This is a genomic window from bacterium, assembly GCA_022616075.1.
Lineage (GTDB): Bacteria > Acidobacteriota > HRBIN11 > JAKEFK01 > JAKEFK01 > JAKEFK01.
The window spans coordinates 1-57671 of the sequence record JAKEFK010000226.1 but is presented as its reverse complement, the minus strand read 5'-3'; the positions used below and the strand labels follow the sequence as shown (position 1 = coordinate 57671).

Sequence of the window (57671 nt, the reverse complement as noted above, 5' to 3'; positions counted from 1 at the left end):
TCATGCAAAGTTCGCGCTACTTCATTGACGTTTTTGTAAAGGGAATCGTCGCGCATTAACTTCCCGACTGTGCCTTCTCCTTCCAGGATTCCCTGAGTCAGCGCTTTGATGTTATCCACCGTGCTGCTCAAGTTATCGAATGTATGAGTTCCTCTTGCGATCATTTCATCCAGATCCAGAGGCGGCGCACCTGTGATGACTTCCCCCTCTTCCAGAACGCGGCCGTTCGGTGTCCCTTGTGAGATTTCTATGTATTTATCACCGAGCAATCCAAGGCTTCTCAATTTAGCGATCGAATCCGTTCGAATTCGATTCTGGTATTTTTTCAATACGCGCATCTTGATACGGACACCTTTTTCAAGATCGGAGGATTCAAATTCGTATTCTTCTACGCTACCTGCCGCCACACCTTCGAGCATGACTTGTGAATCCGGACGCAGACCGCCTATGTTGGGCAAGTAAGTGTACAGCGTATACCGCTTTGCAAAGGGAGATTCGACACCAAGAACAAGAATTACAAGCGCGGAGAGAATTGCCAACGCTATGATGATGAGAACGCCCACCTTCAGCTCAGCCCATGCGATTTCTTTTTTGGATGCCATCCGCAGCCTCCCTTTCTATGCCGCCGAAAAATTCTTCAAACCAAAAATTCCTGGATATATGGGTCGGAGGAGTTTCGAAACTCTTCCGCGTTTCCTTCAAAAATAACCTCGCCTTCCTGAAGCATATAAAAACGCGTTTCCAATAGTCTTTGGCGACTCTGGTCTTTTACCATTTGAGTCTCAGAACCATGTTGTTCTATTACATTATAGGCAAGCCGGAAGCCGTCTTCTAATTTATGAGAAACAAGAACTGAAGTCACATTCCGGAAATCGCGCAGTTTCATCATTTGTTTGATGATTGTTTTTGATGTAACCGGATCCAGACCAGCTGTGGGCTCATCGTATAAGATGATCGGAGGATTGGAAGCCATTGCGCGGGCAATGGCTACTCTGCGTTTTTGACCGCCGCTCAGCTGAGCCGGCATTTTATCGATCATTTCTTCCAACTCAACGAGAGTCAACAATTCCACAACGCGTTGCTCGATCTCATCATCCGACATTTGAGACCGCTCATACAAAACGTAACCCACATTCTCCCGAACCGTGAGTGAATCAAACAGCGCGCTTTCCTGAAAAACCATTCCCAGTTTCTGACGCACGGGCATCAGTTCATCTTCGTTATAGTGGCTGATCTCTTCACCATCCACGAAAATTTCACCGCTATCCGGCTTGATCAGACCCAGAACAAGTTTCAAGACCGTGCTTTTACCCGCGCCGCTTGTTCCGCAAATCATGATTGCGGAGCCGGCCTTTACCTTCAAACTCACGTTTTTCAAAATCCTGAAATGACCCGCAGAATAGTCGACGTTTCGTAATTCAATAATGTTTTGATCGTTGCCGGAAGCCATCATTAAAAGATTGCGAAGAAGATTCGCGTTAGCAAGAAATTCGCCGCCAGTATCATGACGGAACAGACTACAACAGACTGGGTCGTGGCGCGTCCCACTCCCTGCGTGCCTCCGCTGGTACTGAGTCCCATATAGCAGCCGACCATGGAGATGATGAACCCAAAGACGAGCGGTTTAATCAATCCACCCAGAATATCTTCAATAATGAGCGCATCGGTAGCAGAAGAAAAATAAAGTCCTCCGGGAATTTTTAATAAAAGAAGAGAGATCAGCCAGCCTCCCATGAGGCCTACTGTATCCGAGATTACAGTCAACATTGGAACCATGACGACTCCGGCAAGAAGACGAGGAACAACGAGCCTTCTGAGAGGATCGGAGCCCATAGCACGCATTGCGTTAATTTGATCCGTTACCATCATCGATCCGAGCTCTGCAGCAATTCCGGACCCCACCCGTCCCGCAACCATCAAAGCCGTGAGAACCGGTCCAAGTTCGCGCACCATGGAGAGACTCACAACCCGGCCAACGTAGTTTTTTGCTCCGAAAGTTTCCAGACTCAACGCGGTTTGCAACGCTAGAACCATGCCGGTAAATAAGCCGGTCAGCAAAACAATATTCAGCGATCCGACTCCAATAACATCCATCTGCAAAAACATTTCGTTTGGAAAACGAGGACGGGTAAACAACGCTCCAATGGCCCGCGCCGATAGACTTGTAAACTGCTGGACCTCAAGAACCCAATTTTTTAGCGTTTCGTTAACCGCACCCATGGCAAGAACAAAAGTATAGCTGAATAGGGACTTATCACAAGTAAGAAAGGACACTATGTGGCGTTTCCTCCCCTTATGAAGGGGGATCGTTGTCTTGATTTTTCATAGATTCGCCATATTGATTAAAGGGGCGAGCACTCATTGCTCATCACTCATTACTTAGAACTAAAAAAGATGCGTCTACTTCTGGTGTGCAACAGGTTACCGGTCACCGTAGTACCGTCGGAGGACGGCTACGTATTTCAGCCAAGCACGGGCGGAGTCGCGACAGGATTGCGTTCCTATCTGGAGAACATCTCAAACTCAATCGTTGCCTCGCAATATGTTTGGATAGGCTGGCCGGGAGCGACAATTCCGGAGCAGGACCAGGACTCCCTTCGGGAAAAATTCTCTGCAAATTTCAATGCCTACCCAGTTTATCTCTCGGAAATGGAAATGGAGAATTTCTATCACGGTTTCTGCAATAAGACCATCTGGGCGCTCTTTCATTATTTTCCAGCGTACACAATTTATGAGGAACATTACTGGCAACAGTACAAAGAAATGAACGAAAGGTATTGTCAGGCGGTCCTGGAAATAGCCCGTCCGGATGACTTGATCTGGGTTCACGATTATCACCTGATGCTTGTGCCTAACATGATCCGTCGAAAATTGCCCGAAAGCCGGATCGGTTTTTTCCTTCATATTCCCTTTCCGTCCTTTGAGGTCTTTCGTCTTCTTCCGAGCCGCTGGCGAAATCAGATTCTCAAAGGATTGCTGGGCGCAGATCTTGTCGGATTCCATACTCATGACTACGTTCAATATTTCTTTCGTTGCGTGCTTCGGCTTCTGGGACGGGAACATTGCATGGGGCAAATTTTTGATGAGGATCACATTGTGAAAGCAGAAACCTTTCCCATGGGCATTGATTTTCAAAAATTTTTTCAGACCGCAGGCGAAGCCTCTGTGCTCCGCGAATCAGAGGAGATAAGGAAGAGTTTGCAAGAATCGCGGGTGATTCTATCTATCGATCGTTTGGACTATTCAAAGGGGATCACCCACCGGCTGGCCGGTTATGAATTGTTTCTGGAAAGGAATCCGGAATGGCGCGGAAAGGTTGTGCTGCTGCTGATCGTCGTTCCTTCACGCGTGGCGCTTCAGCATTACCAGATGATGAAAAAAGAGATCGATGAACAAGTAGGCCGAATCAATGGAAGGTTCGCAGACATCTCCTGGACGCCCATTCTCTACCAGTACAGATCGCTGCCTTTCGAGGAGATGATTGCTCTCTATGGATTAAGCGACGTCATGCTTGTGACGCCGCTTAGAGATGGAATGAACCTGATTGCCAAAGAGTACATTTCTTCGCGAATCGATCAAACGGGGGTTTTGATTTTGAGTGAGATGGCCGGCGCCGCAAGAGAAATGGGAGAAGCGATTCTAATCAATCCAAACACGCCACAGGAGATTTCTGACGCGCTGGAGACGGCGCTGATGATGCCGGCGGAGGAACAGAAAATCAGAAACACGTTGATGCAAAAAAGGCTGAAGCGTTATGATGTGAATCACTGGGCGAACGACTTTCTGCAAACGGTTGTTCAGGTCAAAGAGTACCAGCGAAAATTCAACGCGAAGCTGTTGCCGGCTCAGGCCAGGAAAGATCTGATTGACAGGTTCGCGCAATCCAAACGAAGAATCGTTTTACTCGACTACGATGGAACGATCGTTCCATTCGCCCGCGAACCCAGACTCGCGCAGCCGGATGCTGCATTGCAACACCTGATCAAGGATCTTTCGGAGCTTGCGGATGTCGTTCTGATCACAGGGCGTGATAAGAAAACAATCGACCGTTGGTTCCCTTTTCGAGATGCAAATCTGGTAGCCGAACACGGCGTGTGGTTGCGTATTCGCAATGAAGATTGGAAAATGCTCAAGCCGTTGAACGTTATGTGGAAAGAGAATCTTCTTCCCATTATGGAGTTGTTCGCCGACCGCTTGCCTGGATCCTTTGTGGAACAAAAGGAGTACTCACTCGCTTTCCATTACCGCCAGACCGATCCTGATCTTGCCTCCATTCGGGTGAAAGAGCTCACGGACACTCTCGTTCACCTTACGGCAAACATGGATGTGGTTGTGCTCCATGGAAGTAAAGTTCTGGAACTCCGAAATGGAGGAGTCGATAAAGGGGCAGCCGGCCTGCATTTTATCTCGAACACACCCTACGATTTCATACTTGCGGTGGGAGACGACTGGACTGATGAGGATCTGTTTCGAGTTTTGCCGGAAGGCGCGTACTCATTGAAAGTCGGCACCACCGCCTCTCATGCAACCTACAATGTCAGAGATTACCAGGACGTCCGCAGGCTGCTGAAAGAATTGATGAGTAGTTTTGCGACTCATACGCAAAGTTAGTCATTCGCACCTCTGGAAAAAACCTTCCTTGAAATGGGAAAGGGTCTATGTTATTAGTCAACTTGAGCTTATGCGATTGGGACAAACCTTGTTCTTTTCCTTGTCTTTTTCCTGATCCTTACCGTGCTTAATGCCGGGGAGTATGTAGTCATTCGAAAGAAGGACGGCAAACTGTTTAGAGGCAGGCTAGTCCGTGAAGACAACGAAAGCATAAACCATTTTATCCGATGGCCTGCCAGTACGCTTCAGAAAAGTCGAACTGGATCATCAGAAAATGCAAGAGCGCAATGCAAAAAGTAAGGATTCTACAAAACAGTTTACCTCTAAGAAAAGCGGGAAAGCGGACGGTAGCGTTTCACTTGCCGACCTCGCCAAGCAAAACAAAGAATCGCATACGGGAGATGCAAAGTCCTACTCGGAGGAGAATCTGCATCAAGCCGATTTGCCCGTTTCGGGAGATCCCCGGGAACAATCCTACATGGTCCAGATTTGGGAATTAGAAGCCAAAGTGGCCGAACTTGAAGAAAAAAAACGAAAAGAATCTGATCGATTTTATGAACAGTTCCGGCTGGACAAATACAAGGAAGAACTAGATGAACTAAAAAGGGATCTTGCAATCTATCGAGCACACCTCACGAAAGGGCCTGCAACCCAAAAGGACATAGAATCCACAAAGAAAATGATTCAAGCGCTGAAATATGATCTCGAGACTCTTCGGAAAACAGGAGGGTCTCAAGAGCAAATTCGGGCTTTAGAAAAGAAGATTGAGGAGTATGAGTCAAAACTAAAGGAGTTTCAATAGCCGGATCGATTCCTGTTTATGTTCTTAGCGCAATTCTAGTTTGACATCCCCAGGTTGTACACTCGCCATTTTCTTTCCAGCAACTTTGATGAAGCCGGGCGCCACATTGCCCGCAATGAACGATTTGCTCCTGCCCGCTGCGAAATTCGTCGCGGCAATAGGGACATTTATTCAAAATCCCGTGAACAAAGACAGCAAGAACGAGTTTACTCATTCCTTCGTAGGCTGACAGAAGAGCGAAGAGTGAGGTGATTGCCGCGGTAAAATCATTCTCACTAAATCGGCGCCTTGCTGGAAAAAGAATTTCTATTTCACCAGCTCCCTGATAAATTTCCAGGCGATCAAAAATAACTGGAAATTGATTTTGTGCATTTTCCATTTTAAGAAATTCGCTGGCAGCTTCCATCTGATTGCTGTGAATCAAGTAAATTGAGCCTGCTGGAGTCTTAAACAATACATCCTCGCCAGAATGCTTTTCGGGACCAGATCGGATCATTCGAAGCCAGAATTTTTGAATAACCGGAAACCGGATTCGCAAGCTTTCTTTCGGAGTGTCTCGTATCTGCTCATCAAGGAACGCACCCCATCTATAGGAGTACTCAATCTCAAATGCTCTTTCCCGGTAGAGTCCCTGAAACTGATAGGCTCCTTTTCCTTTCAAAATCTGCTCTAGATGATCGTATTTCTGTTTGTATGTTCCCTTCCATTGTGCACACAAACGTTCCAGGTAGGCTTCATACCTTCGAAGCAACCTTGAAAGTAACAGCGTTAAAAGGAAGGTAAGTAGAACAACAGCAGCGATCCAGATCATAGAACCGGGGGTTTCGCCGCCAACTGCAAAAGCAGAGCAACTATCTTGATCGCGGTAAAGAGAATTCCCAGCGTTAAAAGCAATCCGATCACGAGTTTTGTCCTGAGATCGATTCTCTTCTTCCTATCCCTGAACCGCAAGAAAAGCCAGACTGCAACCAAACTTGTCATCCACGCGACATGTTGTTTGAAGGCCAGCCACTGTAGAAACGGTGTCCAGTCGATTTCAAATGGGTAAACGTTCAGGAAAAAAAGACGAGCAGCAGTGCTCATCAAAAGGAGATCAACAAATCCAAAAAACATAGCTAACAGCGCAGGGATCAGACTATTCCGGTATCCACAGGACACCGCGAAAGCCACAATATGCAAGTTCAATAGGGCCAGGAAAGCGGATTGATCCCCGCTGGTTGTGAACAGGAAAAAGAATCTTTTTGCATCCGCCCCGGCCTCAGCAAGCAATTTGACATCCACAAACAACAAAGCGAGAAAGATAAATGGCAACGACAACAAGAAACTAAGGAATAGACTCAGCAATCCGTGAAGCGTTTGCGTTTTAGCCGGCGAGCTTTTTTTCCCTTCAATTGGACCGGTCAGCCTGCCGGCAGCGGTGCTAGCAAACAAAATTGTGATTCCAGGGACAGCCAGAAGTAAAAATGTAAACGCGCCCGTAAAGGCATCCGGTAAACTCAACAGCAACAAGCATACGAAACCGGTGATACCGCACATAGCAAGAGTGATTTTGGCGATTGCATAGAACAGATTTCTTTGTAATCTGAGCTCCGCCTCTATGATCTCTCCAGCAAGTGAATTCTTCCAAGCAGTCTGAAGCGCCGGCAAAAGCGTTTTGTTTAAGGGAAGACCGTGTGCTCGCCGATAATTGCTGGTCTGATGGAGCAATGACGGGAGAAGAAATACGTAATAAAGAATGCCGCCACACTGTGCAACGCTGCAGGATTTTGTTTTCTGCCAGCAGGCAGAATGATATTGCGCGCAGCAGTCCCGGCAATAAAGAGCATTCTTCAAACTAAGAATGTACTGCCTGCAACTGGCGCAACGTCTACGGGATTGCAATTGGAAATTCCAGGTGACATTCATGCGCTCTAACCCGATGATAGCATCACATGAAGATGAAAAGGCGTTCTCCTGATACTATGATTTAAGTGAAATTCCCGAGGTACCTGATAAATGCCTTCTGAAGAAATCAGTTCTCCGGCGCTTAACCACGCTGTGATCGGAAATGGACGGGTCCTTGCCCTCGTCTCACCGAGCAGCGCGATTGAATGGCTCTGTTTGCCGCGCTTTGATTCCCCGTCTGTTTTTGCCCGAATTCTGGATCGCGACAATGGTGGCGTATTTCAAGTTTTGTTTTCAGATTCCGAGATTCAGGGCAACATGAAGTACCTGTCAAACACGAATGTAATTTCAACCATCTTTGAGAAGAGCGATTCTGCATGGGAAATCATTGATTTTGCGCCCCGGATACCGGAAGGCCTGAGTGTGAGTGCGCCCATTCAGCTCATTCGGATCATAAAACCGCTCGCAGGACAACCCCGGTTGCGCATCGATTTTGACCCGCGGCCCGATTATGCCCGGATCAAACCCGATTTGTTGCAATCCAACTCAGGCATAGAAATACGGAGTGATTCCATACCGCTCCATCTTTCGACGAACCTTCCCGCTCCTTACGTGCTTTCAAAAAGGGAGTTTGTCTTAAACCGGCCGATCTATTTTGTGCTTTCGTACGGCAAGTTCCTGGAGTATCCGACACTTGCGGAAATCAATCGCAACCTGGATCTTACGATTGCGGGCTGGCGAGCCTGGGCAAAAACGTGCGCGCTTCCGACTTTTGCTCCGGTTGAAGTGCTCCGCTCTGCGCTCTGTTTGAAACTTCATGTGTATCATGATACAGGCGCAATCATTGCCGCATCCACTACCAGTATTCCTGAAGCTCTCGGGACGCCGCGCACCTGGGATTACAGGTATTGCTGGCTTCGCGATGCTTCCTTCGTGGTCGAAGCACTCCGCCGGTTGAGTCATGTGAACGAGGGGGAAAATTTCATTCTGTACTTGCGGGATGTTGCTGAAGCCGGCCCACTTCAGCCGGTCTATGGCATTGATGGCGAAAGGCATTTGCCCGAAATCGCGCTTCCACATCTGGCAGGTTTTGGAGGAAATGGCCATGTGAGGATTGGAAATGCCGCTTATGAACAAAAGCAAAATGATCTGATGGGCGAAATCATTCTCTGTCTTGAAACGCTGTTGAGCGATCCCCGAATTGTGCATTCGGATCCTGAAGGTTTTTTTCCGCTGATTCATCGCATGGTGGAGGATGCAATTGTCGCCGCGCCCACGCTTGATACAGGGATCTGGGAATTCCGTTCCTTGTTGCGTCCTTATACATTTTCGCGGGCGATGTGCTGGGTTGCGATCAGCCGCGGCGCCAGACTGGCGCGGAGGTTCAAACGGTTCGATTGCGCAGAACGCTGGGAACGAGTGGCGGACAAAGAACTGGAAATCATTCTCAGACACGGCTACAACGAAAGTCTCGGCTACTTCACTCAGGGATTGGATGGGGAGAATGCTGACGCGGCCAATCTTTTGTTGCCCACTCTCGGGTTGTTGGACGCAAGGGATCCGCGATTTGTGTCCACCGTAGATGCGTATCAGGAAATGCTGGTGGAAAATGGTTTGATGCTACGGTACATCAACCCGGATGATTTTGGAGCGACAACAAGCGCGTTTACGATTTGTTCCTTCTGGTGGGCGGAAGCTCTTGCATTAATGGGTCGTCTGGATGAAGCGATCAAATTATTTCACCATCTCAATAGTTTTGCTAACCACGCAGGTCTTTTTTCGGAAGATGTCGATCCAACAACAGGGACTTTGCTGGGGAATTTTCCTCAGGCATATACCCATGTCGGCCTGATTCACGCAGCCATGACGATCAGCGATCTGGTGGAAGCGCGCGACGGTAAAGTTCGCGCATGGTACTCTTCATGAAAAAGCCTTTGATCGGAATAGCTTCGGATGGAATGCGAAGAGTTCCCAAATACCAGCGCTCTGTGGAATTGGCCGGCGCGGATGTGGAAGTTCTGCTACCGCGCGCGGTCACTATGGATGTGATCGATCATCTTAACGGAATGCTGTTGACAGGAGGCGGCGATATTGATGCAAAGGAATTCGATGAAGTAAATCATCCGATGGTGCATCATATCAACAGGGATCGGGATGAAATGGAATTGACTTTAACGCGCGAAGCTTTGCGACGTGGAATTCCGGTGTTTGGAATTTGCCGTGGTGTGCAGCTGATAAATGTCGCGCTGGGTGGAAATCTGATTCAACACATTCCTGATGAAATCAAGACTTTGATTGTTCATGATTCCAAGAAAGCCCCTGGCAATCCGGGTCATGACGTTTCCATTCTTCAAGGCACTCGATTGCACGCGATCATCGGCAAAGATCGCGTGAGCGTCAACAGTTTTCATCATCAATCTGTTAAGGATTTGGGGAAAGGCCTCATCGCAACCGCATGGTCCGATGATGGTGTTGTGGAAGGGCTGGAACTTCCTGATGCGCGCTATTTTCTGGGTGTCCAATGGCACCCGGAAGAATTTGTGGACCATGGCGCCACGTTTCACTCGTTGTTCGAATCTTTCGTCAACGCGTGTAAGTAAAATAGCGCGGGCGTCCCGCCGGCAAAGCTCTTCTCGTTTCTCGCAGGCGGGACGCCCACGCTACTTTGTTACTTACTTCTTCAAAACCACGCGGGCGGGGGCGGCATCCATTCCTTTCAGGCGCAACGGCAGGCAGGAAAGTTCGTATTCCCCTTCCTCCACTTCAGCAAGATTCAAACCTTCGACCAGCGCAATCTGATTTTCCAATAACAACTTGTGAACAGGGTATTCGTCATCTCCGAAACGGTCCACCGAATGATAATCAAAACCGATCAGCTTGATGCCGTTATCGATTAAGTACCGGGCGCCATCAGAGGTCAGATAGACATACTTTTTGCTGAAGTACTTGTGGTTGCTCCAAAGATGAGAGTTGCGCGTCTTAAACAGGATCCGGAAATCATCCATCAAGATAAGTTGTTTAAGCTCCGGCAAATCGATTTTTTCACCATTATGAATTTCCACGACACGCGCTCTTCCATTCATCACTTCCAGGGGTATGTCTGTAATGGTCAGGCCTCCCTCATGCAAATGGGAAGGAGCATCCACATGCGTGCCGACATGATTCGACATCATGATTTTGGATAAACCAAAGGGATCACCTTTCTCAAGCGACTTGATGGATTTCGAGCGAAAACGCGGATCACCCGGGTAAGTCTGCATTCCAGGATGAATGTCAACAGTGATGTCGTAGAATTTCATAAAGGATGATCCCAGCTAAGGTAGAAGCTCAAACTGACTGAAAAAGAACGGTATTTCAGTGGTGGCAGAGTTCTCAGAATCCGAGCCATGAATGATATTTCGTTCCACATTCGCGGCCAGATCTTTCCGGATGGTTCCTTCGGCAGCTTTTGCCGGATCCGTCGCGCCCATCAGAGTCCGCAATCGTTCAATCACATTCTCCCCTTCCAAAACAACCGGCACACACGGTCCGGAGCTCATAAACTTTATGAGGCTTTGATAAAAAGGACGCTCGCGGTGCACAGCATAAAAAGAGCCCGCTTTTTCCGGTGATAGATTCACCATTTTCATTCCAACAATTCGGAAGCCGGCTCCTTCCAATCTTTTTACGACTTCTCCGATTACTCTTTGAGCAACGCCGTCCGGTTTTACAATCGCTAATGTTCTTTGCATATCAACTCCAGTTTATTATTTTCACCGCAGAGCACGCAGAGAACGCAGAGTAAAAAAGAAAAGGCTCATTTTCTACTCAGCGATCTCTGCGTTCTCTGCGGTTAATGAATCAACTCCTTCATAGTGCTACCGATATCAGCGGGGCTCCGGCTCACGCTCACGCCGGCAGCTTCAAGCGCAGCGATCTTCGATGCGGCGGTCCCGCTACCACCGGAGACAATTGCTCCTGCGTGACCCATCCTTTTGTCTGCCGGGGCCGTCATTCCGGCGATAAAGGAAACGACAGGCTTCGAAATATTCTTCCGGATATGTTCTGCAGCATTTTCTTCCGCAGTTCCACCGATTTCACCAATCATCACGATTGCGTGCGTTTCCGGATCCGCTTGAAATAGCTGCAGCGCATCAATGAAGTTTGTGCCATTTACAGGATCACCGCCGATTCCAATGCAGGTCGACTGTCCCATACCAAGGCCGGTGAGCTGCCATACGGCCTCATATGTGAGCGTTCCGCTCCGGCTAACCACACCAATATTTCCTGGCCTGTGAATAAATCCGGGCATGATTCCAATTTTGCACTTGCCGGGTGAAATAATTCCGGGACAATTGGGCCCGATTAAACGGGATTTGCCAGACTCCCGCAAAACCCGTTTGACCTGAACCATGTCATTGACCGGAATCCCTTCCGTGATTGCGATGATCAGCTCGATATCTGCATCGATCGATTCCAGAATCGCATCGGCGGCATAGGGTGGCGGAACAAATATTACCGAAACGTTCGCTCCTTCTTTCTGTACGGCTTCCGCAACAGTATTAAAAACCGGAACCGGCTTCTTTCCCGGTGGCACCTCGCTGAATAGGGTCCCGCCTTTGCCCGGCGTCACGCCTCCTACAATATTAGTAGACGCATAGTCCATGCAGTGATACGCATGAAATTTACCTTCTTTTCCGGTAATTCCCTGTACGATGATTCGTGATTTTTTGTCAACCAGTACGCTCATTCGTTCTTACCTCGCGAGAGCCACAACTTTTTCGGCTGCATCTTTCATGCTGTCGGCAACGGTGAACTTTAAACCGGAATTGAGAAGAATCTCTCTTCCCTTCTCCACGTTGGTGCCTTCCATTCTCACAACAACAGGCAGTTTCAGGTCCAATTCCGAAGCTGCATCCACGACTCCCTGGGCCAGAACATCGCATCTCAAAATTCCGCCGAAAATATTGATCAGCACCGCTTGCACATCCGGATCGGAAGTGAGAATGCGGAATGCATTCACGATCTGATCCTTCTTCGCCCCGCCGCCAACGTCCAGAAAGTTTGCGGGTTGTCCGCCGGCCAGTTTGATGATGTCCATGGTAGCCATTGCCAGACCCGCGCCGTTGACCATGCACCCGACCGTTCCTTCAAGTTTGACGTAGTTCAAACCGTATCTGGAAGCTTTAACTTCAAAAGGATCCTCTTCACCGATGTCTCGCAGAGCAACTATCTCCGGATGCTTGAAAAGCGCATTGTCATCAAAGTTGATTTTTGCATCCAGCGCCAGAACATCCCCTTGTTTGCTCAACAAAAGTGGATTGATTTCGGCAAGGGTTGCATCCTTCTCAACAAAAAGCTTGAATAATTGCGTCAGAAAATGGATCGCTTTCGGAATGCTGTCCGTTGGAATTCCGATTCCATACGCAAAGCGCCGCGCTTGATGCTGACGGATCTCGCGATCCCGTACATGAAATCGAATGAGCGCTTCCGGCCTTTCCTTTGCCAGCGTTTCGATATCCATTCCGCCTTCTGCGCTTGCCATCACAACCGGCAAAGAAGCCTGACGGTCTAAAACGATTCCCAGATAGTATTCCTTTGCAATATCGAGTCCTTGTTCGATCAGTACCTTATTTACGATGCGCCCCTCAGGTCCTGTTTGTGGCGTTACGAGTGGTTTGCCCAATAACTCCGCGGCCTTCTGCGCGGCTTCCTCCGGACTCTTCGCAATCTTGATCCCGCCTCCTTTGCCGCGCCCGCCGGCATGAATCTGAGCCTTCACCACAACCACCGGAGTTCCCAACCGGATAGCAGCTTCTTTCGCTTCTTCCGGAGTTGTCGCAACAATGCCATTCGGAACTGGAATGTTGTAACTGCGAAAAAGTTCCTTGCCCTGGTATTCGTGTATTTTCATAAACAAAGTAGCGCGGGCGTCTCGCCGGCGCAAAATCTCATAAATAATTATTTTTCTTCAGAACATCGATCAGTTCCTGTACAGTCGAAATGGATTTGTTCAGCATCGCTTGTTCTTCCGGCAGCAACTTGATTTCGACAATGTTTTCGATACCGTGCGAGCCGAGTTTCACAGGAACTCCTAGAAATAGGCCCTGCACACCATATTCTCCTTCGAGATAGGCCGCGCAAGGCAAAATCTTCTTTTTGTCTTTCAATATGGCATCAATCATTTCAACTACGGAAGAGCCTGGCGCGTAATAAGCGCTTCCCGTTTTCAGTAACGCAACAATCTCGCCACCACCCTTCCGCGTCCGCTGAATGATGGCTTCGAGTTTCTCCGGCGAAAACAATTCTGTGATCGGGATTCCCGCGACCGTCGAGTAACGCGCAAGCGGAACCATTTCATCCCCATGACCGCCAAGCACAAACGCATGTGTATTATCAATGGAAACTTCCAGTGCTTCAGCGATAAATGTGCGAAATCGCGCGGAATCCAACACGCCTGCCATTCCCATCACGCGATGCTTTGGAAAGCCACTCATCTTCAACGCAAGATGCGCCATCGCATCCAACGGATTCGAAACCACAATAATGATGGCATTCGGCGAGCGCTTCGCAACCTGCTCCACAACTTCTTTTACGATGCCCGCGTTTTTAAGCAGCAAATCATCACGGCTCATCCCGGGTTTACGCGGTAAACCCGCCGTGATGACGATGATGTCAGAATCATCTGTAATGTCGTAGCTGTTCGAACCGGTGAGCTTGGAGTTGTATCTCTCAATCGGACCGGCCTGCATTAGATCCAGAGCCTTGCCCTGCGGCACGCCTTCCACAATATCAACCATCGCTACATCGGCAAGCTCTTTTTCAGCGCACTGTTGCGCAACCGTTGCGCCTACATTTCCAGCACCAACGACAGTAACTTTTTTTCTTCCCATAGCGCTCCCCTGATTAGAAATTCTCAATGATGGCAGTCGCAAACTCGGAAGTTTTCAGCTCAATGGCTCCTTCCGTTTGCCGTGCCAGATCGTACGTGACTTTTTTCTGTTGAATGGTTTTTGTAAATGCGGCTTCGATCGAATCCGCGGCTTCCTGCCACCCCATAAATTCAAGCATCATTACCGCGGACAGTAAAAGAGAACCCGGGTTAACCATATCTTTGTCCGCATATTTTGGCGCTGTTCCATGAGTCGCTTCGAATAAAGCAGCTTCGTCGCCAATGTTTGCGCCGGGGGCAATGCCGAGTCCGCCAACTTGCGCCGCGCAGGCGTCGGAAAGGTAGTCGCCGTTCAAGTTTGTTGTAGCAATAACGTCATACTCCTCGGTCCGTGTCAAAATTTGCTGAAACATCGAATCTGCAATGCGGTCTTTCATCACAACCTTTTCACCCGCTTCGCCGGCCGATTGTTGTCCCAGTTGCTCTTCGGCGATTGTCGTGTCCGCAAATTCTGTGCGCGCAAGCTCGTAACCCCAATCCCGGAATGCGCCTTCCGTGAATTTTTGAATGTTGCCTTTGTGAACCAGCGTCACACTTTTTTTCTTGTGTCTGAGCGCATATTGAATCGCCATCCGAACCAAACGCTGGCTTGCAAATTTTGAGATCGGTTTAATTCCGACACCTGATTCCGGACGAATTTTGGTGCCCATATTTTCATTAATCCAACCAAGCACTTTCCTGGCCTGTTCGGATTCCGCTTTCCATTCCACACCGGCGTAAACATCTTCAGTGTTTTCACGAAAGATCACAACATTCATTTTTTCCGGTTGCCGGACAGGAGAAGGAACGCCGGGATAGTACTTTACAGGACGCACGCATCCATATAAATCCAGGACCTGTCGCAATGTAACATTCAAACTCCGAAAACCGCCACCCACGGGGGTCGTCAATGGACCTTTGATGACTACCTTGTAATCCTCAACGGCCCTCAGTGTATCCTTCGGCAGCATTTCGCTGTATTTTTCCTGGGCTTTGTCCCCTGCATATATTTCCCACCAGTGGATTTTCCTCTTGCCACGGTAGGATTTTTCGATGGCCGCATTCACCACGCGTTGAGTCGCTTTCGTAATGTCTCTTCCAATCCCATCCCCTTCGACAAAGGGAATGATCGGCTCATCAGGGACCTCGACTTTACCTGCATTGACTTTGATTTTGCCGCCCGTGTTCAGTTCTTTTAGTTGATCGTACGACACATTTCACCTCTGTTTTCCTAGCAATGTAGGGCAGGCGTCTCGCCTGCGGACCTGCGCAGACGAGACGTCCGCGCTACTTTGCAGTAAAACTAATTCTTGGATTAAGAGAGTAGTGAATTAAGTGGATTGCCTGCGGAGTTTGCGACGCAATCGCTTCCGGGCAGAAGCCTGTTTGGCTCTCTTTTTCTCGCCGGGCTTCAGATAAAAGGAATGCTTCTTAATTTCTTTGATGATGTCTTCCTGTTGGACTTTGCGCTTGAAACGTTTCAGCGCAGATTCCAACGATTCACCATCTTGAACGATTACTTCAGCCAATGAGAATTCACCTCCTTCTCTTTAAGTGCAAAGTAATGAGTCATGAGTCCTCATTAGCCGGTCTCATTACTCATCGCTTCAGCACTGTATTTTGGACCCGCAGATTCTACCATAATGGGTATTGCCCCGCAAATGCGCAACTCTCCCAACTCTCCCAATTTGTAGCGCGGGCGTCTCGCCTGCGAATCGCCGGCCAGAGGCCCGCGCTACTTGCAACTTTCCATTTAAACAAGAGTCGCGTATCCTCATCTTCGAGGAGGTTGGAACAACTTTGAAAATACAGAAAACGTGGATTTTTATGCTCGTTGTCCTCGGGCTTGCTGCTTTTGCTGCAGAGGAGCCGGAGCGGATTAGCATCACCGGGACAGTCTTTGTTGACGATAATGGAAACGGCAAACGAGACAACGGGGAGCCGCCACTGAAAGCAGTGGTAGTCTCAAATCAGGTGGATGTTTCGATCAGCGATGAAACGGGTTCATACAATCTAAAAACTCCCATAGAACAAAACCTTCTCTTCGTGAGCATTCCGGATTGTTATCAACCGGTTGGATCCTTCTGGAAGCGAGTCGATACGGGGAAGAAGAAACAGCGAATTGATTTTCCACTTCAAAAGACAAATTCAGTCAAAGAATTTCAATTCGTGCATGCGTCCGATACTCACATCAGTCAGGAGAGTTTTGTCCGAACCGAGAAACTTCAGGAACTTATTCGTTCCGTCAAACCTGCTTTCGTTTTAATCACTGGTGATCTGGTCAAGGACGCGCTTAGAGTTTCGGAACAGGAAGCGAGGGGTTATTACGAACTCTTTCTGAAAGGAATTCAGAATGCGCCTGCGCCCATCTTTACCGTTCCGGGAAATCATGAAATTTTCGGAATCGAACGCCATCTGTCGTCGATAAGCCCCGGCCATCCCATGTATGGAAAGAAAATGTATCGCCACTATCTCGGACCGAATTATTATTCGTTTAATTACGGAGGAATTCATTTCATCGGCATGGACTCCGTGGACGTTGATGACCTCTGGTACTACGGACATCTGGATCAAGTTCAGCTGGACTGGTTAAAAAAGGATCTCGAATCCATTCCGGTCAGCCGGCCGGTCGTCACCTTTAATCACATACCGCTGGCGAGCGCAGCGGAAAACCTGTCAGGATACAGAGAGGATCCGCCGGCACCGACTCTCATCAAAGTGAACGGGCAAACCGTTTTTCGTCACGTTGTATCGAACGCCGAAGCGGTTTTAACTGAACTGAGAAAACATCCTTTCCCGCTTGCTCTTGGTGGCCATATGCATATGAGGGAAAGTTTGACTTACGAAACAGAGAAAGGGAAAACACGTTTTCATCAATCGGCAGCAGTTGTAGGCCCGAGTTCCATGGCAGGAATGCAGTTACCATCAGGAATCACAGTTTATCGCGTCCGCGACGGTGTGATTGATGAAGGTACTTTTATCTCAATCGACAGGAACTGAACCTGGTTCCAAACAACAGTGTTTCAATCGGGCAGAAATCTCTTCCTTGGGAATAACGCCAACGATCCGGTCGACCTCTTCTCCATTGTTAAAGAACACTAATGTGGGGATTGCCTGAATCTTATAAAACGATGCGATATCAACCTCTTCATCAATGTTGACTTTGTAAACGACAACTCTATCTTGAAATTCCTTTTCCACCGAATCAACATGCGGAGCGAGTGCTTTACAGGGCCCGCACCACTCCGCCCAAAAATCCACAATCACGGGCAGGCTCGCCTTGAGGACTTTCTGCTCGAAGTCAGGTTCCTCGCGGGGAAAATTCCTGTACTTCGCTACCTCCTTCAGATTGAGTTCGTACGCTTCTCCATAAGAACCCTGACCGAGATCGTATTTCTCGCGAAGCGATTCCAGATATTCCTTGGAGATTTTTTTGGGTGGTCTTCCGGGTTGTGACTGCCTTGTGGAATCTGCTGGTTTTTCCTTCACGCCCGATTTTTTTCTTTCCTCAGTTTTCTCCTGGTCAATCTCTTCTTTTTTGATATTCAAAAGAATACCGTCCTGACCTTTTAAGATGATGGTTTCTCCGATTTCTCTCAATATTGTTCCTTCCACAACTTTCCCGTTTCTCAACACGAATTCATCGGCAGATGCGGCAAGGGTACAACCAACAGTCACAAACGCAAAGATGAGAATTTTCATGGGATGATTATAAACTGCATTGCGCCATTTCTCTGGCAATTTCGGGAGCATGCTCGGTCACCTTTCGTACTGCTTCCACATATTGATGGAGGAGTTCCGGACAAGGCGAGGTAAACACGGGGAAGCGGAGAAGTGTCTCGTTTGCTGCTTCGGTTTGAGGAAGCCGCGCGCCGAAAAATTTCCTGTGCCCTTCCGTAAAGAGCGGTTATTGGTGAAGCAACGGGTAACGGGGCAGAGATACATCACATCCTTCTGCGCGAAGCGCTTCCGCAAATTGCTCGTGTGAAATGCCAAACCGTGTGAATTCGTAACAAACCAGGAATTCGTAATAGACGCGATTGAATGTGCGGAGGCGGCAAAAACGGATGCAATCCAACATCTACAAAGTTAGCTGACAGAAACCGCGCGTTTTGATTTCGAACGGCATTGTGCCGCTCGAGCTTCTGCAGCTGGCATCGCGCCACTGCAGCGGACAAAGGAGACATTCGAGTTTTGATTCCGAAAGTTGTTCCCGCAAAACGTCGAGCGGGTGACTCCAATTCCAGAATCCGCATCATGTCGCCCATGCAGACCGCTTTCTCATACAATCCGCGGTTATCGGTCAAAAAAATTCCTCCTTCGCCGGCAGGAGCCAGTTTGCTGGTCTGCAAACTAAATACAGAAATGTCGCCAAGAGTCCCACATTTGCGTCCTCTCCAGATTGCGCCATGTGCGTGCAAGCATCTTCGATGATTCTTAAGTTGTGCCGCTTCGCGATTTCCAGTAGCTCAGTCATTTTGGATGGTATGCCCCACAGATGAACAACAACGATAGCCCGCGTTCGGGAAGTAATCTTCCGCTCCACATCTTCGGGATCGAGTCCCATTCGTTTCGGTTCGCTTTCACAAAAAACGGGAACCGCGCCTAACCACAACATCGGAACAACGGAAGCCCAGAAAGTTGCCGAAGGCACAATCACCTCGTCGTCCTGTTGCAGATCGAGCGCAAAGAACGCAGCCATCAAAGCAGCTGTCCCATTGCAATGAGCGAACGCATAACGGCGCCCGAGCTCTTCCGTATAGTCCCGTTCGAGCTCGCGAGTCACGGAATGACAGGAAAGATCGCCATGCCGGAGCACCTCCAGTACGGCTTGCTCTTCTTCATGCTCGAGCAGTGGCCATCTCGTTGACTCTTTCGTATCCAATGTTACTGATTTCGAACCCCTAAAATTGCCGGTTTCATAAAACCTCCTGAATCACGTCATCAAATTCCCTTTTGATTCTGTATTCGTATTGACTGATGTCTGCTTCGGCTTTCGTTGCAAGGTCCAAAGTTGCGAGCTAAAGCAGGCCGCCCCACGCCATCATCGCGGATGCCTGACTTGTTCCACTGGAGAAATCGCCTTTATCAACCAGCAAGACTTTATACCCCTTCGAACACAAACTATGGTAAACGGAGGCGCCGTTGATCCCTCCTCCAATGATCGCTACATCAAAAACGTTATTGCGGAGAAGATCCCATTTTTCAGATCGTGTAATCATGAATACACCTCGCGAAGCCCGTGGATTGCTCTCTTCCAATCATCCAAAACTTCGCGACATTCCTTGCCTTGAGGATGCAATGGCTTCCCGATCGTTGCTCGAATGCTGCAAAGACGAAAACCGGGACGCAGACGCGAAAGGAGGTTCTGCGAACCCTCAATCAAAACAGGAATGATAGGAGCATCCGTTTGCGTGGAAAGAATGCCCGCGCCATCGCGTGGCTCCATCAACTTACCCGTAATCGTCCTTCCACCCTCCGGAAATAGGCAAACGTTCATGCCGCGTTGGATTCCGTGAAGTGCGTTCACCAGACAACCGGGAATTTTTCCACCGCGGCTTGTAAGTAGCACTCGCGCATAGCGGATGATCCAGGAAAGAGGAGGCACCCTAAAATTTTTCTCGTACGCAATGTAGAGCGTATTATCGGGAAGGATCGAATAAAGTAGAAGTGGATCGATATCACTCAAATGATTCGGACAAACGAGATAGGACCCCCGTATCGGAATGTTCTCAATGTCTCGCACTTTGAATCCAAAAAAGACTCTTAACAGACCCCGAATCAGCCACTTCAATGCCGAAACCAGAAGTGCTGCCATCATCGAACGTTGATAAAACATTACTTCCCACCCAACATACGGAATGCGGCTTTCGTAACTTCAGGTATATACCGCGAGAGAGGACCCTTTAATTTTTTTTCGGCTACCAGAGTGGCCGGCTCCAGAACCAGTCCATATAACATAGCAGCGCCAAGTCGAGTGTCCTCAATCTTGAACTGTCCTGAGCTCTTTGCTTCTTCAACAAGTTCAAAAACCAGAGTTTCAGGATTCAAATCCTTTCTCAGTTTTTTATGAACTGGAAAATTATGTTGAGAAAGCAAAATAAAAGAAAAAAGATCCGGGTCTTCATCGAAGAAGCGGTAAAACAATTCGATGCCTTCTTCTAACTTTTTTGCGATAGACCTGGATCCTTTCCAGAGAGCTCTCACGCGGGCGCCAAAGGATTCCACTTCACGCTGAAAAAGGCGCCAGGCGAGTTCCTCTTTACCGCTGTAATGACGGTACAACGCACCTTCCGCGCATCCCGCTTCTGCAGCAATATTTTTGATCGTGATCCCTGTGATCCCTCGCGCGGCAAACAGGCGCATCGCCGTCCTTTCAATGTCGTTTAGTTTCGTAACCGGTCTCGCCATAAATCACAAAGGCAGGCGCACTCCGCCATAAACTTTGGGTTGAAGATCAAAAGCGTCCACAGAATCCACACGAGCCATGAAGAAGAGACGAGCACATTCCGACAGCGGAAAATCAGCGCCACCCAGAATCTGCCCGCCAATGTTCGTTTCATTTTCAGAGCTGACTCCAAATAAACCGGTCGTCCCCTTTTGAAAGTGAATCGAGGGACCTGCTCCGGCGGCCGAAAGAATGGTACAATCGTGCGGCTGGATGGATTTGCGCGTTGAACAAGACTTCCACCATACACAGTCTTCGCGCTAAGATTCTTTTGTTTGCCGCATTGCCGGTGGTCCTGATCCTGACGGCGGTGATCGGCCTTCTCGTCACCAGCTCTTACCGGCATCAAATCCAGGAAACCCTCGTAAGGATCAATTTGGAAACCGCGAAGGCGGCTCGTGAAATAGAACGAGGGAGCCTGGAAGCAGTTACCATCGCTCACACCATGGCGCTCGCTCAGGAGAATGGTTTATTCGGCAGCCGGTCCGAATCGATCCTCTATGCCCGCAGGATTCTTGAAAAGCACCCGAACCTTACGGGAGCGTACTTCGGTTACGAACCAAATGCCGATGGCAACGATCAAGTGTTTCTCACAAAAGCGATTGCTCAAGAAAAAAGTGCAACCGACAAAACAGGTCGTTTCCTTCCTTACTGGTTTCGAGACAAGGACGATCCTTCAATCATCCTCATGAATCCTCTGATCGATATGGAGAAAAGCTTCTATTACCAGGGAGTCAAGAACAAGATTAATGAAATTCCCGAGACGCACAATATCGCCCTGGCGACGGAGCTCAGCATTCATTACATCGGACAGAAAAACCAGAATGAAACTTCTGATTCCAACATCATGGTAACCGAACCCTATGATTATGAAGGGAAACTAATCGTTGAACAGACTTATCCCATTGTCCGGAACGGGAAGTTCGTGGGAATAGCAGGAGTTGATCGCTCACTCACGCAGGTGGCCGAGTTTCTTCAACAATTGAAACCTTTTCGAACTTCTGATTTTATCCTGATCAGCCAGAGAGGAAGAATCATTTCGGCCACGATGGATTCTGCGCTGAATACGAAAAGGATTGAGGACACTCCCTACTCAAATGTTTTGCTTGAATTTTACAACGAGAAGTATGATTCCCAGGCGCGATTGATGGTGGATCCCGTTAAATTCGAAGAGTATTACTATGATGCTTCAAAGATCCCTACCGGGAATTGGACTCTAGTTATGCGAGTTTCCCGCGCCGAGATTTTGGTTCCGATAATGACACAATTCCGAAGGTCATCGGGAATCGCGATAGTAGGTCTTGTCTTTATCTTTGTGATACTTGTCTGGTTGGCCAACTCAGTTACCCGCCGGCTTGCAGTTGCCGTTCGACTCGCTGATCAAGTAGCGGCAGGCGACCTGAAAGCCGAAGTGTCTGTCTCGGGAAACGATGAAACTGCGACATTGCTTCGCGCCATCCAAAGCATGATCGAGAATCTGAACGCTTTAATCGGACAGGTAAAGCAATCCTCGGTTGAGCTACTTTCGGCAGCAAGCGATATCACAAATGCGGCAAGAAATCAGCAGGAAGGCGTAAATCACTTCGGCTCTTCAACCAGCCAGATTGCCACTGCGCTCACCGAGATAGCCGCTACTTCACGGGAGCTAACGAGATCGATGGAAAATGTAAATCGTTTAGCAACCGAAACCGGCGCCCAGGCTGTGTCCGGCCGCGGAAGTCTGGATGGAATGGCCTCCACCATGGATGCTCTCCAGGACGCAACTTCTTCCATCTCCTCCCGACTCACAACAATCAGGGAAAAGGCAAACAACATTAATTCCATTATCAAAACCATTACCAAGGTGGCGGATCAAACAAACCTGCTTTCGCTAAATGCGTCGATCGAAGCCCATAAGGCCGGTGATTACGGACTTGGCTTTTCGGTCGTGGCCAATGAAATACAAAGGTTAGCTGATCAGTCAGCCGTCGCAACTCTGGATATTGAAAAAATCGTGAAAGAAATGCACGACGCGGTCTCAGCAGGTGTAACGGAAATGGAACGCTTTATCCGGCAGGTGAGTCAAGGTGTAACCACAATAGCCAAAGTAAATGAGGTTCTGGGCAGTATCATAAAACAGGTAGAGCATATCAGCCCACAATTCGAGGTTATCAACAGGAGTATGCAATCGCAATTGCAAGGGACACAACATATCAAGGATGCAGTACTGCAATTGAACGATGTGGCTCGCGATACCCAAAGATCACTGCAGCAATTCGACAGCGCAACATCAAGACTTCACCACACGGTTGACGGGTTGAGATTGGAAGTTTCACGCTTCAAGGTTGAGTAGATCGCCTCAGACCCTTTTGGCAGGTAGGAAACAATGCTTTTGAACTCGTATTGTATTGCTTCATTGATTCATTGCCGTGTCTGGTCCGGTCAATGCCAGTTTTCCAATCATAGTAATAGCTGTCGACTCGATTCCAAACCGATACAAAGTAGCGTGGACGTCCCGTCCGCATCGCGGGCCAGAGGCCCGCGCTACTTTGCTTAATCGCTGCTATTTCAGCGCAAACACGTAACCGTTTTCGACCGAGATAAGCTCCACCGGCGCATCGATGCGAACATGATCTCCTTCTTGAGTCTGCAGGCGAGCCATCAAACGTGGGCCCTCATCCAGATCGATGATTGCAAGATAGTAGGGAACTATGCTTTTGAATTGTTCCGGCGCAACATGCACTCGCGAAAAGCTGTAGATCTTGCCTGCACCGTTGATCTGCGCGCGTTCAGTGGGAGTCACGTTCAAACAGGAGGGACACAGATCCACATCATCCAGGTATTTGTTCCCGCAAACCGGACAGGTGCGTATGGTTATCTGCATGGTTTAAGCCCTCCTTAGCAAAATGTGCACAACACAGCTGGCGCCGCTACCGCCAAGATTGTGCGCCAGAGCGACTTCGGCATCCTTCACCTGGCGCGGACCAGCTTCCCCGCGCAATTGCAACACGAGCTCTGCTACCTGAGCCACACCGGTTGCTCCTACCGGATGCCCTTTGGATTTGAGGCCCCCGCTGGTATTGACCGGAATTTTTCCACCGATCGCCGTCATACCTTCTATGGTGAAGGGGCCCCCCTGCCCTTTTTTGCAAAAGCCCAGATCTTCGATCGCAATGATCTCCGCAATCGTAAAACAATCATGCACTTCTACAACATCGATGTCGTTCGGAGAAACATTTGCCATTTCAAAAGCTCTGCGGCCCGCTGCAATAGTTGCTTCAAAACGCGTGATGTCTTTCTTCTGGTACATGCAGAAGGAGTCGGAAGCCTGGCCATGCCCGATCACATCCACCGGCGTTTTCGCGTACTGCGCGGCAAGCTCCGAAGCGCAAACAACAAGCGCCGCAGCGCCGTCAGTGATCAACGAACAATCGTACAGATTCAGCGGTTCCGCTACTAATACCGTAGAATTCGCAGCTTTTTCCAACGAAATTTCCTTTTGCATGTGCGCATCCGGATTTTTCGCGCCGTTGGCGTGATTCTTCACGGCCACCTGCGAGATCTGCTGCCGGGTGGTGCCGTATTCGTGCATGTGGCGCGTTGCCATCAGGGCGAACATCGAAGGGAATGTGGCTCCCAGCTTAGCTTCGGTTTCCCAATCCGCCGCCTGCGCCAGATATTCCGTGACTCGCGGTGTGTCCACCGAGTTCATCTTTTCAACGCCACCGACCAGGACAAAATCGTACAACCCTGAACCGACGGCAATCACAGCTTCGCGCAGAGCAGCGCCGCTGGAAGCGCACGCGGCTTCATATCGTGTGCACGGAACATTGGGCAATCCCAATGCCGTGGCTGCATACGCCGCCACATGATTCTGACGATTGAAACCGGTCGCAGCAAAATTGCCAAGGTAAAAAGCCTGAATCATCGATGCATCAATTTTTGCATCCAGCAAAGCCTTCTTACCCGCTTCCGCAATTAAACTCTTTAAAGAACGATCGGGAAAAACTCCAAATCTTGTTTTCCCCATTCCGATGATCGATACGCCTCGCATAAATGAACTCCATGATAAAAATTATAGTATCAAAGTAGCGCGGACGTCTCGTCTGCGGCATCCGCCCGCGCTACTTTGTTTACAGTAAACTAATTTTTGCAGCTTCCACCTGTTGTTTGAACGCCGCAACCTCTTTCTCAAAAATCTTTGTGTATTCTTCTTGAGCTTTCTTGAGAGTATCTTCCGCAACTTTTATATGAGCCTGGTGTGAAGGGGAAGGCGCCCCTGGCGCAGAATCCACGGCTTGTTGTGCATAAGAGATCTTGTTCATTGCGTCAATTTCCGGTGGAATCCCTTTGGTCTTTGGTGGCTGCCAGAATTTCCGTTCCAGATCGTCCAGTTGCTTCTTTAATTTGTTTCCCGACTCACGCAAAGTCTTATAAGGACTTTTTTCAGGATCTTTGAGTGATGCCGCTCGATCCAGCGCATCCACTTTGCGCATGACCACATCGATGTCCGCTTTCACACCCTGAATTTTTTCAATCGCATCGGTTGCCGTTTCCTGCATTTTTCCAAGCCGCGCAAGGGCATCAAAATTTGCTTTGCGATCCGCATCCGAAATAGTGTCACGCGGATCTCCTGTTACACGGACCTGCGAAGAAGCCTGCTGTTCTTTGTACTTTACTGTAACCGTGTAAGTACCCGGCAGTACTTGAGGACCTTCCGGTTCCCTGAATCTTTGCTCCGGAGGCCGGGGTGGTTCGCGAAACGCATCACGACGCAGATCCCAGGTAGCGCGATTTACACCACGCTTTGCCGGCGCTTTGAAGCGTCGAATTACATTTCCCTGCTCATCTGCAACTTCAATGTCCACCTGTGGCCCTTTGTCCTCTTCCTTTCTGGGCGCTATCACGGGAATATCTTCCTTCTCCATTAAAAGCTCTCCGGTTTCTTTCCCTGAATACTTTTTCTGTCTTTCCTGTTCTTTGAGCTCCTTCTCCTTTTTGGGATCCGGATAGGGTAAACCGGCAACGTTTAAGGAATACGTCAACATTGCTCCGTAAGGTTCGCTTTCACCGCGGAATTCGCCGTGACCCGCAAAAGGTGGTCTACCGAAAGGCTGTGACTGATAATGATGCGCATCAGGAACAGCAAAGACATGAACCGGTTTTTTCAAAATGTCTTCACTCAGAGTCCGCAAAGGAGTGATGTCATCGATGATGTACAGCGCGCGACCGTGAGTCGCAATCACGAGGTCCTGTTCTCTTGGATGGATTGTAAGATCCATCGTGGAAACCGTTGGAAGGCCGTGAGTCCACTTCATCCAGTGTTTACCTCCGTTCAGACTCACATACAATCCGAATTCCGTTCCAAGAAAGAGAAGATCTTTCTTCACGGAATCCTGTGTGATTGCGAGAGCGTATCCCCACAGGTCCTTTGTTGCAAGATTCTTCCATGTCTTTCCAAAATCGTTTGTTTCATAAACATAGGGAGTCCAGTTGGAACGGCGATGATCATCAAGGATTACGAACGCAGAGCCTGCCTCATGTTTGGATGGTTCGATGTGAGGGATCCACGTATTTGCGGGAACATCTTTGATATTCTTCTCCACGCTCGACCAGTTTTTCCCGCCATCTCGCGTTACGTGCAACCTGCCATCATCGCTGCCAACCCAGAGCACGTTTCGATCGAGCGGACTGATGGCGATTGCAATGATGGTAGTGAAGTTTTCCGCGCCGGTAACATCCAGTGTGAGACCGCCGCTTTGTTCCTGTTTTTGCCACTCTGGATTATTGGAAGTCAGATCCGGACTGATCTTCGTCCAGGAGTCACCACGATCGGTCGACTTGTGAACATATTGACTGCCGTAGTAAACGGCGCCATCTTCTTGATCCACAGCGAGCCCTGCATTCCAATTGAATCGCAGTTTCTGTCCATCCGGCGCAGGAGGGCGAATATCTTTTCGCTCGCCGGTCTTTATGTTATAACGCATCAAGTAGCCTTCCTGGCTCATCGAATATCCCATGCTGGAATCTTTTGGATCCGGCGCCGTGTCAAAGCCATCTCCAAAACCGACCATCATCCAGTGATGATTTCTGATTCCTCCACTCTCCCAGACCTCATTGGGGCCGCGCCAGGAACCGTTATCCTGCAAGCCACCATACACGTTGTAAGGAGTATCCATGTCCACTCTAATATGGTAGAACTGCGCCAGAGGAATATTCCCAACAAACCGCCAGGTAACGCCACGGTCCTGTGTCACCGCAACTCCACCATCATTCCCTACAATCATGTGTGTTGGATCATTGTTGTTAATCCAGAGTGCGTGATAGTCAGGATGAACGTCCCGGAATGGAACCAGAACTTCCCAGGATTTACCACCATCATTCGATACGCGGACCAGACTTTCCAATCGATACAACCGGTTCGTTAGAACGGGATCGACGCGAATATCGGCGTAATAAAAAGGGCGTCCCGCGACATCCGGCTCTTCATTCATCGTTTTCCATGCTCTGCCGCCATCTTCCGAACGAATGACAGCGCTCTTTTGCGCTTCCACAATTGCATACACGATTTGTGAATTGGCGCGGGAAAAAGCGACACCGATTCTTCCCAGCAATCCTTTCGGCAGACCATCCTCTTCGCTTAATTTGGACCAGGACTGCCCGCCATCCACCGTAACGTGTAAACCGCTGCCCGGACCACCGGAACGGAAAAACCAGGGCCATCGACGGTATTCCCACATTGCAGCAAATAGTTTGTTCGGATTCACTGGATCCATTGCAAGATCCGCGCATCCGGTTTTTTCGTTTACGAATAAAACCTTCGTCCAGGTCTTTCCACCATCCACAGTTTTGAAAACGCCACGGTCTGCGTTCTCACCCCACTCTCTTCCCAGAGCTGCAACGAATGCGACGTTTGGATCATTTGGATGCAATCTGATTCTGCTGATCCTTTCGGTCCCATCCAATCCCAGGTGTTTCCACGTTTTGCCGCCATCCATGGTTTTGTAAACGCCATTTCCAACAGATGCGCTGTTGCGAACGTTTCCTTCACCGGTCCCAACCCAGACGATGTCCGGATTTGCCTGATAAATCGAAACGGCCCCGATCGCGGCTACCTTCTGATCATCGAAAATGGGAGCCCATGTGTTTCCACCATTTTCTGATTTCCAGACTCCTCCCGTGGCAGCGCCTACATACACGATGTCCGGATTAGAATGAACCGCATCAATTGCCGCCACGCGGCCGCTCATCGAAGCGGGACCAATCGAACGGGCCTTCAATCCGGCAAGAAGCCCCGGATCAATTTCACCAAACGCAAATGATGATACAAAGATCGACACAGCAAGAACGCACAGAAGATGCCGCATCCAAACCCCTCCTTATTTGTAACGCCGACTTCCAGCCGGCAAGACTTATTGCTTTAAAATCTGATCCAGTTCTTTTAATAGATCATCCAATCTTTCCGTAGGAATATCCTGATTTGTAGATAGCACCGTCTTTATCACACCATCGAGCGTGCCCGGTCCGATATCTTCATCGCCATACACACCATTCATCCAGCGCTGAAACAGGTCTTCGATAGCTTTGCCTTTTGCCGGCGATTTTTTTTGCGCAATCTTTTTGAAATCATCGGGTCCGGCAATTCCGAACCAGTATGTCTGATAGTAACTCCTGGCCGCTGAAAGAAATGCAGCGTTTCCCATCAATGATCGGAGGTGATCAAAAAATAAAGCGCCCTTACCATATATAATCGCGGCGTATTCCAGCGGACCTTGAAAAGAGGAAGCGGGCAGTAGCACCGGCTTATCCTGACCACCCAGCAATCGATGCATCTGATAGTTCACTTTCATTTGCATCGCCATTTGCTGTTCGGCGGCTTTTCGCCCGTAATAGTGTTCAAAGTAGAGAATTGCAGAATAATTAGCCATCGCTTCATCGATGAAGGGATGCTTCTTGGAATTGCTTCCTACGACTGCGTTCCACCACTGGTGTGCTACTTCATGAACCACGACGAATTCGAGAAGCTGGCCGAAGACTGGATTCCCCGCCAGCAGATTCTTCAATACATCGTCGTTTACTTCCTGTTGATCTTCCTGATAAAGCATAGAGGAAATCGTTACGAGTCCGGGAAATTCCACGCCTCCCGCGCCTCCATAGAGCGGCGCCTCCACAATATCGAGTTCGGTGTAAGGATAACGTCCGAAAGATTGCTCAAAGTATTCGAAAGCTTTCGCGGCGCTCTCCAGCACAGAGAGACCGCTTTTGCTGTGCTGTTGCAAAAAGAAAGATCGAATTGTTGTTTTGTTCTTTAATTGAGTCGCTTCTGAAAACGCGCGGCTGAGCTCTACTTCGAAATCCCTCGACATGGGTGAATCGATCGTATGTGTCAGATTTCCGTTTGAAGCCGGTGTCCTGTTGATCTCAACACCGGTTGTCACAACTCGATATTCGGCAGGAACAGTGATCGCGACTTTAAAATCTGCAGGGTCGAAATAACTTACGTCTCCTATCCCCGCGTATTTTTCTTCATCCCAGCCTTCTTTGTCATATTTCGCAAGAATCGGATACCACAGACCCAGATTGATAATGTCCTTGCCGGAGCTGAATACGCCATAATCCGTTTCTGACTGGCTCTTCGGATCCATCATTCTTTTTAGTTCATCGAGGGCCTGGCTGAACAGATCGGTGCTCTGTTTTTGCTCCGGTACCGTGGATCGAAAATCAAATTCAATGATCACCGAGTGTCCCTGTAACAGCTCTTTGCCGAGTGGAATCCGCAGGTAAGGTCCCTTTTCTTCAATCTGTGCAGCTTCCTGGTTTACTACAGTATTAGAGATAGTCATGTAATGTTTCTGAGATTTTGTAAGTCCGGGATCATTCGGGTACACAAAGAAGACAACGTAGTTTGTGGATCGTTTTTGCCGGTTTGTGAAAACAACCTTCTGGCGCCCCTTATAACTTCTGTTTTTGGTATCGACTTCCAGCGAGATGTCGTATTGAGATCGTATTGGCCATTCCCGCTTTACCCTGGCCCATGCAGTCCCTTCCAGTGCCGCGTAGGTGTTCAACGGCAAGACCAGAAGCAATAAAAGGACCAGACGTCTCATGATTTTTTTTCGACCAACCATCCAATATAGAAGATCGCGATGCCAATCGCGAGCGCTCCTAGCTCAAACCGGACCAGGCTGTACTGTATGCCGTACAAAAAACCGGCGGCGACAACCACCATTCCGATTAATTCAAGCATCTTCCCACTCCATTTCACCGGTCACTTTCCTCACAAGCTCCGATCCATTCTTCGCCGTCTTCTGAGACTTCCTTTTTCCAGATCGGGACCCTGTGTTTCAACTCATCAATACCATACCGGCAAGCATCCATTGCTTCTTTCCGGTGCTCCGCTGAAACCGCAACGATGACAGCAATATCGCCAATCTCGAGTTTTCCGATCCGGTGCTCCACATGCACTTTCCGCAAGGGCCATTTGTTTTGCATTTCTTTTACGATCTTTGCAATTTCATTTTCCGCCATGGAAACGTGGCACTCATAATAAAGATGGCGGATTCTCTTCCCTTCGTTCCATCGCCGCACACGACCGATAAAAATTGCCTCGCCGCCACCATTCTCATCGCGGATCGCATCCAGCGCGCGGTCCACTGAAAGCGCCGTTGTATAAATAAAGGATGCAGCACCGCCACTGACCGGTGGGAATATCATCAACGAATCCTGATCCTGAAGTTCCGTATCTGGCGAAACATATTCATCCCGAATTGCGAAGAGCGCCGGTATACCTCCCATGCGCGGAAATTTCGTTTGCAGTTCTTTCCATAATCTATCGCAGGTAATGCCAGGATGATAATCCCACTGTAGGTCCCGCGTCCCGGCGAAGTCAGCGAACGCAGCGAATAATCTTATATGGATGGTCATTGGAAATTCAAACGCGGTGACGTGGATTGAATAACTTCTCGTATTCTTCTATGGCGAAACGATCGGTCATCCCTGCGATGTAGTCACAGATGATTCGTTCCTTTCCCTCTGTTTTTGTTTTCTGCTGATACTGAGAAGGAAGCAGCGCTGGATCTTCCCGATAGGCGCGGAAGAGAGAATCCAGAATTCGTCGCGCCTTACTCTTCATCCGGTGGACCCGGTAATGCGTATACAGATTCTTATACAGATAAGTTTTCAATTCGCGATTTTTGTCGCCTATTTCATCGCTGAAACAAGGAATCAGACGCGGCGCGTTTCTTACATCTTGAAGCGAATGAATCTTCTCCCGCTGAAGAGTTCGCTTGCAATTTTCAACGAGGTCGGTCACAAGAATATTGATCAGTCGAATGATGGTTGCGTTGATGATCAGCTTGGCGGGCGCTCCCGCATTTTCTTTTTGTACGGCCTGATGGATTTCTCGAAAAATGGTCACGTTTCTTACCAGATCGTCCAGATCCAGTAAGCGCGACTCAAGTCCATCATCCAGATCGTGATTATTGTACGCGATTTCATCACAGAGATCGATGATCTGCGCTTCCAGAGGTGGGCATTCATTCAAGATATATTCGCGCAATGCTTCTGGCGGATTTTTCATTCCTTTATAGCTGGCGCTGTGTTTAACAATTCCTTCACGCACTTCAAATGTTAAATTTAAGCCTGGAAATTCAATATACTTTTGTTCGAGTTGCTCAACGATCCGGAGTGTTTGAAGGTTGTGTTCGAAACCGCCATGATTTTTCATCATCTCGTCAAGCACGTCCTGACCGGAATGTCCAAAGGGCGGATGGCCCATATCATGAGAAAGTGCCAGAGCTTCCGCAAGATCTACATTGAGGCCCAGGGCGCTGGAAACGGTGCGCGCTATTTGCGAGACTTCCAGGCTGTGTGTCAGGCGCGTCCGGTAATGATCCCCCTCATGATTGACGAAAACCTGCGTCTTATATTCGAGGCGGCGGAAAGCGCGTGAGTGGATGATCCGGTCTCTGTCACGTTGAAAAGGAGTCCTGTAAGGATGCTCATTTTCGGGATACCGGCGGCCACGGGTCTCTTCATTGCGAATCGCATATTCAGCTAAGTTCATTTCAGTTCACGGTTTCCTTGCGTGTCAGAATTTTCGCAATTTCTTGCGCTTTCTTCGGAGAGATTTTCCCTGCGCGCAAAGCAATCTTTACGGCCTCCTGACCGAGAATTTTATACATGTCGCCGACTTCCGGTGTCAAAGTCTGAAGCGCTTCCAGATGGCGCTTGATGGTCGCCGCATCACCGCGGGCAACAGGGCCGGTTAAAGCTTCTCCCACACCGAGATCTTCTACATTCTGCAAAGCGCCCACCATCAATGGTAAGAATGCATCGAAGGAATCTTCTTGCGTCTCGCCAAGATCCTGCATGATGTGAAGCGCCACATCAATCAAAACCATTAGGTAGTTTGCGGCAAAAACTCCCGCGACGTGATACAGCACCTTTCTGCCGGTTGGAATCAACAACAGTTTGCCTTGCAGATGGTCCACGATCTGAACCGCAAGCTCCATCGCTTTGTCGCTGCCTTCAATCGCGTAATAGATTCCAGGAAGAGTCTCCAGCGCTTTCGCAGGATCCGCAAATACCTGCAGCGGATGGATCGACGCTACCTGTGCCTTCTTCCTGGCGAGTGGCTCTAATACAGTAGAGCTAATGGAACCGCTGGTGTGAAAGAAATAGTGAGTCTCCAGAGAATCCGGTCCGATTTCCACAATTTTTTCGACAACCTCTTGAAGCGCATCGTCGTTGGTGGTGATGAAATGAATCCTGGTGGAATCGAGTGCAGATTCCAGATCGGTCGACGGAACACCGCCTCCAATAAAGGAAACAGCGTCCCCGGCGTTTGCCGCAGTTCTGCAGATGACAGCGCCAGTCTTGTAGCCAGCATTCTGTAGAGCTCGAGCAAGAGTTCGCCCGACCTTACCGCAGCCAATCCACGAGATGCTTTGCAGTTCCGCCATTCCAGTGAATATAACGCAAAGGCGCAAAGACGCCAAGTTTATGGCGTGCAACGCCCATCGATACGATGAAGGTTTTACTCATTGCATCTAACGCAAAGAGCCAAGAAAAAAACCTATAATTACTTTGCACCTTGGCGTCTTTGCGTTTAACCGACCTGGATAAGACCGAAGCGGTTGTTCCAGTATTTTTGGAAGAAATTCTTGAGCACTACAGGATTTTTGCGGTAAGTCTCGATGTATTCAAACGCTTCTTTTCTTGCCACTTCTAAAATCTTCTGATCCAGCAATAGGTTTCCAATCCGAAATGTCGGGAGACCTGATTGTCTTGTTCCTGTCAGTTCGCCGGGGCCGCGTATTTTCAAATCAGTTTCGGCAATCTTGAAACCATCGTTCGTAGCAACCATAGCATCGATCCGCATCTTTGCTTCTTCTGTCAGATCCGGCGGAATCAACAAATAGCAAAAAGATGCATCCGGACCGCGCCCAACGCGCCCCCGCAGCTGATGCAATTGAGACAGTCCGAATCGCTCCGCATGTTCGATGACCATGATGCTTGCGTTGGCAACATCGATGCCAACTTCAATTACGGTTGTGGCAACGAGCATGTGCATTTTGCGCTCCAGAAAATTGCGCATGATCTCTTCCCGTTCCTTCGCCGGAATACCACCATGGATCAATCCGATGGATAGATCAGGAAAGGACTTGCGAAGTTCCTTGGCGAGTTTTTCTGCCGCCGACAATTGCAGTTTTTCTGATTCTTCGATCAGAGGACAGAGCACATAGGCTTGTTTTCCGGACCGCACAGATGCCGCAACCTGATGATACAACTCGGCCTTCTTCTTCAACGGCCACTTGCGCGTCATAATTCCTTTACGCCCCGGTGGCATCTCGTCCAGCACAGAAGTTTCCAGATCTCCATAAACTGTGAGCGCAAGCGATCGCGGAATCGGCGTTGCGGTCATGATCAAGCAATCCGGATTCTCCCCCTTTTTGATCAACGCTTCCCGTTGCAAAACGCCAAACCTGTGCTGCTCATCGATAATGACAAGACCCAACCGGTGAAAGATCACCGGATCCTGGATCAAAGCATGAGTGCCAATCACCAGAGCACACGCGCCGCTGGCGACTTCTTCCATGTATTGCGCGCGGTTCTTTTTGGATTGTCCGCTGACCAGAAGTCTTACCACATAAGGAGTATTCCGGAGCAAGTAAGAAATATTGCTGAAGTGTTGCTCCGAAAGAATCTCCGTTGGGACCATGAATGCGGCCTGCAGGCCGTTTTCTATTGCCACGATACAGGCCATGAGGGCCACAATTGTCTTCCCGCTCCCAACATCCCCCTGGAGCAAACGGTACATGACCGTCTCATGCTTCATGTCTTCGACAATTTCGCGTGTCACTTTTTTTTGCGCTTCTGTCAGGCGAAAAGGCAACGCCTGGCGCGCTTTTTCGCGGATCCGGTTGTCGATCGCGATCCTGCTTTTCTTTTTCGGACGCTCCTTTTGTCTGTAGGCAAGACCCACTTGCAGCAAAAAGAATTCTTCAAAGATGAGCCGGCGGTGCCCGGGCGACCTCCGATTCTGCAGCTCTTCCAAAGAAGTTTCGGGCGCCGGGAAATGAAGCTGTGTAAATGCAGCCTGGCGTCCGACCAGTTTGTATTTTTTTCGCAAATCATCGGAAAGCGGCTCACCATACGCTTGTGGCTGAATCGATTCCAGACATCCTTTTACCATCCATCGAAGCATCTTCGGTGTGATGTTCCCGATGCGCTCGTATACAGGCCGGACCCTCAAATATTCGGAAGCATCTTCCTTCTTCAAAAACTCATAGTGCGGATTCTCCATCTCTGCATCATGGCCGAAAGGATCGACACGCACCGTTCCATGCACAATCACTTTTTTTGCTTTTTCAAATTGCTCCTTTAAATAAGGCTGATTAAAAAAGCGAACCAGAATGGAACCGGACGAATCTTGCACGGTGACTTCCAGAATCTTGAATCGCTGGCGTGAAGTGATGTGCATATGAATGCGTGTGACATTCCCGATGACGGTTGAAATTTCTCCGTCTGCGACATCCTTCACGCTCTTTGGATGGCGCCAGTCCTCGTACCGAAAGGGCAAATGCCACAGTAGATCTTCAATCGTGCGAATGCCATGGTTCCTGAAAATTTTGCCGCGCGCTTCATTCACCATGGGCGCATTTTCAATGCTGGAGGAAAGTTGCAGAAAATTCACGCGATTCATTATAGTAGTGGCAGAGCATTTGCGACGTCAAAATGAAAATGCTGCAACTTGAAACAACAACAACTAATGAGCATACGCTTAATCAATATGGCAAATGCTCTGCAACTACCAGTAGTTAAGACGCAAAGCTAATGAATGGCAAGTGAGGTTTCGGAGCGGCTTTTTTTGAGAGAGTATTTGCGCATCTTTTTCTGCAAACCCTGGCGGGTTAATCCCAGAGCTCGTGCGGTGTTCGAGACATTCCACGCATGCTCATCCAGACTTTGACGGATCAGATAAGACTCGATCGTCGAAAGTTTATCTTGCAGCGAAGCTCCGTTGATCGGCATGGAGGCCGGCACCGATACGCCGGCAAGATTGGGGGGCAGATGCCTGGAATTAATCTCCGGATCTCTGGTCAAAATGACGACTCGCTCTACAATGTTTTCCAATTCACGAACGTTTCCGGGCCAGTCATATTCCTGCAAAGCGTTCATCGCTTCCGGAGATACTTTTTTCACGGGCAGCTCGTTACGAACACAAAATTTTTCGACAAAATAGTTCACCAGAACCGGGACGTCTTCTTTTCGTTCGCGTAGAGGCGGAATATAGAGTGGAACGACGTTGACGCGGTAGTAGAGATCTTTCCGGAATTTTCCTTCCGCAACAAGCTTTTCCATATCCTGGTTGGTGGCACAAATGATGCGGACGTTCACTTTCTTGTTTGCCTTGTCTTCGCCAATTTTCTGGATTTCACCGTATTGCACCGCGCGTAGCAGAAGTGTTTGAAGCTTCATGCTCATATCCGCCACTTCATCCAAAAACAGAGTTCCTTCATGCGCCAGCTCGAATTTGCCCATTTGATCGCGAATGGCGCCGGTAAAGGATCCTTTCACGTGCCCGAACAACTCGTTGGCCAGGATCTCTTCGGTCAGGCCGCCGCAATTCACTGTAATGAAAGGCTTCTCTCGCCTCTTGCTATTGAAATGAACGGCGTGCGCAATCAGCTCCTTTCCCACTCCGCTTTCACCAAGAAGCAGAACGGTAGACTCGGACTGAGAAACGCTTTCAACGAATTGATCCACTTCCTGCATGATTCTGCTTTTGCCGATGATCGTGACCTCTCCGCCCTTCTCACGAATGTATTCTCCCAGTTGCGCCCGTCTCAGGAAGAAGACCATTTCATCGACAAGTTTTTGTAGCGACTTCACGGAACCAGGAAGAAAATGATTCAGACGCGTGGATTCCAGAATCACAACGCCGATCGCGCGCCCCTGGAAAAGAATTGGAATTCCCAGATTTGATTGAATGTTCCGGAAAATCTGAACGTAATGCGGATCTTTTGAGACGTCGCCGCAAAGATAAGGAGTTCTCGTCTTTAACACTTGAAAGGAAATTCCATTGCGATGATGGGCTGAATAACGCAGTCGTTCAGGAGGATTTTCCACAAAATCGCCCTTGCTTGCCTGCTTTTTTATGATGAGATCACCGGTCGATTCCTCCAACAGCAAAATCGTCCCGTGCGCGGTGTCGGTCAGCTCCAGAGTAAGCTCCAGAATATTTTTCAGCAACTGATCCAGCTGATGGCTTTCTTTTGGATCCATCCGGAGAATTTTCGTCGTCAGCTCATCACGCAGCTGATTCTCTTTTTGAAGCGCCTCGAATCTCTGAATCGTTTTGATTAAGGATGCGGATTGTGAACAAAGAGCAAGGAGGAAGGCCAGATCTTCGTTTGTAAATGCTGCAGGCCTATTCGATTCAACAACAAGCATTCCAACAACATTTGGGCTCGCAGATTTCTTATCACCGGGACTGTTCTGCACGGAGATTGCGGTTTGCAACAGTGCCAGTGGCACATAAACGGCGGAGCGGCTGCCGCGATAAAAAGGAAGATGAAAGTCGGAATCAGAATAGTCAGGAACAATTTCGTAATGCGCCTCAAAGGCAATTTTTTTGAAGACCGGTTCCATGAGCGCAATTTTTGTGGTCTTTCGAAGGAGATTTTCCTGTTCGGTTTTTGCGCGAATGTCCAGGATTTCCTTCTCATAATCGATGAGCGCAATCAATCCGTAGGGAGCGTCCAGAGATTCAAGACAGAATTGAAGGATGCGGTCCAGCACCTGGCCGGAGCTGGTCATTTCATGTAGCTCGAGTATGAGTGGATAGAACCGCGATAGTCGCTCGTCTCGCTTGACAGCACTACGCGTCTGTGCCTGTGTGATTTGCAACGAATCCCCCGAACGCAAGTCATGTTACCATAGCGTGACGTTTTTGTCAGGATTTGATTATAACCCTTGAACTCTTGAACCCTTGAACTCTTGAACCCTTCTATATACTATTGCGGAAATCTTATGGACCACCGAACGCTCTTAATCAAGCTGGAGAACACGCTCAGGAAAATTGAGTCTTCTCCGGCGATCGGGGCTATGTTGCAGGGAATTCTCACATCGATCATCCAGGAGCTTGGACCGGAGCTCGGTATCAGAGGAGGACGAGTTTACGAGGCGGCAAACCGTCATTATCAGCTAATCTCACAGTCGGGGGATTCACAAGCGCCTGATAACTTTTCTATTTCTATGGAATATCCTTGTGTGCAGGTTCTAAAACAGGAAGGTCAGATTCTAGCAAACGAAAGCCATCCCTGCTTTGATCCTGAAATTGAAGGTCCGCTTGGTATTTCCCGCTTTGCTGCGATTTCACTCGGAGACAATGACGAATATGTGATTTCGTTTACTCTGTCCGAGCCGGTCAACGAATCACAAGTGGAATACGCTCTGACATTGATTCGACATGTGGCGAATTACAAAATCCGGGCGACCCGACTGGAATTTTACATTTCGGAAGCGCGCAAAATTCAAATGAGTTTGCTACCGCAAGAATTCCCGAATTTCTATGGTTTTGACATCTACGGGAAGTCTGTTCCTGCGGAAATCGTCGGCGGCGACATTTTCGATGTGATTCCAATTTCAGACACAATCCTGGGGCTCGCCATTGCCGATGCAAGCGGACACGGACTTCCTGCAGCATTACAGGTACGCGATGTGTATGTCGGATTAAGAATGGGTTTAGAGAAAGATCAGAAGATTGTGCGCACAATGCAAAAACTCAATCATGTACTTGCCCAGGCAGGAAAGAGTCACGAGTTCATCACACTTTTTTATGCAGAGCTGGAGGACAACGGCAATCTTTTCTATTGCAATGCGGGTCATCATCCACCGCTGTTCTTTGGTCATTCAAAAGTGCATGAGCTCGGTCGCGGCGGGCTGATTCTTGGTCCCTATCCAAACGCAAAATACGAACGTGGTTTTGCGTACTTTGAACCGGGGAATCTTCTTGTAATGTACACGGACGGTATTTCAGAGGGAACGAACTCAGTTGGGGAGGAGTTCGGCACCGAGCGCATCACAAAAGTAGTCAAGAAACATCGCGATGCCACGAGTAAAGAGATTTGCGAAGCGATCTTTGCTGCAGCCGAGAAATTTGTGGGACACGCTAAAGCGAAAGATGATCGAACTGTGATGGTAATCAAACGCTAATCAGTTACGCTTTTTTGTCGTCGAGCCTCTTCACACTCTTCCTTGGAAACGAGCCATTGTTCGGCTTTACAGCGCATTAACAGTTTATTCACAGAACCTGTGGAAAACTTGAGAGCTCTGAAAACTCCAAACTGTTAAGTGATTCTTTTGCAGCAATTTACTCGCGCTGGTCAAAAAAAATGCCTTCTGAAAAAATTACAGTCCACAACTGATAGTGGATGGAATTTGCAATAGATACTAGATGGCCTTATCATAGAGGACAATAAAAGGGTGAGTTGGAAGTTGCCACACAAAAATCCTCAACCAAGTCAAGAGGCCACAATGCGAGACAGAAAAGCAAAAAAATTTCTGGAAGAATTGAGTCAAATTAATGAGTCAGTTCCGATTATTGTGGAAGGGTTCCGCGATGTTCAAGCTTTGCGAACGCTGGGGATTCAAGGAGAAATTGTGAAGCTGCATTCGGGACGCAGCATCCAGCAATTTTGTGAGGAATTCTCGGAGCATCACGGTGAAGCGGTCATTTTGACCGACTGGGACAACCGCGGCAACCAATTGTTTCATCTGGTCACTCGTTTCATGGATGCTCATTGGGAACCGCACAATCATTTTCGTGAAACTCTGCGTGACCTTGCAGGAGGGGCATTCAAGCAAGTGGAGCGGATGACGATGTGGGAACATCTGTCTCTTGCGAATCAAGCATGAGCATTTTGACTCATGACGAAATACTGAAAGAAATCTCCGCAGGCAATATCAACATAGATCCATTTCACCCGGAGTGCGTCGGCCCTGCCAGTGTGGATTTGCATCTTGGAAATGAGTTTCGCGTGTTCCGTAAAGTCCATGACATTGTTCGTGTAACCACGGATGCAAATTATGAGGAGATTACGGAACGGATACTTGTTCAAGATCACCTGTTGTTGATGCCGCAAGAAACCGTGCTGGGAATTACAATTGAGAAGATTACGCTGGCGTCACATCTTTGCGGGTGGCTGGAAGGTAGAAGCCGCTTTTCACGGCTTGGGTTGCTGGTTCATATTTCCGCGAGTTTCATGCAGCCCGGAATCGAAAACAAACAATGTTTGGAAATCAGTAATTTTTCACCAACACCGATGGCGCTTTATCCAGGCACTCCTATATGCCAGTTCATCTTTCAGCGAACGATCGGCGCAGCAAAATACAAGGGAAAGTTTCGCAATCAGAAAGAGGGAAATTTTTAACGCAAAGGCGCAAAGACGCTAAGAAGAATCTGTTCTTTTTTTCTTTGCGCCTTGGCGTCTTTGCGTTAAATCATAGGAATCTTGATATTTTTCGCGCGGGCAACTGCGATGGCTTTGTCGTAGCCTGCGTCGACATGGCGCATGACTCCGGTGCCGGGATCGCAAGTCAACACACGCTGCAGACGTTTGGATGCTGCATCCGTTCCATCTGCAACAATCACCATTCCGGCGTGTAAAGATTGTCCAATTCCAACACCACCCCCGTGGTGAAAAGAAACCCATGTGGCGCCGCAGACGGCATTGAGCAGAGCATTCAAAATCGGCCAATCCGCAATCGCATCCGAACCATCCTGCATCCTTTCGGTTTCACGGCGCGGAGAAGCAACAGAACCACAATCCAGATGATCCCGGCCGATTACAATCGGTGCGCTGATCTCTCCCTTCTTCACGAGCTGATTGATTCGCTCGCCGAATTCCGCGCGCTCGCCATAACCAAGCCAGCAAATGCGCGCAGGAAGTCCCTGAAATTTCACATGCTCCGCAGCAAGACGGATCCAGCGAGCCAGTGCCTCGTTGTGAGGAAACATTTCCAGAATCGCGCGATCCGTGCGGTGAATGTCCGCAGGATCGCCGGAAAGGGCCACCCAACGGAAGGGTCCCTTGCCTTCACAGAAAAGCGGACGAATGTATGCAACCACAAACCCGGGAAAATCAAAAGCCTCTGTATAGCCGGCCTTAAAAGCCTGTCCGCGCAGATTATTGCCGTAGTCAAAAACGATCGCGCCCTTTCGCTGCATATCGACCATCGCGCGAGTATGTTCCGCCATCGCCTGATAAGCGCGGCGAATGTACTCCTTAGGATTTTTTTCACGCAGTTCTTTGACATCTTCGTCCGGCAAACCGTTTGGAATGTAACCATTCAACGGATCGTGTGCCGAAGTCTGATCCGTAACAATATCGGGAATCACATCGCGGCGGACCAGCTCCGGATAAATGTCAGCCGCATTCCCCTGCAGGGCTACGGACAATGGTCGTCCCTCTTTGCGGGCCTGCGCGATCCACCGCAGCGCTTCCTCTAAGCTATTAGTAGCAGAATCACAATATCGCGTTTGCAAACGGCGTTCGATCCGCTGAGGATCCACCTCCACACACAGAATCGTTCCTTCGTTCATCGTAGCCGCAAGAGGTTGAGCTCCACCCATTCCCCCCAGACCCGCGGTTAAAACAAAACGTCCTTTGAGGGAACCGCCAAAATGGCGATCCGCGATTGCGGCAAAAGTCTCATAAGTTCCTTGCAGAATTCCCTGGGTCCCGATGTAAATCCAGCTGCCGGCCGTCATCTGGCCATACATGATCAACCCCATGCCCTCCAGACGCCAGAATTCTTCCCACGTTGCCCACGCAGGAACGAGATTGGAATTGGCAAGCAAGACCCGCGGAGCGTCCTCATGAGTCCGGAAAATCCCGACCGGCTTTCCGGACTGTATCAGCAACGTTTCATAGTGATCCAGCGATTGCAAGCTGCGTATGATCGCATCAAAGCATTCCCAGTTGCGCGCCGCTTTGCCGGAACCGCCATAGACGATCAGCTCTTCCGGCTTTTCGGCGATGTCCGGATCGACGTTGTTCATCAGCATTCGCATCGCAGCTTCCTGAAGCCAACCCTTGCAGCTGATTTTATTGCCACGTGGAGCAGTTATGTTTCTCATTCTGAGCCGTAGTGTAGCACAAGGATTGCGCAGCAAAGTGGCGCGGGCGTCCCAGAGCCGGCGAGCTCCGCAGACGAGACGTCCGCGCTACTTTGTTTATAATGGATTCGTATGAAATCACAAGTTCTTGTCGATGGAAACAACTTAACACTCGATCAAATAGAAGCTGTGTCGCGCGGCAATGCGAAAGTAATGCTAGGCCCCGAGGCGCTGCCCCGCATTCAACAATCGCGCGCGGTTATCGAAGCAATTCTCGCAAACAACCAAACCGTCTATGGTGTCAACACCGGATTTGGAAAGCTCAGCGACATTAAAATTGACGCGGATCATGTGAATGAACTGCAGTTGAATTTGATTCGCAGTCATTCTGCGGGAGTTGGTCCACCCTATTCGATTCCGGTGACCCGCGCGATCATGTTACTCCGCGCGAATGTTCTTGCCAAGGGCAACTCCGGCGTACGAACAGAATTGATTCATCTCCTTCTGGAGATGTTGAACCGGGAAGTCCATCCTGTGATTCCTTCGAAAGGATCGGTAGGCGCAAGCGGTGATCTTGCTCCTCTTTCCCATCTAGCGCTGGTGCTTGTTGGGGAGGGCCTCGCTTTCTCCGGCGCAAAAAAAATTTCAGGCAAGCAAGCTTTGCAGGAAAAAGGTTTGCAGCCCGTTACATTGCAGGCGAAGGAAGGACTGGCTCTGATCAATGGGACTCAGGCCATGACCGGCGTTGGTTGTCTTGCGTGGCATACCTCGCGTCGCTTGAGTCAGGTCGCAGATGTTTCGGGAGCGATGTCGCTGGACGTGTTGCGCGGAACAGATACGGCGTTTGATGAACGCATTGTGAATGTGCGGCCGCATTCGGGAGCGATTCAGGTGGCCCGGAATCTGCGTGATTTACTGAAAGGAAGCAGGATTCGAGAATCGCATCGTGATTCGGCTCACAAAGTACAGGATCAATACTCCCTGCGTTGCATGCCTCAGGTGCACGGCTCGGTCCGCGATGCTTTGAAAGTCGGTGAACAATGGATCGGAATCGAAGTGAACGCGGCAACCGATAATCCGCTTGTTTTTCCGGAAGATCGCATTTTGCTAAGCGGAGGAAATTTTCATGGTGGACCGATGTCGCTCTGTTTCGATTTCCTTTCGATTGCGATGGCGCAACTTGCAAGCATTTCAGAGCGCCGCATTGCTCTGTTAACGGATTCCTCACAGAGCGAGCTGCCCCCTTTCTTGAGCGAGCATTCTGGTCTGCATTCGGGTTTCATGATGGCGCAAGTTACTGCGGCGGCGCTTGTTTCCGAAAACAAAGTGCTGGCGCACCCTGCAAGCGTCGATACCATTCCCACATCGGCGAATAAGGAAGATCATGTCAGCATGGGAGTTACTTCGGCGTTGAAGTTCCAGCAGATTGTGGAGAACGCCGCGCACGTTATTGCGATTGAGCTCATGTGCGCCGCGCAGGCGATGGATTTGTTGGCGCCGCTGCAATCTTCAGCCGCGTTGCAGGAAGCGCATCGCGTGATTCGTTCAAAAGTTCCACGATTGGAAAAAGATCGCATCCTGTCAGATGATATTGAAACCATCACTTCATTGATTCAAAGTGAGGAATTTCCAGCGTAAGGGAGCGCGGGCAATGGGGCGCAGGCTGAGCTTATTGGAAAATCCAGATGCTGGCGGTCCCAGTTGGAGCGGGCATCCTTGCCCGCAAAAAGCTCGTCGGGCGATCAGGTTTTTGCGGACTGGAAGTCCGCGCTCCAACTGATTTTTCAACAAGCTCGGCTTCCAGCCTGCATTACTTACGGGCCGCGGACTTCCAGTCCGCAGCGCTCCTTTGCGAATGATACAATATGAAACCTATGGCGAATCTGGCGGTGATTGGAGCGCAGTGGGGAGATGAAGGCAAGGGGAAAATCGTAGATCTGGTTTCGCTCCACTATGACATCGTTGCCCGTTATCAGGGAGGGCACAACGCAGGCCATACGGTAGTCATCGAAGGAAAGAGCTACATCCTGCAACTGATTCCTTCCGGCATGTTTCGTGGCGGCAAGATCGGAGTCATTGGAAATGGTGTTGTGATTGAGCCCTCTGCGCTTCTGGCTGAAATCAAAAAGATGGAAGCTTCTGGTTTTTCATTCGAAGGGCGTCTTAACATCAGCGATCGCGCGCACTTGATTCTTCCTCATCACAGATGGCGCGAACAGGAAGCTGAAAAGACGCAAAAAATCGGCACAACACTGCGAGGCATTGGACCGACGTATGAAGATAAAGCGGCAAGACGCGGTTTTCGTGTGTGTGATCTGATGCAATCCGATTTTGAAAAACGCCTCGGCGAACTTTATGAAGCTAAACCGGAAGGAAACGAATTTCTTTCGCGCATTCCGGAATTCCGGGACTCGCTCGCCCAATATGTTTGCAATTGCTCCTCTTTTCTTGCAAACGCGATTCAGCACGAAAAGCGATTATTGTTCGAAGGCGCCCAGGGAACCATGCTGGATGTAGATCACGGCACTTATCCATTTGTGACCTCCAGCAGTTGTGCTGCGGGTGGAATCAGCACCGGACTAGGAATAGGCCCCAAACATATTCACAAAGTGCTGGGTGTATCGAAAGCATATGCAACGCGTGTGGGAAGCGGGCCCTTTCCATCCGAGCTTGAAAATTCAATCGGGGACACAATTCGAAACCGCGGAAAGGAATTTGGTTCCATCACAGGACGCCCTCGAAGATGTGGCTGGCTGGATCTGGTCGCGCTGAAGTACGCCACTCAAATCAGCGGAATGGACGCGCTTTGCATCACCAAACTGGACATCCTGGATGAGTTCGACGAAATTGCAGCGTGCGTTGAATATGAACTGGATGGACAAAAGATCCATGAATTTCCCGCTTCCATCGAAAAAGTGGAAAAATGCAAGCCCGTTCTTCGTTCCTTTGCCGGTTGGAAAACGAACACATATGGTTTGAGAAAACTCTACGAGCTTCCTTCACAGGCAAGAAAGTATCTGGAATTCATCGAAGAGTTTTTGCACGTGCCGGTTGCAATGATTTCAACTTCTCCGGAACGGGACGACACAATTTTCTACCCGGCATTCGACACGATTTGTAATAAATCATAATCGAAGTAGCGCGGGCGTCCCGCCTGCGAGATTTGCGCAGACGGGACGTCCACGCTACTCTGTTCAAAATGAGCTGGTACAAGGATGGACTTCAATTTGAGTGCACGAAGTGCGGCAACTGCTGCACGGGACGTCCCGGGTACGTCTGGATTCAAATCGAAGACATGCACCGGATTGCTGAATTTCTGGGAATTCGTTTCCGTGAGTTTCTCACGCGATATGTCCGAAAAGTCGGTGATCGATGGAGCTTAATCGAAAAGGAAAACACCGATTGCATTTTTTACGAGTCCGGCTGCAAAATCTATCCTGTAAGACCCACTCAGTGCCGGACCTTTCCTTTTTGGAAAGAGAACCTTGAAAAACCAGCAAGTTGGCAGCAAGCTGCAAAAGAGTGTGAAGGAATCAATCAGGGCAAGACCTATTCAGAGGAGGAAATCGATGGCCTGTTACGGGAAAATCCTCGTTCTACTACTTAGCTTCACTCTGCTCTCACTTTCCGCGATCGCGCAAGAACAAGCGCGGCCATTCGATATTGAAAAAGCCCGCGCGGCATCGCAAATCAGCGATCCAGAACAGGCAACGCGAGCTTATCTCGATTCGGTGCCCACTCAACGCCGTCAAAAGACGAAGTCCTACGCTCATGGCAATTACTTTTTGGATATAGTCGACTTTGTTTACTCGAGTTTAATCCTGATCGGTTTGCTGGCATTCGGCGTGTCTGCGAAAATCCGGGTGGTCGCCCGGCGCATCACACGGTTCCGTCCGCTGCAAACCGCCCTGTACTGGATCCAGTTTCTTTTGCTCACAACACTCTTTGCGTTTCCTATGACGTTGTATCGTTCCTATTTCCGTGAGAAAGCTTACGGTCTGCTCACACAAGCTTTTGGTGATTGGATGGTGGATCAGTTCAAAGAGCTTGCTGTTGCGATCGTGCTGGGCACGATTTTTTTGATGATTCTTTACGGCGTGTTGCGGAAAGCGCCTCGTTTGTGGTGGCTTTGGGGTTCAGTCGTCATGATCATTTTCGTTATTATTGGTATTGCAATTGCTCCGGTTTACATTCAACCGCTTTTCAACAAGTTCACACCTCTAAAAAATGCGGAGATCCGCGAAAGCATTTTGTCGATGGCACGGCAACAAGGAATTCCAGCGGAGGAAGTGTACGAAATGGATGCGTCGAAACGTACGGATCGCATCAGCGCCTATGTGGCAGGACTGCTGGGAACCATGCGGATTGTGATGTTTGATAACACGTTGAAACGCTGCACGCCCGAAGAAATTCAAATGATCATGGGTCATGAAATGGGACATTATGTCTTGAATCATGTTTGGAAACACGTTGCTTTTTTTTCGGTTTTAATACTTGCAGGGTTTCTCGTTGCACGGTGGGGATTTCACAAAGCGATCCGCAAATGGCCGAACTGGCAAGTGGAAGGAGTGGGTGATAACGCGGGATTTCCTTTGTTGATCCTTTTGCTCACCGGTTTTCTTTTTCTTGCCGGCCCAATCTCCAACACATGGATCCGAATTCATGAAGATTTCGCGGATGATTTCGGTTTAGACGCAAGCCGGGAACCTGATGCCGCGGCAACAACATTCCTCAAACTCGGAGAGTATCGTGACCTGGAGCCGCATCCCCTGATCGAAGCTTTGCTATACGACCATCCATCCGGCCGCTACCGCATTCGCAATGCGATGGAATGGAAATTCAACCGCCAAGACGCCAAGGGCGCCAAGAAATAATATTCTCAGCGCCCTTTGCAGTGAATCTTAGTCGAGTCGCTCGATGATCATGGATTCGGCGCGGTCGCCAAAATTGAAATCATCCAGATCGAACGTATCTTCTTCAAGAATCATTCTTCTTCCACGAAAATTGGGTTCGTCAAAGAGAATGACTCTCATCGGACCATGAATCTCCACTGAATGGATCGTTTTGTTTAACTTTCCATTTAAATATGGGTATTCTCCAGGAGCCAAAGCCCTGCTGGTTCCGTCGAAATCCCGATTTGTGAATACAGTAACGAAGCCAGTGGTGGTTCCGGACAATCGAACCCGGTCTTCATCATCGAAGTCATCATCACGCAAATCATATCCATCTTTGTAACCTTCCATGTAACCAGAACGAAAATTGGCGTTCACTTAGCTGTTGTAAGAGATTCCTGATCGAGAACGCGCGTAATCAAAATCTCGACCCATTTCGCTATCGGCCACTCCATGACGGTAACCTTCTTCGAATCCGAACTGATAGGCTTCGCTATCTGTTCGAAATGGTGTTTGAGCGAACAGCGCCACACTAGTTATGAGCAAACAAATCGTTGCTGCTAAACCTAATTTGAACATGACGTCATCTCCTTTAGTAGAATTTTTGTGCGATGTCACCCGCGATACCTCTGCCGCGTGGTTACTCACACTACTCTCATAATCTTCACGTAGAAGTGTGCAACATACGTTCCAAAAATTACCCCTGAAAGATGTGGTTCGCATGTCATCCATACCGGACAAGAGTCCTAGTGCTTGCCCGAACGAAATGCTATGATTCAAACGTGCTGGAAACACAAGAAACTCCAGTTGTAGATCCAGAACTACATTGGGTGCAGCATGTTTACCGCCGCGGCGTAAAACAGCTGACCACACGCGCCGTATTAGCAGGAATGATCATTGGGGCGATCATGTGTCTTTCCAACCTGTACGTCTTTTTTAAAACAGGTTGGAGCATGGGAGTCACTGTGACGGCGGTGATCCTTGCGTTTGCATTCTTCCATCTGCTCCGCGCTGTGAGGGTCACCAAATCTGAATTCACGATCCTGGAAAATAATGCGATGGGATCGGTGGCATCCGCTGCCGCTTACATGACAGGTGGTGGAAACATGGCTGCATTCGGTGCGCTACTCATGCTGACTTCCGTGCGGCCTGATGCGGTGGTTATGATTCTGTGGTTCAGTGTAATCGCCGCAATGGGAGTGTTTGTGGCGATCCCTGTAAAACGCCAGTTGATCAACCGCGAACAACTCGCATTTCCAACCGGACTTGCCACTGGCGAAACACTGAAATCCCTTCACCAGGCGGGGCAGGGGTACGGACTCATCAAAGCAAAACTACTTGCAATCAGCGGGGCAGCAGCAGCGTTTCTCGCATGGTTTCGCGATGCAAAAGCAGATTGGATGCCGTTTAACATCCCGGCAGCGATTCCTGTTCCGTTTCAAATTGCGGGACGCGCAGCAAAAGACTGGACTCTATCTTTAAAAAGCGAACTGATACTGATTGGAGCCGGCGCGCTAATGAGCTTTCGCGCCGGATGGTCGTTATTAATCGGAGGATTGCTCACTTACGGAGTTCTTGGGCCTTCTTTGTTTGAGCGCGGGCTCATTCCTGAAGTCAGCTATAAGGCAATCGTAAATTGGACTCTCTGGCCGGGCGCGGCGTTACTTGTGGCCGCAGGATTTACAACATTCGCGATGGATTACAAAAGCATCGCGCGTTCTTTCGCAGGGATCAAACGAATTCTCATGCGGCAAAAACAGGATGAGAATGATCCGGTGGCTGCTGTTGAATCGCCTGATTGGTGGTTTCCGGCCGGCTATTTCACTCTGGCGCCATTGGCGGTGCTATTGATGATCTGGCTTTTTCAAATACCGTGGTGGGCGGCGATCATTGCAATCCCACTAGCGGTAATCATGGGTTTTGTTGCCGCCCGAGTTACCGGCGAAACGGATGTTACGCCAACCAAAGCCCTTGGCCCGGTTACACAATTGATTTATGGACTCCTGACACCGGGCAATCTCGTTGGCAACATCATGAGCGGAAATGTTACCGGTGGTGTTGGACTTCATTCTGCAGATCTGCTCACCGATTTAAAGTCCGGATACATGGTAGGCGCAGATCCAAGACAACAACTAAAAGCGCAATTGTTCGGAGTTATTGCAGGCGGGCTAGTGGTGGTTCCTGCGTTCTGGCTGATTATTCCGGATCCTGCCCTGCTGGGAACAGAAGAATGGCCGGCGCCTTCCTGCCTGGTCTGGGCAGGCGTGTCTCAAGCATTTTCTAATGGAATTTCAACCCTGCATCCTTCCGCTCGAATCGCAGCTCTGATCGGCGGAATTCTGGGAATCGTACTTGCACTTCTGGAAAAATTTACACCCGCAAGACTGAAAAAATTTGTTCCTTCTTCATCCGGACTTGGAATATCGATGGTCATACCGGGAAGCAACAGCATTGCAATGTTTATCGGCGCTTCGATTGCTGAGCTGCTCAATAAGAAAAAACCTGCACTTGGAGATCTCACAGTATTTCCGGTCGCTTCCGGTATGATTGCCGGTGAAAGTCTGATGGGCATCGTGATCGCAATGCTTATCGTGTCCGGCGTTCTCTCGCGCTAATGGAACGCGGTCATCTTGCCCGCATTACGGGCCGCAGGCATCCTTGCCTGCCGCCTCAATTTTGTGATAATCTGCAGGACAATTTGCAGCAAACCAATGCACGAAGCAATTGTTAAAATCCAGGCCTGGAGCAGGACAGAGAAGCTGTTCCTGAAATCGTTTGCCGCCGCGGTCTTTGCCTTCTTTACGGTGCTTGCAGCGGAAGTCCGAATTCCCCTGCCCTTCACGCCGATTCCGATGACTCTCCAGACTTTCGTTGCGCCGCTTGCCGGCGGTTTTCTTGGAGCTGCATTCGGCGCGGGTTCTATGCTTCTTTACATGGCTCTGGGGATTGCAGGCCTGAACGTTTTTGCCGCAGCGTCAGGGGGTCTGGACTTTTTTCTAGCGCCTTCTGCCGGATACGTTCTTGGGTTTGTTCTTGCAGCCTGGATTCTTGGATATGTTCAGGATCGCACGACAAAGAACGTTCACTTGCTTGCCGCACTCATTTTTACTCACATCGTTATCTTTGCATGCGGAGTTGCCGGCCTGATGTTGAATCTGAATCTATCCATTCAAGAAGCTTTCGCTAAAGGAGTTGCACCTTTCCTGATTGGAGATGTATTCAAAATCTCAGCTTCTTACTTGATTCTCGCTTCCTACAATCGTTTGCGACGCCAGATACAGCCGGAATAAGTTCTATTTCACCGCTGTTGGATCATCATTCCAAATATCAACGACACATTTCCACGTGCCTGACGGTTCCTTACGCCAAACCGTAATACCTTTGCCATGCAATGTAATCTGTTTTCCTTCAGGATCGTAAAATGTGGTCTTGTTGCTTCCAAATGCGTACGCTAACGTACCATCTTGAGACAACGTAACGCTGCTGGTTTCCCATGTAATGCTGAAGCCAGGAATTGCCAGGCTTTCCTGCACAAACTTTCGGATCGCATCTTTACCTGCAATCGCCGGCGTGCCGGGAGGCATCAAGGTCGCATCATCAGCCCAAAACGATACGATGCGATCAATATCCTGGCCTTCGGCAGCCGCGTGAGCCCATTGCTTGTCGAGTTCCAGAATTTCTGCGCGCTCTTTATCCATTCTCACTTACTATTTTTCTCCAGTTCAATTATGAGGTCCTGCAACTTTTTGACAATTGCATCTTTGGCCTTCGAGTAATCCCCACTAATGGCAGGTGCTGTCCAGTGTTCAACGTGATTTGCTTTAATATCGTTCGGCAGATCACAGAACGAAACAATACGGAGCGCCTTTGACGCCTCCGAAGACGTTAGCTTCGCCGGCTTTTCTGTGGGTAATGGAATTCCATCGCTCCGCAATCCGTTCGCTGCAGGTTGTGCAATGTCCGGGTCGGGGTTAGTACCGCGTGAGATCGCAACAAACGGCAGTTGCTTTTGTTTTGCCAAACGATTGAAATGCGCAGCAGCAACAACGCTTTTAGCCGAGCCGTGTTCACAAACGAAAATGACCACAGAATCTCCTGTCTCAGCTCTTCCAAGATTAGCTGAAACTAAAATCAGAAATGCAAAGAACAAATACATCAGCTACGCCGGCTCCTGATAAAGACCGAAGATATTGCCGGCGGGATCGCGGAATCTCGCGGTCACTTCAGGCGCATCCATGCCTATAGGCTGTACGATCTCGCACCCCTGATTGACGATCGCCTCCACCGTTGCGGCAACATCATCAACCATAATGTAGATCAAGACACCGGGTGCGTTAGAGGGCTGACGACCGGTTACCCATGTGCCGCTCACTTCTCCGACTCCATCATCAAAGGCAGTGCTGCCGTCGCTGCGCCGCCGGATCTGCCAGCCAAAAACAGTCTGGTAGAAAGCGACAGATCGACCGACGTCGACTGCAGGAATTTCAAGATAACAAATCTTACCGTCGCCCAATGTGGGAGGCATTACAACTCCTTTTCATTATTTTAGTCATTCTATTATGCATTTGTTCCGATCTACCTATTTCGAACTGATTCTTTTCGCGGGGACTGCTTTTTGACCGCGCGGTGGATAGATCAGAATTCCGATCACGCTGCCGTCACTGCCTCTCTGAAAGGTGATTCGAAGCGGTAACTCTGATGCAAAGAAATTCATCTCACTCTCCGGTCGGATGCGCAGCCTCGGAAGTCCCCAGCTCTCTGGTGATTCAAGCATGAGCGCATCTCCTTCGCGAATGATCGCAAACACGCCTTCGCCAGCCGCATCATAGCGACCGACATATGCGTTCAGTATTGAAGATTCGAGACTGATTTCTTTAGGTACAGGTTTCGGATGCTCCAAAGGGAAATCGGGCCTAAGAATATGACGCGCGATGTCGGCAACACTTGCTGCATGATTTGACAATACGGCTACGCCAACGCGTTTCACCGGATCCCACATCACACAACTGCTATAGCCAAAGGTGCCACCATCCCGAAAGATGAGTTGGTCGTTGCCCTTCCCGATAACCGTCCAGCCCAACGCTTGTTCATCGCCAGACTTCGACACAGGTCGGCTCGTGCTCACGCTAAGTGCCACCGCCTTTGCGAGAGGCGAATGCTCATACCCAATCGCAACGGAAAGGAGCGTTAAAAGATCATTCACCGTTGAAAAAAGGGCTCCTGCAGCCGGCATGACCGAATAGACAGGAATAGTTGACATCGGTGGCGCGGGCTGCGAGGCGGCATCGTGGCCGCCCGGGAGGTGTTCCTTCATCTTTGGCGAAAGAATGAAGTCTGTGTTCGCGAGCTTCAACGGAGTGATGACTCGCTCGCGCAAGAGGCTCTCGTAATCTCTACCGGCGCGAGATGTAAGTGTCTCGCTCAAGAGCCAGTAACCGATGTTCGAGTATTCCCACTTGGTCCCGATGTCGTACCGCAGCTTATAAGCGGCCAGGAATTGATAAAGATCGGCTGCGGAGTAATCAGCTTTGCCAGATTGCTCGGGCATGAAGGGCAAAGCTGACGTGTGAGTCGCTAGATCCAAAAACGTAATCGAGCGGCGATTCAATGAAGGGATCCTGACACTGGCCGGTAGATATTTCGCGACTTGATCTGCGAAGTCAACTTCACGCTTATTGACCATGTCCGCTAGCAAAAGGCCAGTGAAGACCTTGGTTACCGAGCCAATTTCAAAAACGGTGTTGCCATCCAGTGGTCGTGAGTCTTTGAGGTGGCCATGCGAGATGACCCTTCGACCTTGCGGCTCGATAACTCCAACGACAATGCCTATGCCATCTTCTTGAGCGGAGATCGCGCGGACCCGTTCATTGAGTATGTTGCGAATTTCAGCATCAGACGGGAGAGCATTCGCACTTGAGCTTTGCGACGCCTGAGCTCCCGCAAGAATCATCACGAATGCAAGCATGCAGGTAAGAGAACATCGAGATACTTGCACTGTCCAGGAGTAGAAAGCATCGATAAGATAGGTGCGAACGTCTTTAGAAAGCCTCAAAGTATAATTACGCCTGGTCTATTGCTTTTGTTTCAGGCTCGAACGTCCTTCACTGCGATCATGGCTGCAAGAGCCGCATCCTTTTGGTCCTTTCCCCAGGGAGGGCCGGCAGATTTACCGAGTGCAGCAATCTTCATCTCCAGGACGCTCTCTGGACTCCCTAGCGTTTGCTCCGCCTCTTTCATCAACAGCTTCTCCGGAACCGCTACGACTCTCAGTCCGCAAGCTTTGGCAGCGGCCGCCAGCGCATCCCGGAATAGAACGCCTTCTGCTTTATGCATTCGGAAGTGCACTGCAAGAATCTCCTCAGTGTTCCAATCGGGCATGGGACTGCCGACCAACACAGCGCAGGCTGCGACTTTGTTTTCCCGCTTTTGCTCTCGCTTAACTGCAGATTGCACTTCCCGTAGGGCGATCCGGTAGGCCGCTTTGATGCCGCGCTCTACTACATCTCGTGCCGCCTTTCCCTCCAAATTCTCTGCGGCGTGATACGGCTGCTTTGCCCACTCGTGTTCAACAAGTTCAACACGTCGCCGGTCAACTACCAGGAAATCGCCGTTCTGCTTGCCTAAAACAACAAGCGCTGCCCAACCTGAATGAGCCTTCATCCCGAATACAACCTTCATTGCTCACATTACCCGACGATTGGTTTGATTAACGCTACTTTACTACCACGGTGCGTTGAAGGAGGCCCGCAAATTCCTGAAGCTCCCCTTTGTACTTCTTCATTTCGGTGTTGTCCAGAAAGCCGTTTGCAAAATAAACATCCGCGGTGTAGCGGAGTTTTCCCTGATCCTGTTTCAATTCCAGTTTGTAGGAAAGGAATTCCCCTTTTTTCTCCTTGAGATCCGCGCCTGACACGATGCTGCGTCCGGAAAGATCGATCGTGGAATCGAGAACCAGACGGATCGGAATCCCCAGAGCAAAGAATTCATTTTCTCTTGGGTCGATTGCAAGATTCTCTAAAGGCGGATAGCGAACAATGTTGACCAAAAACATTTTGTAGCTTTCCAGCGTTTGCACAGGCGTAGAAAAAGTAAGCTGGAGCGAACGTTCGCCAGAATGTTCCGTTTGGAGCTTCTGCACTGGAAGTCCAGGTTTCAACAGTCTGCTGTACACATAATTCTTTACAGCATTTCGCATCAATGCATTCTTCATCAAATCGACATAGGCATTTGCTTGCCCCAGAGTGTGAACGGAACCTGTCATTTTAAGCTCCGGCTCGCCATAAACGCCGTTGAGCTCAAACTTCAAGACGTTGGAGCTGTAGAAGTCTTCCGGTATCTGGACAAGAGTATTCGGTCCTCCAGCCACCAACGCATGCTTCCCTTGAATCACGGCCGGCACTTCCCCTAAACGAAAATTTTTCACGGTTGTGTCCACCCAGATTCCCTTTCTCAGTTTCGGAATGTATGCGATACAGTGGTTGAACTGCGATGGACTCGGGAAGTCACGATAAAAGAACTTGGCATGGCGCGTATCCACAAGCGCGGGGTACGCTTCAATTCCGGCCTTCTTCAATAATGCAAGGTACAGAAATGTAAGATCTTTGCAATCGCCATATTTTTTCTGAAAAGTCTGCGCGGCAAAACGTGGTTTGTAACCGCCGATACCTACTTCAATTGCCATGTACGTGAAATTTTTCTGGATGTACTGATATAAAGCTTCGGCGATCTGTTCCGGCGAACTTGCAGTCCGCTTCACTTCTTGAACGATCGCGTCCATAGCAGGATCCTCATGATAAGCAAATCTCGTCAATTCGGAAAACCATTGGGCGACATCCTGCCAGCTTTTGGTGGAGAGCGTCCATTTCTCGGTCATCGTCATTTCCGGCATGAAGACAACTCTTTTTTCCACATTGCCAAACGATTCTGATTTGCCGGAAAGATAGACTTCCTGTTGAGAAGCGGATTCGAAGAGAACGGTTACAACATCCTGGTCCTCCGATTTCTGCACTTTCACGGAAGGATCTTCGCCTCTATATTTCACCGGCGTGTTCGCCGGGAACCTCAAAGTGCAATTTGCCTTTCGAATAGGAATATTTGTGCCATACACCCAGGGATCCAGATACAGCAAACTGGTAACTGAACGATCATATTCAATATAGATCGTATCGCCCCGTCGTAAGTTTTCGGGAGCGATCACGAGCGCCTTGTAATCCGTAACCATATCGGGGGATTCCACCACAGGCACTTCATAGATTTCTTCATTTTTCAGTTTTGTGGAGCGACCCCCTTCCGTTTTGACCGTCACATTGATGTTTTTGATTTGAATATATCCATTCACTGCGAGAAATTCCCTGTAACCGGTACCTTCGTCGGTGAGAATTCTAACGACCTGCCTGTGATGTTCACTCGCATAACTAAGGGATTCCACCCGTAGGGAATCCTGTTTTTCAACGATCTCGTAATCAGCAGCGACAAGGAGGCTGCAGCACGAAAGCAAGACGAAGCAAATTCTCAGGATCATGGCGCCGTCACCAGGATTGCCCAGAAATGTTTTTCATAATACTGATTCAAAAAATCTGAGAATTTGGAAAAAGAGGCGGTCTTGATTTCCTTTTCCCTTATCGAAAGTTTTTCATCGATAACAATATCATCCTTCTGTTTCTGAAAAGCGAGCGTGTACTGTAGCGGCGCGCAATCGAGACGGACGGCGGTTGGAAGATTGGCTCTGGCTCCAGGAGCGCGGAGCCGCAGCGTGCTGGAGAATTCTCCGGATGCCGGTAACACCACACGATTGACGCGGTTTTCCAAAAGATGCGGACGCAAATCAAACCCCGAATCCCAGATATCGTTCTGGAAAACTTCCTCCTTTGAATCGAGTTTTTTTCTTGCCCGTGAAGCTTTTCCACGGATTTCGAGTCCTTTCCCTGTAAAGCTGTACTGAGTCTCACGAAACTCGTACGCATCCATGTGCGAACGCAAACGACTCATATATTGCTTCCGCAACTCCATTTCCCCTTTTTGCCTGTATAGCCGCAGCCATTCTGTTCCAAATTCACCCGAGAGCGTCCAGCGGAAATCAAGATTCCACCGGTCTTCCGAAGGACTCGCCACAATTTCGATGTGGCTTCTGTTTCCTTCATGAAAAGAAGTTCGCGAAGTGTAAGTACCTGCTTTTGTAAATCTGGTAGTGGTAACGAACAAAGGGACTCCGAGGGCAAAACGGTTCATTCCCGCAGAGGAGAGTTGAAATGGAGGAATCCCATTGCCGCTGCAGTCGAGCAAAAATTCCCCTGCGGGCGTTCTCACGTTCAAGAACACGAGGTCCAGATCCAGCGGAAAAACTCTGTCCGCGCTGGTTTCCGCCTGTTCATAGGAATTCACGAACACGAGATCGGAAAGCCACCGCTTACTTTTAAAACAGGTTGCAAGAAAAAGCGCGAAATCGTGCGGAGCCGCGGCTTTATCCTTAAAGACATCCTTGGGAGAACGGAACTCGAAGCCGGCCATCCAGATGGTTTCATCGGTGATTTGAACTCGTTTTTCAGCAGCCGAATAGATTGCTTTGATGATTTCCTGAGTATCCTTCAGATTACCCACCGCTTGATCCACAAACTGGATAAGCTCCTGCTCGATGATGGGAGAAACGGTGATTTGAGAGGAAATGAAGTTTCCATAACTGAACCAATCTTTGAAAACTTCGATCTGCCGTCCTGACCGCGATTGCAAGATCAAACGGACACCGGGAAGGTCCTGTCTCGCTTTTGGTGAGTAAGGCTCCTCTATCGCAGCCGGGACCTTTTCTACTACAAATGTAGTACGGCTAAAATGGTTTTGTTGCTCTGTGATGCGGTCCTGGCTTACATGAATCGCTTTCGCTCCGGGAGGCGAGTAGCGGACATAGGCATAGGAATCTTCCACGGGATGCACAAGAACCAGCATGCCTTTCAGCAAAGGATAGGGTTCCGAAAAAAGAAAATCCTCCAGAAAGAAAGGCATCGGATAGTCAACAGTCGCCACATACTCAACCATGTCGCCGGGCTCCACGCCAGGCAGCGCAAATTGGGCAAGAAAGAACGGCGAATTGTAGCCGCTGAGATTTTGATTGCGATACAGGTCCTTTGAAGGAAGATTGATGATCTTCCCATTTGCTTTGATCGTTCTGGCTTCTACATGACACGTGGAAAAACAAGGAAGCTTGATATTTGTATATTGTTTCCCATCGGCCGTAAAAATTTTGATGATCTTGTGAAAGCGCCGCGTGTGTCTGGGACCATTCTGTTTGTATTCTTGAAGAGACAGAACGGCGACTGCGGGAACATCAGCATAGTCGGAAGCATCGGGAAGTTTCAGTATTCCGTACTCATTCAGCGTGTCCTTAAGCGGCTGAAAACGCTGAACGGGAGCAGCTTCCAGAAAGGAATACGAAAGCAAGAGCAGGAACAGGATTCTTCGAATCAACACAAACGCCATGCATCCAGCTGTTGAGTCTCCACAGGATGCACCTCCATGATTCCGGAAGTGTCCCTGTATTCGTACTTGATCCGGATCGTTTCAGCCCCTTCATGATCCGCATATCGGGCGGTAATGGCTGCGGCTGTTTGTAACTCGTCAAAATCCAGATGTCCTTCCGCAATTGTTACGGGGCCAACAACGTCAATCGAAGATAAGACCGCTCTTCCGCTACCGGAATAGTGTTCCAGGAACTTATTCTCAACTTCATCCCTTCCAACCACAACTTTCAAAGATTGCGACGGTCGAAAATGTCTGCCAACTTTCAACAGAATGACATCATCCAGCGAAGGAATATTTCCTTCTTCCATGTGACTCAAAAGATCACGGAATTTTTTGCCATAGCTTACGTCTGCTAAAGAACAGCATCCGCCGGCGGGTTGCGAATAAACAGAAACACCAAGCTCTTCCGCCAACCGGTATTGTTCTTTGCGGGAGCGTCCTGAAATTCCAGCGAGCTTTTCCCGAACGATCCATCCGTTTTCTTCCGGAATTGTGGGAGGCAGAAGCTGCGCAGAAAGTGGCCGCACCAGGAGTCTTCCCAGACCACTCTCTTCTGCCACAATATCGAGCGCTTTTCTGTACTGCGACATGGGACGCTGGCCGAGCACTTCTCCAGTGAAAACAAATTGAGCGCCCGCATCTTCCATGTATTTTTTTGCACGAGCCAGCATGTATCCACGGCAATCCAGACACGGATTCATAGCACTTCCGTATCCATGTTTTGGTTTCATCAGCACATCCTTGATGTACGTAGCGGAAATATCGATGTACTCAATTTCGACTTTCAGGGCGGCTGCGGATTGGAGTGATTCGTTGGAATACACCTTTCCTTTTGCTTTCTGGCGGTTGACTTGCCGGCGAAAATCAGTCGTGCAAAAACCGGTGTAAAAATTGATCGCCTTTACTTCCACACCTTGATTCTGGATCAGTCTGCACGCAATGGAACTGTCCAGACCACCTGAAAGTAGGCCGATTGCTATGATTTTGCTCATAAATGACTCGGCTTC

At 49.2% G+C, this 57671-nt stretch carries 52 protein-coding genes and 1 pseudogene (1 of these 53 running past the window's edge); 15 read left to right on the top strand and 38 right to left on the bottom strand.

Translation table 11 applies throughout. The features are described 5' to 3' along the window. The 3 genes in view from L0156_18560 to L0156_18550 are tightly spaced (at most 35 nt apart) and all read right to left on the bottom strand, a layout consistent with a single transcriptional unit that may run on beyond the window. Positions 1–602, bottom strand: the 5' portion of a protein-coding gene (locus L0156_18560; protein ID MCI0604992.1) for an MlaD family protein. Its footprint begins 451 nt before the window's first position; the window shows 602 of its 1053 coding nt (coding positions 1–602); its start codon is at positions 600–602; the stop codon falls past the left edge of the window. A 35-nt stretch (positions 603–637) separates the two neighbouring features. After that, positions 638–1450 (bottom strand): ATP-binding cassette domain-containing protein, encoded by an 813-nt coding sequence (locus L0156_18555; GenBank protein ID MCI0604991.1) that lies wholly within the window; start codon positions 1448–1450, stop codon positions 638–640. Between the two features lie 2 nt (positions 1451–1452). Next, on the bottom strand, positions 1453–2220 hold the full coding sequence (locus L0156_18550) for an ABC transporter permease (protein MCI0604990.1): 768 nt from the start codon (positions 2218–2220) through the stop codon (positions 1453–1455). A 174-nt stretch (positions 2221–2394) separates the two neighbouring features. Between L0156_18550 and L0156_18545 the strand changes: the two genes are divergently transcribed. Together L0156_18545 and L0156_18540 are read left to right on the top strand one after the other, a co-directional pair. Beyond that, entirely contained in the window at positions 2395–4611 is a 2217-nt protein-coding gene (locus L0156_18545; protein MCI0604989.1) for a bifunctional alpha,alpha-trehalose-phosphate synthase (UDP-forming)/trehalose-phosphatase, read from the top strand. A gap of 274 nt (positions 4612–4885) precedes the next feature. After that, complete coding sequence (locus L0156_18540) at positions 4886–5413, top strand: hypothetical protein (protein MCI0604988.1); 528 nt, start codon at positions 4886–4888, stop codon at positions 5411–5413. A 16-nt stretch (positions 5414–5429) separates the two neighbouring features. Here L0156_18540 and L0156_18535 read toward each other — a convergent pair whose 3' ends face one another. Continuing rightward, positions 5430–6224, bottom strand: a complete 795-nt coding sequence (locus tag L0156_18535) for a hypothetical protein (GenBank protein MCI0604987.1) — start codon at positions 6222–6224, stop codon at positions 5430–5432. After that, positions 6221–7246 (bottom strand): hypothetical protein, encoded by a 1026-nt coding sequence (locus tag L0156_18530; protein MCI0604986.1) that lies wholly within the window; start codon positions 7244–7246, stop codon positions 6221–6223. The genes L0156_18535 and L0156_18530 overlap by 4 nt, the downstream gene beginning before the upstream one ends. Positions 7247–7408: 162 nt before the next feature. On the opposite strand from L0156_18530, the gene L0156_18525 reads away from it, so the two are divergent. Together L0156_18525 and L0156_18520 are read left to right on the top strand one after the other, a co-directional pair. Continuing rightward, the gene (locus tag L0156_18525; GenBank protein MCI0604985.1) at positions 7409–9223 is read left to right on the top strand and encodes a glycoside hydrolase family 15 protein; all 1815 of its coding nucleotides are present in this window, start codon (positions 7409–7411) and stop codon (positions 9221–9223) included. Next, positions 9220–9897: a gamma-glutamyl-gamma-aminobutyrate hydrolase family protein gene (locus tag L0156_18520; protein MCI0604984.1), complete on the top strand. Its 678-nt coding sequence runs from the start codon at positions 9220–9222 to the stop codon at positions 9895–9897. Before L0156_18525 ends, L0156_18520 begins: the two co-directional genes overlap by 4 nt. A 72-nt stretch (positions 9898–9969) precedes the next feature. On the opposite strand, the gene L0156_18515 is transcribed toward L0156_18520, so the two are convergent. The 7 genes from L0156_18515 to rpsU all read right to left on the bottom strand — a co-directional run bounded on the left by L0156_18515 (position 9970) and on the right by rpsU (position 15736). After that, entirely contained in the window at positions 9970–10596 is a 627-nt protein-coding gene (locus tag L0156_18515) for a cyclase family protein (protein MCI0604983.1), read from the bottom strand. Positions 10597–10611: 15 nt separating this feature from the next. Continuing rightward, entirely contained in the window at positions 10612–11028 is a 417-nt protein-coding gene (ndk, locus tag L0156_18510) for a nucleoside-diphosphate kinase (GenBank protein ID MCI0604982.1), read from the bottom strand. A 101-nt stretch (positions 11029–11129) separates the two neighbouring features. Next, positions 11130–12026, bottom strand: a complete 897-nt coding sequence (gene sucD, locus L0156_18505; GenBank protein ID MCI0604981.1) for a succinate--CoA ligase subunit alpha — start codon at positions 12024–12026, stop codon at positions 11130–11132. A gap of 6 nt (positions 12027–12032) precedes the next feature. Then, on the bottom strand, positions 12033–13190 hold the full coding sequence (gene sucC / locus L0156_18500) for an ADP-forming succinate--CoA ligase subunit beta (protein ID MCI0604980.1): 1158 nt from the start codon (positions 13188–13190) through the stop codon (positions 12033–12035). A 37-nt stretch (positions 13191–13227) separates the two neighbouring features. Further along, the gene (gene mdh, locus L0156_18495; GenBank protein MCI0604979.1) at positions 13228–14169 is read right to left on the bottom strand and encodes a malate dehydrogenase; all 942 of its coding nucleotides are present in this window, start codon (positions 14167–14169) and stop codon (positions 13228–13230) included. Between the two features lie 13 nt (positions 14170–14182). Further along, on the bottom strand, positions 14183–15421 hold the full coding sequence (gene icd, locus L0156_18490; GenBank protein ID MCI0604978.1) for an isocitrate dehydrogenase (NADP(+)): 1239 nt from the start codon (positions 15419–15421) through the stop codon (positions 14183–14185). Between the two features lie 117 nt (positions 15422–15538). Beyond that, the gene (gene rpsU / locus L0156_18485) at positions 15539–15736 is read right to left on the bottom strand and encodes a 30S ribosomal protein S21 (GenBank protein MCI0604977.1); all 198 of its coding nucleotides are present in this window, start codon (positions 15734–15736) and stop codon (positions 15539–15541) included. Between the two features lie 271 nt (positions 15737–16007). On the opposite strand from rpsU, the gene L0156_18480 reads away from it, so the two are divergent. Then, the gene (locus L0156_18480; GenBank protein MCI0604976.1) at positions 16008–17207 is read left to right on the top strand and encodes a metallophosphoesterase; all 1200 of its coding nucleotides are present in this window, start codon (positions 16008–16010) and stop codon (positions 17205–17207) included. Here the strand turns inward: L0156_18480 and trxA are convergent. The 5 genes and pseudogenes from trxA to L0156_18455 all read right to left on the bottom strand — a co-directional run bounded on the left by trxA (position 17190) and on the right by L0156_18455 (position 20618). Further along, a complete protein-coding gene (gene trxA, locus L0156_18475) occupies positions 17190–17555 on the bottom strand; it encodes a thioredoxin (GenBank protein MCI0604975.1) in 366 nt (121 codons plus the stop codon). The genes L0156_18480 and trxA overlap by 18 nt on opposite strands. Before the next feature lie 596 nt (positions 17556–18151). Next, positions 18152–19026: pseudogene (locus L0156_18470) on the bottom strand (DegT/DnrJ/EryC1/StrS family aminotransferase). Positions 19027–19228: 202 nt separating this feature from the next. Beyond that, a complete protein-coding gene (locus L0156_18465; protein ID MCI0604974.1) occupies positions 19229–19429 on the bottom strand; it encodes an FAD-dependent oxidoreductase in 201 nt (66 codons plus the stop codon). Next, a complete protein-coding gene (locus L0156_18460; GenBank protein ID MCI0604973.1) occupies positions 19426–20046 on the bottom strand; it encodes a 1-acyl-sn-glycerol-3-phosphate acyltransferase in 621 nt (206 codons plus the stop codon). The genes L0156_18465 and L0156_18460 overlap by 4 nt, the downstream gene beginning before the upstream one ends. Next, the gene (locus tag L0156_18455) at positions 20046–20618 is read right to left on the bottom strand and encodes a TetR/AcrR family transcriptional regulator (GenBank protein ID MCI0604972.1); all 573 of its coding nucleotides are present in this window, start codon (positions 20616–20618) and stop codon (positions 20046–20048) included. Before L0156_18455 ends, L0156_18460 begins: the two co-directional genes overlap by 1 nt. 263 nt (positions 20619–20881) lie before the next feature. Between L0156_18455 and L0156_18450 the strand changes: the two genes are divergently transcribed. After that, a complete protein-coding gene (locus tag L0156_18450; protein MCI0604971.1) occupies positions 20882–22987 on the top strand; it encodes a methyl-accepting chemotaxis protein in 2106 nt (701 codons plus the stop codon). Positions 22988–23197: 210 nt separating this feature from the next. Here the strand turns inward: L0156_18450 and L0156_18445 are convergent, their stop codons facing one another. The 10 genes from L0156_18445 to L0156_18400 form a co-directional block, all read right to left on the bottom strand. Further along, entirely contained in the window at positions 23198–23518 is a 321-nt protein-coding gene (locus tag L0156_18445; GenBank protein ID MCI0604970.1) for an OB-fold domain-containing protein, read from the bottom strand. A 3-nt stretch (positions 23519–23521) separates the two neighbouring features. Beyond that, positions 23522–24688 carry a thiolase domain-containing protein gene (locus tag L0156_18440; protein ID MCI0604969.1) on the bottom strand — a complete coding sequence of 389 codons (1167 nt, stop codon included), beginning with the start codon at positions 24686–24688 and terminating at the stop codon, positions 23522–23524. Between the two features lie 79 nt (positions 24689–24767). Beyond that, positions 24768–28001, bottom strand: coding sequence for a hypothetical protein (locus L0156_18435; GenBank protein ID MCI0604968.1), 3234 nt, complete (start codon positions 27999–28001; stop codon positions 24768–24770). Between the two features lie 45 nt (positions 28002–28046). Then, positions 28047–29741: a M1 family metallopeptidase gene (locus L0156_18430; GenBank protein MCI0604967.1), complete on the bottom strand. Its 1695-nt coding sequence runs from the start codon at positions 29739–29741 to the stop codon at positions 28047–28049. Then, a complete protein-coding gene (locus L0156_18425) occupies positions 29738–29881 on the bottom strand; it encodes a hypothetical protein (protein MCI0604966.1) in 144 nt (47 codons plus the stop codon). The genes L0156_18430 and L0156_18425 overlap by 4 nt, the downstream gene beginning before the upstream one ends. Positions 29882–29895: 14 nt before the next feature. Then, on the bottom strand, positions 29896–30558 hold the full coding sequence (locus L0156_18420) for a molybdenum cofactor biosynthesis protein MoaE (protein MCI0604965.1): 663 nt from the start codon (positions 30556–30558) through the stop codon (positions 29896–29898). A 7-nt stretch (positions 30559–30565) separates the two neighbouring features. Then, positions 30566–31699 (bottom strand): deoxyguanosinetriphosphate triphosphohydrolase, encoded by a 1134-nt coding sequence (locus L0156_18415; protein ID MCI0604964.1) that lies wholly within the window; start codon positions 31697–31699, stop codon positions 30566–30568. A 1-nt stretch (position 31700) separates the two neighbouring features. Next, positions 31701–32597, bottom strand: coding sequence for a DUF2520 domain-containing protein (locus tag L0156_18410; protein ID MCI0604963.1), 897 nt, complete (start codon positions 32595–32597; stop codon positions 31701–31703). 146 nt (positions 32598–32743) lie between these two features. Next, positions 32744–34831: an ATP-dependent DNA helicase RecG gene (gene recG, locus L0156_18405; GenBank protein MCI0604962.1), complete on the bottom strand. Its 2088-nt coding sequence runs from the start codon at positions 34829–34831 to the stop codon at positions 32744–32746. Between the two features lie 137 nt (positions 34832–34968). Next, the gene (locus L0156_18400; GenBank protein ID MCI0604961.1) at positions 34969–36957 is read right to left on the bottom strand and encodes a sigma 54-interacting transcriptional regulator; all 1989 of its coding nucleotides are present in this window, start codon (positions 36955–36957) and stop codon (positions 34969–34971) included. Between the two features lie 213 nt (positions 36958–37170). Between L0156_18400 and L0156_18395 the strand changes: the two genes are divergently transcribed. The 3 genes from L0156_18395 to dcd all read left to right on the top strand — a co-directional run bounded on the left by L0156_18395 (position 37171) and on the right by dcd (position 39572). Further along, positions 37171–38355, top strand: a complete 1185-nt coding sequence (locus L0156_18395) for a PP2C family protein-serine/threonine phosphatase (GenBank protein MCI0604960.1) — start codon at positions 37171–37173, stop codon at positions 38353–38355. A 321-nt stretch (positions 38356–38676) separates the two neighbouring features. Beyond that, positions 38677–39057 (top strand): hypothetical protein, encoded by a 381-nt coding sequence (locus L0156_18390; GenBank protein ID MCI0604959.1) that lies wholly within the window; start codon positions 38677–38679, stop codon positions 39055–39057. Continuing rightward, a complete protein-coding gene (gene dcd / locus L0156_18385) occupies positions 39054–39572 on the top strand; it encodes a dCTP deaminase (protein MCI0604958.1) in 519 nt (172 codons plus the stop codon). Before L0156_18390 ends, dcd begins: the two co-directional genes overlap by 4 nt. A gap of 65 nt (positions 39573–39637) precedes the next feature. On the opposite strand, the gene hutU is transcribed toward dcd, so the two are convergent. Then, complete coding sequence (gene hutU / locus L0156_18380) at positions 39638–41281, bottom strand: urocanate hydratase (GenBank protein ID MCI0604957.1); 1644 nt, start codon at positions 41279–41281, stop codon at positions 39638–39640. Between the two features lie 111 nt (positions 41282–41392). On the opposite strand from hutU, the gene hutH reads away from it, so the two are divergent. The 4 genes from hutH (at position 41393) to L0156_18360 (ending at position 46134) form a co-directional block, all read left to right on the top strand. Continuing rightward, on the top strand, positions 41393–42898 hold the full coding sequence (gene hutH, locus L0156_18375) for a histidine ammonia-lyase (protein MCI0604956.1): 1506 nt from the start codon (positions 41393–41395) through the stop codon (positions 42896–42898). Between the two features lie 236 nt (positions 42899–43134). Then, entirely contained in the window at positions 43135–44391 is a 1257-nt protein-coding gene (locus L0156_18370; protein MCI0604955.1) for an adenylosuccinate synthase, read from the top strand. Between the two features lie 68 nt (positions 44392–44459). Then, entirely contained in the window at positions 44460–44867 is a 408-nt protein-coding gene (locus L0156_18365; protein MCI0604954.1) for a YkgJ family cysteine cluster protein, read from the top strand. Next, a complete protein-coding gene (locus tag L0156_18360) occupies positions 44830–46134 on the top strand; it encodes a M48 family metallopeptidase (GenBank protein ID MCI0604953.1) in 1305 nt (434 codons plus the stop codon). The genes L0156_18365 and L0156_18360 overlap by 38 nt, the downstream gene beginning before the upstream one ends. Before the next feature lie 27 nt (positions 46135–46161). Here L0156_18360 and L0156_18355 read toward each other — a convergent pair whose 3' ends face one another. Together L0156_18355 and L0156_18350 are read right to left on the bottom strand one after the other, a co-directional pair. Next, positions 46162–46530 (bottom strand): beta/gamma crystallin family protein, encoded by a 369-nt coding sequence (locus L0156_18355; GenBank protein MCI0604952.1) that lies wholly within the window; start codon positions 46528–46530, stop codon positions 46162–46164. After that, complete coding sequence (locus L0156_18350) at positions 46531–46731, bottom strand: hypothetical protein (GenBank protein MCI0604951.1); 201 nt, start codon at positions 46729–46731, stop codon at positions 46531–46533. It abuts the gene before it with no gap. Positions 46732–46934: 203 nt separating this feature from the next. On the opposite strand from L0156_18350, the gene L0156_18345 reads away from it, so the two are divergent. Then, the gene (locus L0156_18345) at positions 46935–48767 is read left to right on the top strand and encodes an OPT/YSL family transporter (GenBank protein MCI0604950.1); all 1833 of its coding nucleotides are present in this window, start codon (positions 46935–46937) and stop codon (positions 48765–48767) included. 96 nt (positions 48768–48863) lie between these two features. Next, positions 48864–49442: a biotin transporter BioY gene (locus tag L0156_18340; protein ID MCI0604949.1), complete on the top strand. Its 579-nt coding sequence runs from the start codon at positions 48864–48866 to the stop codon at positions 49440–49442. Between the two features lie 3 nt (positions 49443–49445). Here L0156_18340 and L0156_18335 read toward each other — a convergent pair whose 3' ends face one another. Genes L0156_18335 through L0156_18300 form a run of 8 tightly spaced genes read right to left on the bottom strand, consistent with a single transcriptional unit; the run spans position 49446 to position 57656 of the window. After that, entirely contained in the window at positions 49446–49850 is a 405-nt protein-coding gene (locus tag L0156_18335) for a DUF4440 domain-containing protein (GenBank protein MCI0604948.1), read from the bottom strand. A gap of 2 nt (positions 49851–49852) precedes the next feature. Next, positions 49853–50308, bottom strand: a complete 456-nt coding sequence (locus tag L0156_18330) for a hypothetical protein (GenBank protein MCI0604947.1) — start codon at positions 50306–50308, stop codon at positions 49853–49855. A gap of 3 nt (positions 50309–50311) precedes the next feature. Then, positions 50312–50677 carry a VOC family protein gene (locus tag L0156_18325; protein ID MCI0604946.1) on the bottom strand — a complete coding sequence of 122 codons (366 nt, stop codon included), beginning with the start codon at positions 50675–50677 and terminating at the stop codon, positions 50312–50314. 54 nt (positions 50678–50731) lie between these two features. Beyond that, a complete protein-coding gene (locus L0156_18320) occupies positions 50732–52204 on the bottom strand; it encodes a serine hydrolase (GenBank protein MCI0604945.1) in 1473 nt (490 codons plus the stop codon). A 32-nt stretch (positions 52205–52236) separates the two neighbouring features. Beyond that, entirely contained in the window at positions 52237–52830 is a 594-nt protein-coding gene (locus L0156_18315) for a hypothetical protein (GenBank protein MCI0604944.1), read from the bottom strand. A gap of 34 nt (positions 52831–52864) precedes the next feature. Then, complete coding sequence (locus L0156_18310) at positions 52865–54673, bottom strand: DUF3857 domain-containing protein (GenBank protein MCI0604943.1); 1809 nt, start codon at positions 54671–54673, stop codon at positions 52865–52867. Next, positions 54670–56622 carry a DUF3857 domain-containing protein gene (locus L0156_18305; GenBank protein MCI0604942.1) on the bottom strand — a complete coding sequence of 651 codons (1953 nt, stop codon included), beginning with the start codon at positions 56620–56622 and terminating at the stop codon, positions 54670–54672. The genes L0156_18310 and L0156_18305 overlap by 4 nt, the downstream gene beginning before the upstream one ends. Further along, positions 56607–57656, bottom strand: a complete 1050-nt coding sequence (locus tag L0156_18300; GenBank protein ID MCI0604941.1) for a thiamine biosynthesis protein — start codon at positions 57654–57656, stop codon at positions 56607–56609. The genes L0156_18305 and L0156_18300 overlap by 16 nt, the downstream gene beginning before the upstream one ends. Positions 57657–57671 lie beyond the last annotated feature (15 nt).

Coding starts and splice junctions, on each gene's coding strand:
- L0156_18325 (MCI0604946.1), bottom strand. CDS start 50,677: ATGCCTCCCACATTGGGCGACGGTAAGATTTGTTATCTTGAAATTCCT.
- sucD (MCI0604981.1), bottom strand. CDS start 12,026: ATGAGCGTACTGGTTGACAAAAAATCACGAATCATCGTACAGGGAATT.
- L0156_18430 (MCI0604967.1), bottom strand. CDS start 29,741: ATGAGACGTCTGGTCCTTTTATTGCTTCTGGTCTTGCCGTTGAACACC.
- L0156_18370 (MCI0604955.1), top strand. CDS start 43,135: ATGGCGAATCTGGCGGTGATTGGAGCGCAGTGGGGAGATGAAGGCAAG.
- L0156_18335 (MCI0604948.1), bottom strand. CDS start 49,850: ATGGATAAAGAGCGCGCAGAAATTCTGGAACTCGACAAGCAATGGGCT.
- L0156_18425 (MCI0604966.1), bottom strand. CDS start 29,881: ATGCTTGAATTAATCGGAATGGTGGTTGTCGCCGCCGGTTTTTTGTAC.
- L0156_18515 (MCI0604983.1), bottom strand. CDS start 10,596: ATGAAATTCTACGACATCACTGTTGACATTCATCCTGGAATGCAGACT.
- hutH (MCI0604956.1), top strand. CDS start 41,393: ATGAAATCACAAGTTCTTGTCGATGGAAACAACTTAACACTCGATCAA.
- L0156_18525 (MCI0604985.1), top strand. CDS start 7,409: ATGCCTTCTGAAGAAATCAGTTCTCCGGCGCTTAACCACGCTGTGATC.
- ndk (MCI0604982.1), bottom strand. CDS start 11,028: ATGCAAAGAACATTAGCGATTGTAAAACCGGACGGCGTTGCTCAAAGA.
- L0156_18400 (MCI0604961.1), bottom strand. CDS start 36,957: ATGACCAGCTCCGGCCAGGTGCTGGACCGCATCCTTCAATTCTGTCTT.
- mdh (MCI0604979.1), bottom strand. CDS start 14,169: ATGGGAAGAAAAAAAGTTACTGTCGTTGGTGCTGGAAATGTAGGCGCA.
- L0156_18420 (MCI0604965.1), bottom strand. CDS start 30,558: ATGACCATCCATATAAGATTATTCGCTGCGTTCGCTGACTTCGCCGGG.
- L0156_18460 (MCI0604973.1), bottom strand. CDS start 20,046: ATGTTTTATCAACGTTCGATGATGGCAGCACTTCTGGTTTCGGCATTG.
- L0156_18535 (MCI0604987.1), bottom strand. CDS start 6,224: ATGATCTGGATCGCTGCTGTTGTTCTACTTACCTTCCTTTTAACGCTG.
- L0156_18410 (MCI0604963.1), bottom strand. CDS start 32,597: ATGGCGGAACTGCAAAGCATCTCGTGGATTGGCTGCGGTAAGGTCGGG.
- L0156_18520 (MCI0604984.1), top strand. CDS start 9,220: ATGAAAAAGCCTTTGATCGGAATAGCTTCGGATGGAATGCGAAGAGTT.
- L0156_18310 (MCI0604943.1), bottom strand. CDS start 54,673: ATGATCCTGAGAATTTGCTTCGTCTTGCTTTCGTGCTGCAGCCTCCTT.
- L0156_18415 (MCI0604964.1), bottom strand. CDS start 31,699: ATGAACTTAGCTGAATATGCGATTCGCAATGAAGAGACCCGTGGCCGC.
- L0156_18435 (MCI0604968.1), bottom strand. CDS start 28,001: ATGCGGCATCTTCTGTGCGTTCTTGCTGTGTCGATCTTTGTATCATCA.
- L0156_18455 (MCI0604972.1), bottom strand. CDS start 20,618: ATGGCGAGACCGGTTACGAAACTAAACGACATTGAAAGGACGGCGATG.
- L0156_18315 (MCI0604944.1), bottom strand. CDS start 52,830: ATGAAGGTTGTATTCGGGATGAAGGCTCATTCAGGTTGGGCAGCGCTT.
- L0156_18440 (MCI0604969.1), bottom strand. CDS start 24,688: ATGCGAGGCGTATCGATCATCGGAATGGGGAAAACAAGATTTGGAGTT.
- dcd (MCI0604958.1), top strand. CDS start 39,054: ATGAGCATTTTGACTCATGACGAAATACTGAAAGAAATCTCCGCAGGC.
- L0156_18390 (MCI0604959.1), top strand. CDS start 38,677: ATGCGAGACAGAAAAGCAAAAAAATTTCTGGAAGAATTGAGTCAAATT.
- L0156_18365 (MCI0604954.1), top strand. CDS start 44,460: ATGAGCTGGTACAAGGATGGACTTCAATTTGAGTGCACGAAGTGCGGC.
- L0156_18465 (MCI0604974.1), bottom strand. CDS start 19,429: ATGATTACACGATCTGAAAAATGGGATCTTCTCCGCAATAACGTTTTT.
- L0156_18545 (MCI0604989.1), top strand. CDS start 2,395: ATGCGTCTACTTCTGGTGTGCAACAGGTTACCGGTCACCGTAGTACCG.
- L0156_18305 (MCI0604942.1), bottom strand. CDS start 56,622: ATGGCGTTTGTGTTGATTCGAAGAATCCTGTTCCTGCTCTTGCTTTCG.
- L0156_18330 (MCI0604947.1), bottom strand. CDS start 50,308: ATGTATTTGTTCTTTGCATTTCTGATTTTAGTTTCAGCTAATCTTGGA.
- L0156_18445 (MCI0604970.1), bottom strand. CDS start 23,518: ATGCAGATAACCATACGCACCTGTCCGGTTTGCGGGAACAAATACCTG.
- L0156_18340 (MCI0604949.1), top strand. CDS start 48,864: ATGCACGAAGCAATTGTTAAAATCCAGGCCTGGAGCAGGACAGAGAAG.
- L0156_18350 (MCI0604951.1), bottom strand. CDS start 46,731: ATGTTCAAATTAGGTTTAGCAGCAACGATTTGTTTGCTCATAACTAGT.
- sucC (MCI0604980.1), bottom strand. CDS start 13,190: ATGAAAATACACGAATACCAGGGCAAGGAACTTTTTCGCAGTTACAAC.
- L0156_18540 (MCI0604988.1), top strand. CDS start 4,886: ATGCAAGAGCGCAATGCAAAAAGTAAGGATTCTACAAAACAGTTTACC.
- L0156_18395 (MCI0604960.1), top strand. CDS start 37,171: ATGGACCACCGAACGCTCTTAATCAAGCTGGAGAACACGCTCAGGAAA.
- L0156_18555 (MCI0604991.1), bottom strand. CDS start 1,450: ATGGCTTCCGGCAACGATCAAAACATTATTGAATTACGAAACGTCGAC.
- L0156_18550 (MCI0604990.1), bottom strand. CDS start 2,220: ATGGGTGCGGTTAACGAAACGCTAAAAAATTGGGTTCTTGAGGTCCAG.
- L0156_18360 (MCI0604953.1), top strand. CDS start 44,830: ATGGCCTGTTACGGGAAAATCCTCGTTCTACTACTTAGCTTCACTCTG.
- L0156_18300 (MCI0604941.1), bottom strand. CDS start 57,656: ATGAGCAAAATCATAGCAATCGGCCTACTTTCAGGTGGTCTGGACAGT.
- hutU (MCI0604957.1), bottom strand. CDS start 41,281: ATGAGAAACATAACTGCTCCACGTGGCAATAAAATCAGCTGCAAGGGT.